Raw genomic sequence first — 54,986 nt, forward strand, 5'->3', positions numbered from 1 at the left:
GCTCAACTCGACCATCTTGATCTCCTGTTCTGGAATTGCGCTTCAACAGCCGCAATCCTTCAAAACAGAAGCATCATCCGCATCCCCGGGCACCAAATGCCGCGTCAGCGGCTTCGTTCAATCCTGCACCAAGGTAAGTGATTTCTAAGTCGCGATGAATCCGGTATTCATTCGCTTCCTGCGCCGTTTGCGAAGTTGCGGTTAATCACGATAGCTCCCATTCAGGTGTCGAAAGGCAACCCCATGAATGTCAACGCAAACCTCATCACTGAGCGGCCGACCTTCGTCACCAATCTCGAGTGTTCCTGGTCCGGGGAGATCTACGAGGCGGACAGACCGCACAATCTCTCCCGTGCCGGCAAGCCACTGTTGGTCCGCTACGATCTTGACGGTGTCCGCGCCGCTCTCAGCAAGGACGAACTGTCCCGGCGTCCGAACGATCTGTGGCGCTGGCGCGAGCTCCTGCCGGTACGCCGGATCGCGGACATCGTGAGTCTGGGAGAAACGGCCACTCCGCTCGTTCCGCTCTCCCAGTCCAAGACCAACGGAGGCGGAGAGATTCTCGTGAAGGACGAGGGCCGCCTTCCCACGGGATCGTTCAAAGCTCGTGGGCTCGTGATGGCCGTGTCCATGGCCAAGGCCTTTGGCATCGGTCACCTGGCGATGCCGAGCAACGGCAATGCCGGGGCGGCGCTCGCGGCCTATGCAAGCCGTGCCGGCATGCGAGCCACCGTCTTCTGTCCGGAGGATACGCCTGAGATTAACCTTTCCGAGATCGCGCTTCAGGGCGCTTCCGTTTATCGCGTCAACGGCCTGATCGACGATTGCGGAAAGCTCGTTGCGCAGGGCCGGGAGGCGACAGGATGGTTCGACGTCTCCACTCTCAAGGAGCCTTATCGGATCGAGGGCAAGAAGACGATGGGATTGGAGCTGGCGGAGCAGCTCGGCTGGGAACTCCCCGATGTTATCTTCTATCCGACGGGTGGCGGCACGGGACTGATCGGCATGTGGAAGGCTTTCACCGAGCTGGAAGCCATCGGCTTCATCGGCAGAAAGCGCCCGCGGATGGTCGCCGTTCAAGCGGAAGGTTGCGCTCCGATGGTACGTGCTTTTGAGGCTGGGGCGGAGACCGCCACGCGCTGGGAGAATGCCCACACACTCGCATGGGGAATTCGCGTGCCTCAGGCTGTGGGCGACTTCCTCATCCTTCGCGCCGTTCGCGAAAGCGGCGGTTTTGCAATGGCAGTCTCGGACAGGGCCATCACGGAAGCAGTCACTTCCGTCGCACATAGCGACGGACTTCTGTTAAGCCCTGAAGGAGGAGCGACAGTAGCTGCCTATCAGCAGGCGCTTGCGGATGGCCGGGTTCGCACGGATGAGCGCGTCGTGCTGTTCAATTGCGCGACCGGTCTGAAATATCCCCTGCCGCCGGTGCACGCGTCACTCGACCGCAACAAGCCGATTGATTTTGCTCAACTCCGTTGAGCGCCGCACCGTCGAGAGACTGCAATGAGGTGATCGGCAAGCGACGTCTTGGTCAAGGCTTATCCATCGAGAATAGGCCTTAGTATTTCATGCTGCTCCGTGAAGCATCCATAGAATGGATGACATCAATGCGTGAAGACGACGAGAAGGTCTTTCTGAATTTCGCTTGTCGCCTCGAAGAGGCTCCGTCGCAAACCGTTCAGTACTCAGCTCTGTCTATCCCTCGGATAAGCTCCGGAGGTTTAGACGTTCAAAGGTCGTCATTTCGATCGTTCAGTGATCCTGCTGTGCGTCCGGTGGTATCTCGCCTACAATCTCAGTCTGCGGAATCTCGAGGGGATGATGGCCGAGCGCGGCATCACTGTCGATCACGCGACCATCCATCGCTGGACTGTGTATTACGCGCCACTACTCCTGGAGCGCTTCAGCCAGCGGAAGAGAGCCGTCATGGGGAGGTGGCACGTCGATGAAACCTATATCAAGGTGCGTGGGCGGTGGATGTACTTGTACCGCGCGATTGGCAGCAACGGCGACACCGTTGAGTTCTGGTTCAGCGAGCGGCGCAATCTGAGTGCTGCCAAGCGGTTTCTGCGCAAGGCTATGAAACGGCATGGCTGCCCCGTAAGGCTCCTGATCGATGGTAGCCAGACCAACAAAGAAGCGATCCTATTGTATGATGTAGAGCACCGCGTGCAGGATCGCTCAAGGCGCCGGGTAGAGCCGATCCGAATCCGGCAGAGCCGCGACTTGAATAACCGGCTTGAGCAGGATCATCGGTCTATCAAGCGAAGGGTACGGCCCATGCTTGGACTCCAGTCTGCAGCCACTGCCCGTGTGATTCTCGGCAGCATCGAGATGGTGCACATGATGGGCAAGTAGCAGGCGAAGTATGCCTTCAATCGGCGCTATCACTCTCGGGGCAGTTTGACATGCTCGCCGCGTGAGCGTGCCATGAAGACCTGCTCCTTTCTCATCCGTGCTCCGGATTTGCGACGGAGCCCTGCTGTGGCCCGCTACTATTTTGATATCTTGGATGGCGCACAGGTCGTACACGACGATGAGGGCGCTGAGTTCGACAGCCTGGACGGTGCCGTGCAAGCGGCAGCTCGCTCAGCGGCTGAGATTGGCCAGGGCCGGCTCGCAAGGGGCGAGACCAGCGATGTCGTCGTCGAGGCGCGGAACGAGTGCAGCCAGCGGGTCTGTACCATCAGAGCCTCGATGGAAATCGAGTGGCACGTCTCACAGTCCCAGGGACCGCATCCCTGGAGCGCCTAGTGGCGCAAGTCAGCCCAAGTCAAAACGAACCCGGCGCAGAGCCGGGTTCATGTCGATGGGACGGTCAGGAGCTTCAAAGGGCTGCTGATAACGCCTGATGCCATGTGCCCGTTCCTGCAGGCTGCCCGGTTACACGCTCCTGCTACACGCTCCTGCGGCTGCGGGAGAAATACCAGATCGCGGCGGCGACAATGATCACCAGCAGGATGATCCACCAGTAGTCTGCGATCCCTCCGCCCGTGGCCGCGGGAGGAGCGCCGGGCGCCGGGGACGGGGCAGGGGTCTGCGCCCAGGCCGACGACACGGCCAGGAAGAGAAAGCCCATCGAGGCTGTGAGTTTGCTCATGAGATGTCTCCGTGTGCGGAGGCCCAGCACAGCGACGCCACCCTCCTGCTAAGCTGGCCTTCTCAGGCAACGCCGTGTGGGACCGCATGTTCCTGGGCAAGCCGATCCGCGGCGCTTAAGCTTTGATCATCATGACGACCGGAGCCGCCGGGATGATGAAGAGGCAGACGCTTGCCATCGCAGATGTCTATGTGCCGGTGCGGCGGCGTCACACGCTTGATCCGCATAAGGTTGCAGCCCTTGCCGAGAGCATCATGGAGAAGGGGCAGCAGGCGCCCATTCTCGTGCGACCGGACGGCAAGCGGTTTGTTCTGGTCGAAGGCTTGCATCGGCTGGAAGCCTGCAAGGCGCTCGGCGAGGCGACGATCCTCGCCTACTTCGTTCAGGCTCGTCAGCATTGATCCTCAGGAGACCGGAAAGGCTCGAGGAATATCCCACCGAGATCGCGGACGCGGCGGCAAATGGCGGATGAGCGGCTGAACGTTACGGTGAACTGGCCTTCGTCCTTAGATCCGGGCCAGCAGTTCCGCTTTCTTGGCGGCGAACTCCTCATCCGTCAGCACACCGTTCTTGTGCAGCTCGGCAAGGCGCTCGAGCGTGGCCAAGATGTCCTCTGAGGAAACGTGGGACGGCTTCGGCGGCGCGGCGCCGGCCGTCATCGAAGCCCCGGGCTCAGGCTCGGGTGCTGACCCGTTCCGGGTTGGGTCAGGGGTGGATGAGCGGCGACCCGCTTCCACCACCGGCAGGTCATGAAGCCGAACGAGACCATACTGGCTCACGAACCTCAGAGATTGGTCCGCCTCCTGTTGCTGGGACACTCCAGAGATCAGGTGATCCCGAGTATCGTAGAGGGTGATCTGCCCGCTCCGCTCGACCGCAAGCCGGCGCGCTGCCGGGAAGATCGCGTAGCGCAGGTTGTCCTGAGATCCGGCGGACGATGGTTGGCCCAGCTCCGGTGGCCACCACATCCCCGACGGGGAGGCTGCTCCTGCCACGAACAGGCTTACACCCGGCGCGCTCGGCTGTGGCTGTGCCTGCGCGCCTGTCGCGGCCAGAATGGATGGCTGCTGGCGCAGGAATGCGGCCAGCTCGGTGCAAAGGGCATCCACGCGGGCCTTCAGGCCATGGTCGAACAGGGTGCCCACCATTGTCATGCCACCCTGCGTCCACTGGCCCATCCCGCCGAGCTCAGGATGGTTGAACTGCGCCATGGTGCCGTGACCCACCACCAGCGCGCGAAGCAAGGTTAGAACAGCATCGGCACTGACCCTATGCCGCTGGGCGGCGTCCGTGACGATCTGCTGACCTTCAGGAGTGAGTTCATGCATCACAGGACTTGCGCGAGGTTGGGTGGCGGCAAAGATGAACAAGCGGCTCGCAGTGAACATACCTGCACTTGAAGGGGCTCACCAGCCTGCTTGGGGGTGGCTTGGGCGTCTTTCGGCGGGCGTGGGATCCTCCTGACCAACGGATCCTGGCAGAGCGCGGGTTGCACTATCCCTGATCTCCCCAGTCCCCGCGAACTCGTGAGTTTCCAAACTCAGCGGTCGGCGCATAAATGAGCTGTTCGATCCGGTCGCGAGGACATGATGCACCTCGGCAAGCGGTTCTGGTCCTTAGCTCTTGCCGGCCTTGCCACCGCCGGTCTGGTCCCATCACCGTGCCTTGGCCAAATCGTCCATGCCACACCCGGAGCCCGCGTTGCGGTGTTCGCCCGGGTGCCGGCTGCCCGCGCCATGGCCGTGTGCGGCGATGCGCTTTATGTCGGCACCAAAGGCAATGCGGTCTATGGCGTCCCTCTCGCAGGTGGGCCTGCCGTGCGGGCCGCGTCCGGGCTCGTCGCCCCCAACGGCGTCACCTGCTTGGGGACAGACTCTACGTTGCATCGCGCGACCGGGTCTCGGCTTTCACGCCCGTGCCTGGCGGCAGACTGGCCAACCGAGCCGATCTGCCGATCAGGCTGCCAAACCAAGCCCACCATGGCCTGCGCTACATGCAAGCCGGACCAGATGGCCGGCTGTACATTTCGATCGGCTCGCCGTGCAACATCTGCCAGCCCGCGGGTTTGCAGGGGACGATCATCAGCCTCAGCCCAAACGGCGGGGACCTCCGGCGCATGGCCTGGGGCATCCGCAACTCGGTCGGCTTCGATTGGAACGGCGGCATCCTGTACTTCACCGACAATGGCGCGGACGGGATGGGCGACAACACACCACCCGACGAGCTCAACGAACTGCAGCCCGGTGCCTTCTATGGCTTTCCGTATTTCGGCGGTCGGGTGCGGTTGCGCGGCTTCGAGGCGGCAGTTCCGCCCGCGCCCCAAACCCCGCCCGCGTACGAGTTCCAGGCCCATGTGGCCACGCTCGGGCTTCACTTCTATCGCGGAGCCATGTTTCCGGAGTTGCAGGGCGAAGCGCTGATTGCCGAACATGGGAGCTGGGATCGCAGCACGCCGGTCGGGTACCAGGTCGTGCGGCTGCGTGTGGGCAGCGGCCGCTCCGGCAACGGGCAGCGCTTTCTGAGCAGGGTTGGACGTCCGGTTGACGTCAAGGAACTGCCGGATGGATCGATTGTCGTCTCTGATGACTCGGGCGGTCGGATCTGGCGCATCAGTCGCTGATCCAGCCGCAAGCACGCGGGATACGGCGGAGGCATCGACAGCGTTTGGAGAGGTCCCCGCAGCCACAGACTTCTTATCAATATGCTTGGTCGGCGCGTGAGTTATCTCGTGTCGATGAATTCTATTCTGAAATGCGAGATCTGTTATGTTGCGAGACTGCTATCGCCTCACGCAACGAAGGAGCAGCGATTTCGCAGCCCTCTTTGCACCTGCTCTAACTCCGCCATTGACGCATTACGCCTGCCGCGCATCTTCTTTCTCGACCACGGAGGCTGCGTATGGGCGCTGATGACGTATCCAAGCAGTTGGTCGCTAGTTTGGGCGACATCCTCGCACTCTCGGACCTCGGAATTTGGGCGGTGGCATCAAGATTCCTTACACTATCGACCCACTTGCCATCCGGCGGAAGATCAGACTCTCGCAGGCAGCTTTTGCGCAACGGATCGGGGTGCCCGTCGGGACGATCAGAAACTGGGAGTAAGGCCGACGGGCCCCGCAAGGGCCTGCGTGGGTCCTGCTTGCGCTGCTGGTCGAAATCCGCGGATTCTCGAAGAGACCCTGGGCTAAGCGTGAGGACGTGGTGGACGCAAAGGACTTAAAAGGTCCTGCGTGACCATCCCTCTGCGACAACTTTCCCTCAAACCCTTGCTACATAACGGCTTGTGGCAAGGGTTTTTCTTTTCTATAGATAGTTCCCATAACGCAACAGTTCCTGTGACGAACAGGCGTGTGACGCGAACTAGCCCGATCCTGTGACGGATTAACCCCCACTCTTAGTGCCGCCGCCACCGTCCCGGTCACCGAAGACCGAGGCTGTGACGGGGGGACTGGGAATTATCCCCCACTATTAGCCCTACCCTGAAGGAGACCATCATGGTTGAACTCGATACTTCTTCCTCTCATCCCCTCTATGAGAAGCAGATTGAGTTGGAAGAGAAGATGCTCGTCGTAGGACGTGACAACTTCTGGAAACAGATTGAGGACGCTAAGAAGAGGCAGGAAGAGGCCGGGACCACCTACGGCATGAAGCTCCTTCGTCGGCTGGTTCTCCCGGTCGCCAAGTCCATCGAGGACTTCATCGAGAAAGCCTCTCAGGGAGGCGCAGGGCGGCGTCATACGGCCCTCCGGTATGTCACCCTCCTCGACCCTGAAGTAACCGCCTACCTGACCCTTAAAACGATCCTCGACAGCATCACGCGGAGGGAGACCCTTCAGAACGCGGCGATCCGTGTTGCTCAGGCGGTGCAGGATGAGGTCCGTCTCATCAAGTTCAAGGAGACCAACCCCGAGAAGTTCAAGATCACCATGAAGCGGGTCGATGAAGCGACCACCCGTCGCCACAAGCAGCGGGTCGCTACCATCATGGCGAACCGTGCAGGCGTGAACCTCGATTGGCCGAAGGTCGATAAGATCCACTTCGGGCACAAGCTCATCGAGCTTCTGAGGGACGCGACCGGTCTCGTTGACATCGTCCTCGACACCATCGGCGCGAAGGACACTCAGTATTTCGTCGTCGCCACCGAGGACACCCTCAAGTGGATCGACAACGCGAACGAGAGCATGGAGTTTTTGCAGCCCGCCTATTACCCAACGATCATCCCGCCGAAGCCTTGGACCACGCCCTTCGATGGCGGCTATTGGTCGGGCCTTGAGCGGTCCCCTTGCATCGTCAAGGTGAAGAACCGGAACTTCCTTGAGGAACTCGCCAACCGGGACCTGTCTCAGGTTTACGCGGCGGTGAACGCCATGCAGGACACCCCTTGGCGCGTGAACACCCGCGTCCTGTCCGTCCTGAAGGAGGCATGGGAGAGCGGGGCGCGGATCAAGAACCTCCCGAACAAGGAGAACGAACCGCTCCCGGCGAAGGACCCCGTCAAGATGGAGACCGACCCCGACTACAAGAAGGATTGGAAGAAGCGGGCGGCGAAGGTCCACGGTCGCAACGCCAAGCTGAAGTCGAAGCGGCTGCAACTCCGCAAGATCATCCAGCTTGCCGAGCAGTTCAGCGAGTACGAGGAAATCTTCTTCCCGTATCAGCTTGACTTCCGTGGCCGCGTCTATGCCGTCCCCATGTTCCTCAATCCGCAAGGTCCAGACCACGCTAAGGCCCTCCTTACGTTCGCCAACGGCAAGCGCATCGGTGACGGTGTGTCGGCTGGCTGGCTGGCGATCCACGGTGCGAACACCTACGGCTACGATAAGGTCTCCCTTGAGGAGCGCATCGCATGGGTCGAAGAACGGAACGACATCATCGCGTCCGTTGCCGACGATCCGTGGGGCGAAGGCTTTGACCTGTGGTCGAAGGCCGACAAGCCGTGGCAGTTCCTTGCCTTCTGCTACGAGTGGGCCGGGTTCCTGCGGGAAGGGTTCGACTTCGTGTCGTCGCTCCCCATCGCCCTCGACGGTAGCTGCAATGGGTTACAACATTACAGCGCAGCCCTCCGTGATCCGGTCGGCGGTGCTGCGGTGAACCTCCTCCCGGCTGACAAGCCGAACGACATCTACGGTGCAGTCGCAAAGGTTGCATTGGAGATTGTCGAGGCTTTCGCTTGCGCCAATGGTTCCGTATTGGGGACTATTCCTGAGAAGGACCTGAAGGCATGGCGGAAGACGTGGGAGAAGCACGGCCTCGATGAGCGGGCGCTATCGGTGCAGTGGCTGCACTTTGGGATCGACCGCAAGGTCACCAAGCGTTCGGTCATGACGCTCCCCTATGGGTCCACTCAATACTCCTGCCGGGAGTTCCTTGAGGAAGCCGTGAGGGAGAAGCTCGATGAGGGTAAGGCCAACTCGTTCGCCAACGGGGACCACGACGGTATCTTCAAGGCGACCATGTGGTTGCAGCCTATCGTGTGGTACTCCATCGGTCAGGTCGTGAAGGCCGCTCGGGTCGGCATGGATTGGCTGAAGGAGTGCGCGAGGCTGGCCGCTGCGGAAGGCTTGCCGGTGACGTGGGAGACCCCTGATGGGTTCCTCGTCCAGCAGACCTACGTGGACACCAAGCAGCGCCGGATTGACACCCACCTCGACGGGCGGGTCATCAAGCTGGCGATCCGTGAGGACTTGGACAGCATCGACAAGCGCCGTCAGCAGCAGGGCATCGCACCGAATTGGGTTCACTCGATGGACGCGACGGCTATGCGTATGTTCATCAACCTCGCCAACGCCAACGGGATCACGCACTTCGCCTTGATCCATGACAGCTACGGCACGGTTGCGGCTGACGTTGAGATGATGTCGGCCTGCCTGAAGAAGGCGTTCGTCAAGCTCTACACCGAGCGCGACCCGCTGGCCGAGTTCCGTGTGGACATTATGTCCATGCTCTCGGATGAGGCAGAGAAGGAGCTTCCCGAACTGCCAGAGAAAGGCACGTTGGACATTACCCTCGTGGAGCAGTCCGACTTTTTCTTTGCCTAATTAGTTCCTCATCAGGGAATGTTTGCGATAGGGGATCGGTAGCGTCACTGCACCGGTCCCCTTTTCAATTTCCCCCCACTCTTACTGCGAGACGCAGCAACTCAGGAGAACATCAATGCAGGTCCCCTTCATCGTCACTCTTCTCGGTTCCGGTACGACGCACACGGTCGAGGCAGTCACCGACACCTCGGCGGATCGCTTCTACTGGATACGCAACAGCGCAGGCGAACTCACCGCCTATCCGGCATGGGCCTTTGAATAATCCCCCACTCTTACTCAGGAGGTTTTCATGAGAATGACCATTCGTATCGGCGCGGCTTACGACGAGGTCGTCATCGACGGCCACACGTTCGACCGCTCCAAACTCGACAGGCATCAGCGCAACGCAATGTCCTCGCTGATTGTCGAGACCCTCTTCCCGAAGCAGCACAACAACCGCAAGCCACGCAGGAGAAACCGCAATGCGTCGTGATGTCGTTTACGAGCAGCTTATCAACGCCGACCGCACTCAGACGGCACTCGCCACCTTCCACTTGCTGAACACGTTGCAGGACTTCGACCACAACCGGGGTCTTCAGATCAACGCAGCGTTCCTTCTCGCTGTCCTCATGGCCGACCATCTCGGCGTCGATCCGCAGGACGCAATGACCACCGCGAAGAACCTCATGAACACTCATGACGACAAGCTCGCCACCGAGTTTGAGGCAATCCGCTGGTATCTCCGCGAGGAGGTCAAGTGACCACGTCACTCCTCATCATCGTCGCGTTCGTCCTCGGTCAGCCGATCATCACCGCTGACTTCGCGGACAGCGAGACTTGCATGGACCGCGCTCATGCCGTGGTCAGGACCCTCAACACCATCGAAGGCATCACCAATGCAGAAGGAATTTGCATCGCAACTGAACAGCGCAGAGCCTAATCAGGACAACGCTTATCAGTCGCCCCTCGCTACCGCCATCTCCCTTTGGAGAGCCGGTCAGAGGATTGGCCTCGACCTCTTCGTGCAGCTTCAGTCCGAGGGCTATGACGTTCCTCGCTTGGAGCGTTTCTATTCGGCCCAACACTCCCCTTACAGGAACTAATCATGGACCAAATGGCTCTCCCTCAAGAAGTCACTCTCGTCACCGCAGGCCCTGACGGACACATCATCCTCGGCTTGCAGGATCGCACAGGTGACAACGCCGCTGTCGTTCTCAACCGGCAGCAGATCGACGCTCTCATTACGCTGATGAACGACGCCTTCGTTCACTCGCTGATGGGACAGGACTTTCAGAAGGCAATGGTGCGCGTCGTGGCTGAGAAGCCCGAAGGCGTGGCTGTCAACTAACGGTGCAGTCACTGCACTCAACGCTCTCTCATTCAAGGATCACGACAATGCACAACACCGACGACATCCTCACCGACCTCGACATCTTCCTCAATGGTACTCAGGTCGAGAGCCTGAAACAGATCGGACCCGATGAGGCCGGTCCTTACCTTCAGGCGGCGGGCCTCGCTGTCCGCATGGGTCAGGAAGTCGAACTCCGCTTCAGTTCCCCCGAGGTGTACGCGCTGGCGTCTCTCGTCCTCGGCGGCTCCGACCTTCTGACGGTCACCCTGCGGGACGCTTAATCGCGTCCCCACTCTCCCCTATCGCAAACTTTCTCTACACTGGAACAAAGCAATGGCTGATAACAACAAGCGTCCGAAGCTCCCGCAGTTCACCTCCCCGAAGCTGGTCTTCAAGTTCCCGAAGCTGGTCGAACCGGACTTCGGCTCGAATGAATACCCGAAACCGGATGGTGAGTTCTCCACCAAGGGCATCGGCAAGCTGTCCGACCCCGCCGTGCAGGCGTTCATCGAGAAGCTCAAGCCCCTCCATGACGAGGCCGTCGAAAAGGCTCAGGAGGAGTTCAAGAAGCTGAAGGTCGAGACCCGCAAGAAGCTTGGTGAGGTGAAGGTCAACGACCTCTTCACGACCCTGTACGATCAGGAGACCGAAGAGGAGACCGGCGAGGTTGAGTTCAAGTTCGCCATGAAGCACCGCATCGAGATCAAGAAGGGTCCGAACGCGGGCAAGGTCATCATCAAGTACCCGGCTCTCTTCGACGCGAAGGGCAAGCCGATTGTCGTCCGTGACAAGCAGAACAAGACCCTCTCGTCCGCTCCGCAGATTTGGGGCGGCACCATCGGCAAGGTGTCCTTTGAGGCATCCCCGTACTTCATCCCCGGCACAGGCGCTGCGGGCCTGAAGCTCAACCTCCTCGCTGTCCAGATCATCGACCTTGTGTCGGGCGGTCAGCGCAGCGCATCTGGCTACGGCTTCGGTGAGGAGGACGGCTACGAAGCTGGTGACATTGACGAGACCTCGGAGGACACCGAGGCGGAAGGTAATGGCAGCGAAGAAGCCGACGAAGACGACGACTTCTAAGCGCCGGATTTGGCCGGGGCCTAAAGAGGGCACCGATCCCGGCTTAGAGCATGGGTTCCGAAGCGGTCTTGAAGACAAGATCGCTACGGAGCTTGAGGCGAAAGGGGTTCCCGTTCTCTACGAGGACCCCGCCTCCGTCATTCAGTACATCAAGCCTGAACAGAAGTCGAAGTACACTCCCGACTTCGTCCTCCCTAACGGGATCATTGTCGAGACCAAGGGACGGTTCATCACGGCGGATCGTAAGAAGCACCTTCTCATCAAGGCACAGCACCCCGAGAAGGACATTCGGTTCGTCTTCTCCAATTCACGTCAGCGCATCTCGAAGCAGTCGAAGACCACTTACGCCATGTGGTGTGAGAAGTACGGCTTCAAGTTCGCAGACAAGAGCATCCCCGAAGAGTGGCTGAAAGAGCCACGGAAGGGGGCTAAGAAATGAGACGTATCACTCACATTGTCATCCACTGCACGGCCACCCCCGAGGGCCGTGAGGTCAGCGTAAAGGAGATTGATCGCTGGCACCGCGCTCGGGGCTTCGCAAAGATCGGATACCACTATGTCATCCACCTCGACGGATCAGTCTCAAGAGGACGGCCCGAAAGTGAGGCTGGCGCTCACGTATCGGGTCACAACGCTACGACCATCGGTATTAGTTACGTTGGCGGGGTCGATGCAGACAACGTCAACCTTGCTGAAGATACCCGCACTCCCGCTCAGAAGGAGGCGATGGCGAAACTTGTGGCGGAACTTCTTGGACGCTATCCCGGCGCTGAAGTTCTAGGCCACCGCGACTTCCCCGGCGTGGCGAAAGCCTGCCCCTGCTTCGATGCTCGCAAGTGGTGGAAGGAAGTCAGCAAGAACGCTCCCGCTCCGGTCATCGAACGGGAGACCTACACGGTGCAGGCAGGGGATACCCTGTACTCCATCGCAAGGGACAACGGACTGTCGCTCGGGAAACTCGTTGAGTTCAATCCCGGCGTTGATCCGAAGAAGCTTCAGGTCGGTCAGAAACTGAACCTGAACTAAGTGCAGTCACTGCACCAATAACCCCCACTCTTACTCAGGACCCTCGGGCTTCGGCTCGGGGGTCTTCGTGTTTTCCAGCTTCTAAGCATCCAACATACGGAAAGGAAAGACGATGAACGGTCTAACGACTGCAATCAACCTGTCGCCGCTGGCTCGGACCATCTTCGCTCATATCGAGCGGGCCGGTTCCATCTCGGCGCGTGAAGCAATGGCCGATTACGGCATCACCTCCGCGACCCTCGCTCGCCGCATCTGCGACATCGAGCAGGCCGGTATCAAGATCGAGCGGGAGCGCAAGAAGCACCCGATCACGAACCGCCTCTACACCCGCTACTCGTTCGCTCAGAAGGAAGCCGCGTAATGCTGTCCCCTCTCACTCAACACTTCATCGACCTCCGCACGTTCCGCTGGAACACCCTCGTCGGGAAGATGCAGTTCGTCCGCGAGGAGGAGAACCACATGGTCTTCCTGCACCCGACGAAGGGCTACCGGAAGATCGCCAAGAAGAGGCTCGGCATCGCATGAGCAGCGCCCTCAAGAGGCTGTGGGTCAAGACGACCGCAGCCACCATCGGGTTCATCCTGTTCGCAGGCATGTTCCCGAAGCTCACCGTCCTCCTGATGGCTCTTGGCGTGTTCGCCGCAGTGACCTTCGGGATCGCGCTCATCATCGCTGAATGGAACGATTGGAACATCTGATGCTGTCCTCCCGCGAATACTACCCCGAGTACACCATCGTCCCGGCGTTCGCCGCCTTCGGCCTCATCCTCGCAATCATCATCGGAGTTTTCTAATGGCCGCTCTCGTTGTTGCCATCATCTACCTCATCGCGTTCGCAATCGAAGTCGGCGTTGCCGCAGCCATCATCGGCGGTATCGCGTGGCTCATTGGTGCCACCCTGTCGGTGAGCGCAGCCATCGGCTTCGGCCTTGCTGTCGTCATCGGGCGTAACCTTCTGGCTTCCGCCGTCCGTCGATGAACGAAGACAGCGAGTTCCTTGAACACATACCGTGTGAGAACTGCGGTTCTTCCGACGCGAACTCGCTGTACTCAGACGGTCATCAATACTGCTTCTCTTGCGGGACGTTTGTTCCCGCAGGAGACGAAGCCCCAACCAACAGGAGAACGAAACGCATGGCTGACTTCGTGTCAGGTGCAGTGACTGCACTTGGCAAACGGAAGATCACCGAGGAGACCTGTCGCAAGTGGGGATACAAGGTCGGTGAGTTCAACGGACAGACCGTCCAGATTGCCGACTACTGGAACCCCGAGGGCACCGAGATTGTCGCTCAGAAGGTCCGGTTCCCGAACAAGGACTTCACCATCACCGGCAAGATGAAACAGGCTGGCCTCTATGGTCAGCACTTGTGGCGTGACAAGGGCCGGATGATCGTGATTACCGAGGGCGAGATTGACGCCCTCACCGTGTCGCAGCTTCAGGACAACAAGTGGCCTGTGGTCTCGATCCCGAACGGGGCGCAAGGGGCGAAGAAGTCCCTTCAGAAACACCTTGAGTGGCTCCTCGGGTTCGATGACATCATCCTCTTCTTCGACAATGACGAGGAAGGCCGTAAGGCTGTCGAGGAGTGCGCGGCCCTGTTCCCACCGGGACGGTGCAAGATCGCCCGCATGGCTGAGTTCAAGGATGCTTCCGAGGCTCACATGGCGGGACAGCCGAAGCTTGTCATCGACGCGATTTGGGGTGCCAAGGTCTATCGACCGGACGGCGTCATCAATGGTTCCGAGATGTGGGAAGCCCTCACAACGGATGACGAAGTCCTCGATACGGCTGAGTACCCTTGGGATGGACTGAATAAGCTGACCCACGGCTTGCGCTGCGGGGAGCTTGTCACGATCACGGCAGGCTCTGGTGTCGGTAAGTCCGCAGTCGTCCGCGAGACGGCTCACTTCCTGCTTCAGAACGGTGAGACAGTCGGGATGCTGATGCTTGAGGAAAGCACCAAGCGCACCGCTAAGGGCCTCATGGGTATCGCCATGAACAAGCCCATCCACCTCGACCTGACCCCTTGGAACGATCTTCCCGAGGAGGAACGGCAGGCCCGCAAGCTGGCATACGAGGCGACCGTAGGTTCCGGCAGGCTCTACCTCTACGACCACTTCGGTTCAACCGAGGTGGAGAACTTGCTCAATCGCGTCCGCTACCTCGCCAAAGGTTGCGGCTGCAAATACATCATCCTCGACCACCTCTCGATTGTGGTCTCGGGCTTGGACGACGGCGACGAACGTAAAGCAATCGACGTTGCCATGACCAAGCTCCGCACCTTGGTTCAAGAGACCGGCATCTGCCTCATCATGGTTTCCCACCTCAAGCGCCCGAGTGGCGACCGGGGCCATGAGCAGGGAGCCGAGACCTCCCTCTCTCAACTGCGTGGTTCGCACTCCATCGCCCAACTGTCCGACATGGTCTTGGGTCTTGAGCGCAATCAGCAGGACGAGAAGACCAAGAACATCACGACCGTCCGCGTCCTGAAGAACCGGTTCTCCGGTGAGACAGGCATCGCCACGCATCTCCTCTACGACAAGGACACAGGCCGCATCAGTGAGTGCCGACCTGAGTTCGCAATGGGCAACGATGACGAGGACGATGAGGACAACCCCTTTTGACCTAATGGTTCCGTAGGAGGGACTGATTATGGACCGTGCAGACTTTGAAAGGATCGTATCGGCAATCACCTATAAGCCGGGATGGTCTTTCCTCATCGGACAGGATGGGGACCGCTGTTATGTGCAAGCTTCGGTCAGCACAGAGAGCGACCTGACAATGGACCCCACACGCCGCACGACGGAACGTACAGCGTGGAAGTCCGGTAAGCGTTACCTCTCCCCATTCATGTGTAGGCAGGAAGTTGTCGGCACGGTCTTCGGTCTTATCAAGGACGCCGAGATGCACGAAGTTCATGAGTGGTTCCGCTACCGGAACGCCTCGATCTACAACCCTCATCTTGATCCCGATGTTCTCGTTGAGGTTGCCCGTAAGAAGTCATCCTTCAACTGCCGCACCAACGCGATGAGCATGGAGGAAAACGCATGAAGTACACCGCGATCATCGAGGCCCTTCAGGCTGCGGGCGAAGTGTCCGCAATCGAGGTCATCAAACAACTCCGCAAAGACCTGAAGCGCAAGGCTGGCGAACGCCGCAAGAACACCTCACGCAAGATGAGCGCCAAGCTCAAGGATGAGATTTGGGAACTCCATACGACAACCGAGATGACGAACAGTCAGATCGCCGCTGTCCTCGGGGTCAACCAAGGTCGCATCAGCGAGGTCGTTCAAGAGCGCCGTCGAGACCCGCGCTTCTTCGACTGAACGGTTCCGCTACAGGAACCATCACGCTTTCTAAGGGAGAGCAATGCGTCTCGTATTTGACATCGAAACTGACGGACTGTTGGACGAGCTAACCCTCGTCCACTGTCTGTGCATCAAGGACGTTGACACCGGTAAGGTGTGGTCCTGTGCAGACCATGATGGGTATGTGCCCGTCGAGGAGGGGCTTCGGCTCCTCATGAACGCTGACCTTATCATCGGTCACAACGTCATCAAGTTCGACCTTCCGGCCATCCAGAAGGTCTATCCGTGGTTCGCTTACGACCGGCTCAAGGTCTTCGATACCATCACCATCTCCCGCCTTGTGTGGCCGAAGGACGATCTTCGGGAGCGCGACTTCAAGCTTCAGAAGAAGGGCCAACTCCCCGGCAAGCTCATCGGACGCTACTCGCTTGAGGCTTGGGGTTACCGCTTCGGGAACTACAAGGGTGACTTCAAGGGTCCGTGGCACACATGGACCAAGGAGATGCAGGACTACTGCGAGCAGGACATCGAGGTCACTCATACCCTGTTCAGCAAGATCGAGGCGAAGGAGTGGGCCGAGCGGTCCCTCTGGCTTGAGCATCAGGTGCAGTTCATCATCGCCCGTCAGGAACGCTACGGCTTCCTCTTCGACAGGGCTGGTGCGGCTTCCCTGTATGCCACCCTCGTTCAACGCAAGACCGAGCTACTGGCCGAACTTCAGGACGCCTTCCCTCCGTGGACCGTCGAGACGCTGTTCATCCCGAAGGTCAACAACAAGACCCGAGGCTATGTGAAGGGTGTTCCCTTCATCAAGAAGAAGACGATCCACTTCAACCCCGCCTCCCGTCAGCATATCTCGGGACGGCTGAAGGAGAAGTACGGATGGGAGCCTACCGAGTTCACCGATAACGGTGAGCCGAAGGTGGACGAAGAGGTTCTCAAGCAGCTTCCTTATCCCGAGGCTCAGGTTCTGTCCGAGTACCTCATGGTCGAGAAGCGCCTCGGCCAACTCGCCACCGGCAAGGAGGCATGGCTCAAGCACGTCAAGGCCGATGGACGCATCCACGGCGAGGTGACCACCAACGGTGCAGTCACTGGACGTATGACCCATTCCAAGCCGAACATCGCACAGGTGCCAGGTCTTACTGATAAGAAGACCGGCAAGCCCATGCCTTACGGCAAGGAGTGCCGATCCCTCTTCATCGTCGCCAAGGGCAAGAAGCTGGTCGGCTGCGATGCTGACGCCTTGGAGCTTCGCTGCCTCGCCGGATACATGGCGAAGTATGATGGTGGCGCGTACATCAAGACCGTCCTTGAGGGAAAGAAAGAACTCGGGACGGATATGCACACCGTCAACGCCAAGGCCCTCGGGACAACCCGAGACATCGCTAAGGTGTGGTTCTATGCGTTCATCTACGGTGCCGGTGACTTCAAGCTCGGCACGATCCTCAATGCCCCGAAGGGCAAAGAGATGGAGTGGGGCAAGCGTTCACGCGCCCGCTTCCTGAAGAACCTTCCGGCGCTCAAGACCATCATCGAGAAGGTACAGAAGGCCGTCGCCAAGAAGGGTTTCCTGAAGGGCCTCGACGGTCGCCAACTCCGTGTGCGTTCGTCGCACTCGGCTTTCAACACCCTGCTTCAATCTGCCGGTGCCATCCTCATGAAGGCCGCTCTCGTCATCCTAGACGAGGACCTTCAACAGGCGGGTTATGTCCCCGGTCGGCACTACGAGTTCGTCGCCAACGTGCATGACGAGTTCCAGATCGAAGCCGACGAGGAGATAGCTGACGATGTCGGCAAACGTGCAGTCACTGCAATTATCAAAGCAGGCGAGTTCTTCAACTTCGGTTGCCCGCTCAATGGCAACGCAGACGTTGGGACATCTTGGGCCTCAACTCACTAAGGTCGTCAAGGAGGCGTGGCTTCGCCCCTACTCGACCAAGTCAAACTTCGCCAAGGCCGAAGCGGATTGGATTGCTGCCGCCGCTTCCCTTGGCCTTCTCACCACGAAACTCAGCGAGTTCAGGGTGGGGCGCGTGTGGCGCGTCACTCCTAAAGGCTTGCGCCTACTGTTCCCCGAGGAAAACTAATGATCCGTGCAGAATACATTGACCACATGGGGGATGACCTCGGCATCGTGAATGACGCTCGGGTCTCCTTCGGTAAGCAGAGCGAGTACGAGTACGACCGCATCAACGACACTTGGTATCTGAAGGACGCCGACAAGCGCCTCATCCAGTTCCTCGCCCGAGGTTGCGAGAAGAAGGATTGGGATGCTCAGGTGCAGTGGCTCTACAACGGCAACCTCCCCGAGGGGGACTTGGACGTTGAGGCTGTCCTGAAGTGGGCCAAGCGTCTCCCTGAACACTGGACCCCGTTCGCTCAGACCGCAATCAAGCTGCGGGAGTTCATGCCGATCCCAATTGCCCGCCAACGGTTCAAGCACAAGATCGGAATGGTCGAGAACGAAATCAGTCGCCGCTATGTGGACGACGGGATCGAGTTCTATGAACCAAAGTGGCGCAAGCGGGCCGAGAACAAGAAGCAGGGTTCCGGCGAGGAGTTCGACGCTGCCGGTCAGGCGATGCTCGATGACGAGTATTACTGGCTGATGCAGCAGGCCGAGGCCATGTACGACCGCTTCATCAACATGGGTGTGTGTCCCGAGCAGGCGCGGTTCCTTCTACCTCAGTCGATGATGACGCAGTTCGTCGTCACCGGGAACCTCTACTCGTTCGCGCAGGCGTACATCAAACGCCGCGACAATCACGCTCAGAAAGAAATCCAACTTCTCGCTGCCGAGTGGGACCGGATCATCCGGCCTCTGTTCCCGGTCGCGTGGTCAGCATTGGTGGACTGATATGGAAGAAGATGATTTTGACGATGTTTGGCGTCCTGACGTTCTCTGTCAGCGTACTGACGCCCTCCGCGATCTTGCTGCACAGGTGGACGCGACGAAGGACAAGAAGGCCCGTGAGCTTTTGATCCGCGCAATGGAGCGCGTGGTCGAGCGCCTCACCGATCCCCGAGACAACGTGGCGGAGATTAGCCGTGAAGGATAAGTGGGTCATCATCACGCAACCCAACTGCAAACCCTGCCGCGAGGCGAAGGAGATGCTGTGGGACCGGGACATTCCGTATGCCGAGTTCGACATCACGAAGTCCCCTGACATCAAGTCCTTCATGGTGCAGTCACTGCACAATCCCACGACCCCGCAAGTGTTCCTCAACGGCTACCGTATCGGTGGCCGTGACGAGCTTCGGGAATACTTCCGCAACTTGGAGAACACCGACTGATGGGTAAGCCCACCAAGAAGTCGGAGCCACCGCGCTGTATGTGCGGCAAGCTCCTCATCGAAAGTGATCCCTGCCCCCTCCCGGTCGGCAAGGCTTGCGAGAAACTCCGTAAATGAGAACAGCACTAATCGACGCCGACGTGGTTGCGTACAACGCAGCCTTTGCATGTGAGACGGCGCTTGAGCTTGAGCCGGGATACTGGACGTGGTTCGTCAACGAGGATGAGGTCCGCGCTGCCTTCGATGGTGAGGTGGACCGCATCGTCTCCACGCTCAACTGTGACGACTTCAAGCTCTGCCTCACGGACAGTGAAGGCAACTTTCGGCTCGGCATCCACCGGGACTACAAGGGTGGCCGCAAGTCGATCCGTAAGCCGATCATCCTCAAGCACTTCAAGCAGTGGCTGATTGACGAGCGCGGTGCCCTGTGGCGTCCGACCCTTGAGGGTGACGATGTCATGGGTATCCTTGCCACGCACCCGAAGCTGGTCCCCGGCGAGAAGGTCATCGTGTCCATCGACAAGGATATGAAGACGATCCCCGGTAACGTCATCCGATGGGGAACCGAGGGTGCCGAGGAAGAGTACATCAGCGAGACCTTCGCGGACTACTGGCACCTCTATCAGACCCTCACAGGGGACGTTACGGACGGCTACAAAGGCTGTCCCGGTGTCGGCCCGAAGAACGCCGAGAAGATACTCGCAGAGGCTACCCGAGCGGCTCCTGACGGTGAGCCGATCCTGCCGTACCTGTGGGAAGCGGTTGTCAAGGCTTACGAGAGCAAGGGCCTCAACGAGGATGACGCGATCATCCAAGCCCGTATGGCCCGCATCCTGAGAGCATCGGATTACGACTTCAAGAACAAGCGTCCGATCCTCTGGAACCCGCCTTCCTAATATCCCCCACTCTTACCCTGAAAGAACCTGAAAGGAGAAGTGCAGTGACTGCACCGACCCCTGCCGCTTACCCTGACGACAACCCGAAGTCCGTCTTCGGTCTCGCCAAACCGGGCATCCGGTTCATCCCGCCTTCCGCCTTGATCTTCCTCGGTCAGGCGATGGCGGACGGTGGCCGCAAGTATGGCCTCATGAACTGGCGCGAGAAGCGTGTCTCCACGTCGGTCTATTACGACGCTGGTATGAGGCACCGTATGCGCTTTTGGGATGGCGAGAACGTCGATCCCGATAGCGGCATCCATCACCTCGCTCACTCGATGGCGTGTGACGCAATCGTCCTCGACGCTATGGTTACGGGCAATCTGAACGACGACCGGCCCTTCCCCGGCTCGGTGTCTGAACTCATCCAACAACTGACAAAGATGGAGTAACCCATGCCGGGAATTTCTGAACTCGCTCGCATCGAGGAAGAAGAGGGTCAGCTTCAGCTTGACCTCAACGACAACCCCTTGACCGCTGCGGTGCGTGAGTTCCGCGAGACGTTCGACGCCTCACAGGACCCCGCTCTGTGGGCGACCCTCATCCGTGAGGAAGAGAACGAGGTGGCCGAGGCGTTCGCCAATCTCCTGAAGGAAGTGGCCGACCTCGACTATGTCATGGAGGGTTACGTCCAAGTGGGCGGCAACCTCGATGACCTCGGCACCATGCGGCTCACTCCGCTGGTCCTGTCGTTCGTCTCGCTCCTGCCCCCGCCGATCCGCCTTGAGGCGCTCAATCGTGTCCACACGTCCAACATGAGCAAGCTCGGGGAGGACGGTAAGCCTCTCCGTCGTGAGGACGGAAAGGTTCTGAAGGGTCCGAACTACAAACCCGCCGATCTTTCTGACCTAACGATCATCAAGGACTAATGAGAACACCATCCACTCGGGCCGAGGTAATCGCCCGTCGCACCTACAACAGACCGCTCGATGAGGGCGGTCTTCTTTTTGAGACGTGGGACGACACCATCGCCCGCGTCATCGGTCACCAACGGTGGCTTTGGGAACGCGCTAAGGGCGCACCCTTGGACAAGTATGAAGTTGACGAACTCATTGAGCTTCAGGAACTCATGCTCGCCCGTAAGGCTCTCCCCTCGGGCCGTACCCTCTGGCTCGGTGGAACGGACATCGCCAAGACCCGAGAGGCTTCTCAGTTCAACTGTAGCTTCTCCCGCATCGAGACCGTGCATGACGTGGTCGATGCTATGTGGCTCCTGCTTCAGGGCTGCGGCGTCGGCTTTGAGCCGGTCGTCGGCACCCTCAACGGCTTCTCTAAGCCTGTCCGTATCGAGACCATCAGGTCCGAGAACAGGACCACGAAGGGTGTCGAGCATAACGTCGAGACCTTCACTGTCGAGAACGGTGAGCGTGTGTGGACCATCCGGCTCGGTGATAGTGCCGAGGCGTGGGCCAAGGCTGGCGGGAAGCTTCTCGCCAACAAGCGCCCCGTCGATGTCCTCCGTCTCGACTACCGGGAAATCCGTGCCCCCGGCATCCGGCTCAAAGGCTATGGCTGGATCAGCTCCGGTGACACGACCATCTCGGAAGCTTTCGAGGCTATCGCCACGATCCTGAACCGGAAGGCCGGTCAGCTTCTCACCCGCATCGACATTCTCGACATCGTCAACTGGCTCGGTACGACCCTCTCGTCCCGGCGCTCGGCTGAGATTGCCGTGGTCCCTTACGACGATGCTGAGTGGGAAGAGTTCGCCACCGCGAAGAAGGATCACTGGATCGACAACAAGCAGCGGGCGCAGTCCAACAACTCGCTCCTGTTCTACCGCAAGCCAACCCGCGAGGAACTGAAGGGTATCTTCGACCTCATGCAGGATGCAGGCGGTTCGGAACCCGGCTTCATAAATGCAGTCACTGCACTTAAGCGAGCGCCGTGGTTCAAGGGTGTCAATCCGTGCGCCGAAATCCTTCTCGGTAACAAGTCATTCTGTAACCTAGTCGAGGTCAACCTTGGTGCGTTTAATGGTGATTGGGCTGGTCTCAATCGTGCTGTTTATCTCGTCGCCCGCGCGAACTATCGCCAGACGTGTGTATCCTTCCTCGACGGTGTCCTTCAACGTTCTTGGCACGAACTCAATGAGTTTCTACGTCTCTGCGGCGTGGGCCTCACTGGCATCGTCGCGTGGGAGTTTTGCGATAGTGCAACCCACTTCCGCTCCCTCCGCGTATGGGCGAGGGACGGAGCCTTCAGCATGGCCGATGAACTCGGCCTCCCGCGTCCGAAAGCGGTCACCACGGTCAAACCTTCCGGCACCCTTAGCAAGGTGATGGATACGACCGAGGGTGTCCATAAGCCGCTCGGACGGTTCATCTTCAACAACGTGAGGTTCTCTGAACATGACCCGCTTGTTCCACTTCTTCGGGAAGCTGGTTATCGGACTTTCCGAGACCCTTATGCTTCTGACGCTGTACTGGTTACCTTCCCCGTTGAATACTCAGATGTTGAGTTTGACGAGGTATTGGTTCCTCGGGATGGTTCGGTCGTTAAGGTCGAGGTCAACACTGAGAGTGCCGTCTCGCAGCTAGAGCGTTACAAGCTCCTGATGGAGAACTACGTCGATCATAATTGCTCGATCACGGTGTCCTATTCGCCCGATGAGGTGGACGACATCATCGACTGGATCGACGCGAATTGGGACACCTACGTCGGCGTGAGCTTCATCTATCGGAACGACCCGACGAAGACCGCAGCCGACCTCGGCTATCCCTATCTCCCGCAGGAGGTGGTGACCGAGGAAGTCTTCCGCGAGTACACCGCTGGCCTCAAGCCGGTGGACATCAACGCTGGCAACAGCTTCGATGAACTGTCGGAAGATGGGTGCGCCACCGGAGCTTGCCCGATCCGATAAGTGCAGTCGCTGCACCGGTCGGAATTATCCCCCACTCTTAGCCAAATAGGGAACCCCTCGGTTAAACACTGAGGGGTTTATTACTTCATGGCTCTACCTCCAATTCCTCCGCTGTCCCCTGAGTTGGTGGACGCCCTCGACAAGCGGTTCCCCGAACGCTGCCCCGAAGTCACATGGACCGACCGTGAAGTGTGGCGAAGGGTGGGTCAGCGCGAGGTCGTCCGGCTCCTGATTGAGGAGCTTCGTCGTCAACAAGACAACATTCTAAGGGACAACCGCATTGTGCAAAAGTAGCAACCGCGCCCTCCGTATGCAGATCGCGGAGCAGCAGCGTCAGGCTGAACTCGCCCGTCAGGAAGCCGAGAAGGCACGTAAGGCGCAAGAGAAAATCCAGAAGGAAGCCCTGAACCTTCAGAAGAAGCAGATGGCTTTCCAGAAGCAGCAGGCCGCTTACGTCAAGGAAACCGACGCTAAGATGGCAGAGCTTGCCTCTCGACCCGCTCCCCCGCCCCCGCCTCCCGCCGCTGTCGTTGTGACCGGTGGTTCGGCTGGTATGGCGTCCGCAGAGGACAATTCGCAGGCGGCAGTGGATAGCCGCAAGCGTGGTCGCGCTGCCCTTCGTATCGACCTGAACGCTCCGCAGACGGCGGGCGGAACCGGCCTGAACGTTCCGCGAGGCTAAGTTGGCAAAGCCTGCCTCTACTGCGGCGGGTCGCTATACGCAGCTTCAATCTCTCCGCAGTCCCTACCTTGAACGGGCTAGGGACTGTGCAGAGTTGACCATTCCGTCCCTCATGCCGAGGGCCGGTCACGGAGCAGCGAACGACCTCCCAACCCCGTTTCAGGGCATGGGAGCTAGAGGCGTCAATAACCTAGCCTCCAAGCTTCTCCTCGCCCTTATGCCCCCGAACCAAGCCTTCTTCCGGCTCATGCTGGACGACTTCGCTATCCAACAGCTAACCGGTCAAGACGGTAAGCGAACGGAAGTCGAGAAGGGCCTTGGTCAGATCGAGCGGGCAGTTCAAACCGAAATAGAGACGACCGCAGTTCGTGTGTCGGCTTTCGAGGCGTTCAAGCAACTCCTCGTCGCCGGTAACGTGTGCGTCTATGTGCAGCCCGAAGGTGGACTGAAGGTCTATCGCCTCGACCGTTACGGTGTGAAGCGAGACCCGATGGGTAACGTGCTTGAAGCCATTATCCATGAGAAGGTGTCCCCGCTCGCACTCCCTGAAGAGACCCAACAGAAACTCAAGGAAACCCCGAGGGGTCTTCAGGACAGCGTTGATCTTTACACTTGGATCAAACGCAAAGGCTCACACTTTGAAGTGCATCAGGAAGTCAAAGGCAACATCATCCCCGGCTCTAAGGGGAAGTGGCCTATCGACAAGTCCCCCTTCATCTTCCTCCGTTGGGCGAAGATTGATGGGGAGGATTACGGACGTGGACACGTCGAGGAGTACATCGGTGACCTCCGGTCGCTTGAGGGTCTCCAACGTGCCATCGTTGAGGGAACCGCAGCCTCCGCTAAAATCCTCTTCCTTGTGAACCCGAACGGGGTCACGCAGGAAAGGACCATCAGCGAGGCCCCTAACTGTGCCGTGAGAACGGGCAGTAAGGAGGACGTGGGTGTCCTTCAGGTCGAGAAGTACAACGACTTCCGTGTCGCTCTTGATACCATCAACCGCATCGAGCAACGCCTTGCTCAAGCCTTCCTCCTGACCTCTGCCATTCAGCGTGACGCCGAGCGCGTGACGGCTGAAGAAATCAGGGTCATGGCGAATGAGCTTGAGGACGCCTTGGGTGGCGTCTATTCGATCCTCGCTCAGGAGTTCCAACTCCCCCTCGTCCGTCGCCTCATGCACCAACTGACTGAGGCCGGTCGTCTTCCTCCGCTGCCGCAGGACGTGGTTCGTCCTTCGATCATCACCGGTATGGAAGCCCTCGGACGTGGTCACGATCTTCAGCGCCTCCTCATGTTCGGGGACGTGCTGGACAAGCTCCTCGGTCCCGGCGCTATGGCGAACTACGGCAAGCCCACGAAGGTCATTGCCAAGGCCGCTACGGCTCTGTCCATCGACGCTGGTGACTTCACGAAGACCGAGGACGAACTCGCTGCCGAGGCCAAGCAGGCGCAGCAGCAGGCGATGATTGAGAAGCTCGGCCCCGAGGCAATGCGTCAGGGGCTTCAACAGGAGAAACCCGGTGCCGCGTAAGCCCACCGTAAAAGACCCTAGAGAGACCCCGCAGGCCAAAGTCGAGGAAGCGAAGAGTGCAGTCACTGCACCGGAGCCGACCCCGCCTGCGACCCCTTCACCGCCCGAGAAGAAGGACGAGAGCATCGTCCAGCTTTGGGGCTTCACTCGTATTGACCGATAAGGTTCATGACAGTCACCGTCCAAATGCCCGCAGAGGTAGCTGGACCGAACGCACCGGAGCCGGGGAACAACACCCCGGCTTCTTCGCAACCGGCTCCCTCTAACAACGAACGTCCCTCTTGGCTTCCCGAGAAGTTCAACTCTCCCGAGGACTTCGCCAAGTCTTATGCCGAGCTTGAGAGCAAGCTTGGTTCTCAGTCACAACAGCAACCCGCAGCCCCGGTCAGCGAGGAGCAGGCTACTCAGCAGCTTCAGTCGGCGGGTCTCGATATGGGCGAGTTCCAGAAGGAATACGCTCAAAACGGTTCGCTGTCCGAGGCAAGCTACGCCAAGCTTCAGCAGGCGGGCTTCTCGAAAGACTTCGTCACCGACTTCATCCGTGGACAGGAGGCCCTTGCAGCGCAGGAGGCCGAGGCTGTCTTCAAGGAAGTTGGCGGTGAGCAGGAGTTCCAGAAGGTCGCCGCTTGGGCGCGAGCTAATCTGCCCGCTTCCGAGGTGGAGAGCTTCAACAAGATCGTTGAGACCGCTCCCGTCGATGTCCTCCGGTATGCCGTCCTCGGCCTTCACTCCAAGTACGTGAACGCCAACGGTCAGGAACCGCGCCTTGTGAACGGTCAGCCGGGAACAGGCGTGGAAGGCTTCGCCTCTCGCTACGAGATGGTCGAGGCCATGCGTGACCCTCGCTACAAGAAGGACGAGGCGTACCGCGAAACGGTGACGCGCCGACTGGCCGCGTCCAACTTCTTCTAATCGAAAGGAAACCAATGGAGCTAGTGGACCTCCTCGTCTCAGTATCGTCCCTCTTGCCCGCCTTCGTGGTGGATAATTGGGAGGCTATCGGCGTCATCCTTGTGGCGCTGACTGTGATCGCGGGAGCCGTTGCTCGAATGACCAAGACGGAGACTGACGACAAGGTCGTTGGTGTCGTGTCTCGGGTCATCTCGTTTGTGACGAGGCTCCCTCTCGGTCGCAAGAAGGTTTAAGTATTCGGGAGGGGCTACGGCCCCTTCCTTCCTGTGTGGATGCAATAGCGCCGCCTCTTCTTAGAGGGGCACTTCAGGTGTCACCACGAACAAACACTCGCAACACTTGGCCCTCTGCGGAGGACAACCTTGCGGTCAGCGGTGAGCAGTTCGCGGAAAGCCTAACCAACTTTCTCCACAACTCCTCACAGGAAAATTGAATGTCTGATATTTCTCCGTCCCGCCTTGGTATGATTAACGGAACCGGCGCGGACGACGCTCTGTTTCTGAAGCAGTTCTCGGGCGAGGTTCTCACCTCCTTCACCGAGACGAACGTGATGATGGAGCGCCATTACGTGCGGACCATCACCTCCGGTAAGTCCGCTCAGTTCCCGGCAACGTGGAAGGTCGATAGCTACTACCACACTCCCGGTCAGGAGCTTCAGGGCCAGACCATCAAGCACGGCGAGCGCGTCATCACCATTGACGACCTCCTCGTGTCGCCGGTCTTCATCGCTCAGATTGACGAGGCGAAGAACCACTACGACGTGCGTTCGATCTACACCTCCGAGTGTGGCGCTTCGCTGGCGAACACCGCCGACAAGAACATCCTTCAGATGGCTGTCCTCTCGGCCCGCGCAGAGGCGACCGTCGAGGGCGCTCCCGGTGGCTCCACGATCAACGGTGGTCCTGACCTTGTCACGAACGCCAACGGCGCTCTCCTGAACGCCTTCTTCGCTGCGGCTCAGACGCTGGACGAGAAGGACGTGACCGAGGCTGGCCGCTTCGCTGTCCTGAAGCCCGCTCAGTATTACAAGCTGGTGCTGGACGACAAGGCGATCAACCGCGACTTCACGGCTGGTAACGGTGACGTTCGTTCCGGTAAGGTCTTCGACATCGCCGGTATCGAAATCGTCAAGTCGAACCACGTCCCGACGACCAACATCGTCGCTCCGGTCGGTCAGGTCGGCCCGCGTCCTCTCGGCAAGTATGCTGGCGACTTCACGAACACCCTCGGTGTGGTGATGACGCCTGCCGCTGTCGGTACTGTGAAGTTGCTCGACCTCCAGACGGAGGGTGAGTACCAGATCAGCCGTCAGGGCACCCTCATCGTGGCGAAGTACGCGATGGGTCACGGCATCCTCCGTCCCGAGTGCGCGGTGGAACTGTCCAAGGCTGCGGCCTAATCCACTCTTCTCAAGGGGAGGCTCCTAACGGGGTCTCCCCTTTTTTTCATTCGTGCAGTCACTGCACCTTAGAAGGAGAACAATGAGCTTACTTCTCACGACCGAGCTTGACGCCATCAACACGATGCTCTCGATCATTGGTGAGGCCCCGGTCAACACCATCGAGGACAACGGTGTGGTCGATGCAGTGATGGCGCGTCAGGTTCTGAACGAAACCATGCGCGAGGTCCAAGCCCGAGGGTGGCATTGGAACACCGATAAGGGTGTGGTCCTCAAGCCTACGTTCCCCGCTCCCGGCTTCATTTACGTCCCCGCTAACACCCTCATTCTGGACGCCGTAGGGGACCGCCCCGACGTGGTCGTCCGAGGGGACAAGCTATGGGACCGCAGGGAGAACACCTTCAAGTTCCATGAGGACGTGAAGGCTGACATCACCCGCCTCCTTCCCTTCACTGACATTCCCCAATTCGCCCGCCACTACATCACCGTCCGTGCAGGCCGCATCTTCCAAGATCGTGTCGTCGGATCGCAGACGCTGTCGGGCTTCAGCAAGGAAGATGAAATCCGCGCTCTTGTGGCGCTTCGCAATGCCGAGGCCGAGAACGCCGATTACAATGTGCTGAACGATAGCTGGTCGGTGGGTCGGGTCCTGAACAGGCGCATCTAATGTCTGTCATTTCCGGCTCCATCCCGAACCTGATTAACGGGGTGAGCCAACAGCCTTATGTGCTGCGGCTTGCCTCTCAGGCGACGGAACAGATCAATGGCTTCTCGTCCATCGTTGAGGGTCTCGTTAAGCGGCCCCCGACGAAGCACGTAGCGAAACTCCTAGCGTCCCTTCCGGCTGACGCCTATGTCCATATCATCAACCGTGACGTGACCGAGAGGTACGTTGTTGTTGCCCTGAACGGGGACCTGAAGGTCTTCGACTTCAACGGTAACGAGAAGGTCGTCCACTTCCCCCACGGTAAGGGATACCTGGCTTCGGCCAAGGCGAACTTCGGTGCAGTCACTGTCGCTGACTACACGTTCTTCCTGAACAAGGACGTGGTCACGGCGATGAGCGGTGAGGTGAAACCGGCCCGAGGTAATGAGGCCCTCGTCTATGTCCGTCAGGGGAACTACTCGACGGACTATCAGGTCATCGTGGATGGCGGTGCGGTCGCAACGAAAACAACCTCTCAGACCGACCCGAACGACATCAAGACGAGCAACATCGCAATCGGCCTTGCGAACGTCATCAACTCTTGGGGGTCGATGAGCGCATGGGTCATCGGCTCGACCATCCATATCAGCCGTAAGGACGGAGGCCCCTTCTCGATCCGCACTCAGGACAGCCTCGGTGAGACGGCTATGGTGTGTATCACGAAGAAAACTCAGGTCTTCACCAACCTCCCGGCTAAGGCCGTCGAGGGCTATCAGGTGGAGATTGAGGGCGCTCCCGGCTCGGCCTATGACAACTACTATGTCCAGTACACCGAAGTCGGCTCTGGCGGTAATACCGGTGTGTGGCAGGAGATTGCCCGACCGGGACGGCAGATCGCCTTCAACCCCGGCACGTTGCCCCATACGTTGATCCGTAACGCGGACGGTACGTTCACCTTCGCTCAAGCAACGTGGGACAAGTGCGAGGCCGGGAGTGAGACGGTGCAGCCGGTCCCCTCCTTCATCGGGAAGCGTATCGCTGACATCTTCTTCTACCGGAACCGGCTCGGCTTCATCGCTGACGAGAGCGTGTGCTTCTCCCGGTCCAGCAAGTTCTTCAACTTCTGGCGTGAGACGGCAACCGACATTCTCGATACGGACCCCATCGACATCACGACTTCGCACGTCAAGGTGTCGATCCTTCGCCACGCGATCCCGTTCAACGAGAGCTTACTCCTGTTCTCCGATCAGACGCAGTTCATGTTGGGCGCTGGCGAGGTGCTGACGCCTTCCGGTGTGTCGCTCGACCAAGTCACCGAGTTCGAGACCTCGGACAAGGTGAAGCCGGTGGGTGCGGGTCAGTACGTGTACTTCTGCACGAACAAGGGTGTGCATACCGGTGTCCGTGAATACTACCTCGATGGGTCCTCTAAGACCAACAACGCGAACGACGTGACGAACCACGTCCCGCGCTACATCGAGGGGTCGGTGTTCAAGATGACGGCGTCCACGAACGAGGACATTCTCGTCGCGCTGTCGGACAAGGACCGGCGTGTCGCCTACGTGTATAAGTATTACCACTCCGGTCAGGAGAAGGTTCAGTCGTCGTGGTCGAAGTGGGTCTTCTCGGAAGGCACCACGATCCTCAATGCGGAGTTCATCGAGAGTACCCTCTGGCTTGTTATGAAGCGGGCCGATGGGGTTTACCTTGAGCGCATCGACATTGAGGCTGGTGTGTCCGATCCCGGTCTCGACTTCATCGTCCACCTTGATCGACGGCTCACGCAGGCTCAGGTGCAGTCACTACACTTCGATGGGGCCTATACGACCTTCTCGCTTCCCTACGTCCTAAACGACCCGACGAAGCTGGTCATCGTGGCCGGTGAAGGGGACGCGACGTTCAAGCCGGGACAGGTGGCTCCGTACACCTACGAGGCCGGTGTGTTCCGCGTTAAGGGCAACCTCACGTCCTTCTATGCGGGCATCAACTACGAGCTTCGGTACACCTTCTCGCCCTTCTTGATCCGCGAGGATGCACCGGGAGGTGGACGTGTGGCGAACACCGAGGGCCGTATTCAGGTCCGTCGCGCCATCATCAACTACGCCGATACGGGTTACTTCAGGATCGAGGTGACGCCCGAGCGGAGGCAAACGTACTCGTATGTCTTCACCGGTCGCATCGTCGGCTCCGGTCGCAACACGGTCGGTAAGTCCTCGGTCGAAACGGGATCGTTCCGGTTCCCCATCATGGCGAACAACATGAACGTCAAGATCGAGTTGGTGAACGACACTCACCTTCCTTCCCGCCACCTCAACTTGGATTGGGAAGCGAACTACACAGTCAGAACGCAAAGGATGCAGTAATGCCCTCTGTCCGTCCCGCGACGATGGAGGACTTGGAGTACATGGCTCCACGCCTCCGCGAGGCGGACGTGCGTGAAATGAAGGCTCTCGACGGGAGTGAACCCTATCCCGCTCTTGTCGAGAGCTTCACCTCCTCCGTCTTCGCAAACGTCATGGTCGATGACGAGGGGAAGCCTTTCTGTATTTACGGATTGGCTCCCCATCCCGAGTGCAGTGACTGCACCGTTGGTGTCTCATGGATGCTCGGGACCGACGACCTCGCCAAGCACTCAAGGTGGTTCCTGAAGAACTCCCGGCGCTTGATCGAGGAAGCACACGAATACTTCCCCACCTTTGGCAACTTCGCTGACGTGCGGAACACGGTTCACATCAAATGGCTGAAGTGGGCCGGGTTTCAGTTCGGGCAGAAGTACCCGCACGGTGGGACCTTCTTTTGGGAACATTGGAGAACTAAGGAATGTGCGTAACAGCAGCGGCGGCTGTCATCTCCGCTGGCACCTCCATTGCTGGCTCCATCATGGGTCACAACGCCGCTAAGAAACAGGCGTATCAGCAGATGCTGTATAACGCTCAAGTCGAGGCGAAGCAGGAAGCCTATCGCGCTGAAGTCATCAAGTGGCAGAACGTCAACTACAAGCAGGAAGTCCAGTACGGCGGCGATGTCCTGAAGTGGCAGAAGAGTGAGTTCAAGCGGCAAGAGGATATGATCGAGAAGGCCACCGGCCAGATCGAGACGAACCGCTTCAATCAATATGCCACCATGCTTCAGCGTATGGTCGAAGAGAGCATGGCCTCGGCCTTCGACGTGCAGGACATCGAGCGTCAGGAGCGCAAGTTCCGCGCCTCGGGTCAAGCCGCAGCGGACGCTAAGGGAACTTCCGGCACCACTATCGAGCAGCTTATCGGTGACGTATCGAAGCAGGCCGGTGAGGCTTGGTCGGTCGTGGAGTTGAACCGCAGCGCCACGCAGCGTCAGCTTACGCTTGAGATGCAGGGTCTCAAAGCTCAGGCCGATAGTGCCCTCTACAACCTCCCGATTGCCACCTATCAGCCCTCGGCTCCGGTTCAACCTCCGCAGCCTGTCTCGCCTGTCCAGCCCGCCGCTCCGGTCTCTATGCCGAGCCGTGGCGCTCTGGCGGTGAACGTCGTGGGCGGTGTCCTTCAGGGGATGCAGAACTATGCGTCGTGGTCGGGTCAGACCATGCGTCAAGCTTTCAAACTCTAAGGGAAACTTATGGCCCAACTCGACAGCCTCTTGAAGGCGCTCGGGGGGAAGTCCGGTATCGACCGGCCTTCCTTCCGCCCTACCGCTAGTCCGGTCAACACGGTCGCGGTAGATACGAAATTCACCTCGCTTCCGTCGCCGGTCAAAATGCCCGACGCTCAAGCGCCGATGGCTCCGGTCATGCCTGCGGCCCCGGCGAAGTCGAACGTCGATCAGCTTGTGCAGGCCCTGTCGTCCCTCAACCCGACCCTTAACCGGTTCATGGGGACGTACTTTGAGGAGCAGAACAAGCAGGACCGTCTCGACGCGGAGATGAAGTATCTTCAGGACAACTCGCCCGCATCGTGGGCCGAGGCGACCCGAAGAGACCCCACGCTTCTCGACCGCTCCCCGGTCTTCCGCATGGTGTACGAGAGCCGTGCCGCGAGGACTGCCGTGCAGCAGCGGGCGGCGAAGCTCATCGCTGAATATCACACCTCCGACATCGCATCGAGCGAGGACCCCACGGCCATCCAAGGGTGGCTTCAGGAGCGCATGAAAGACCTCCTTGACGTGGACGCCTCGCCCGCCGCGAAGGAAGCCCTTGTCGAGGAGCTTCAGACGGTGGCTCACCGGTTCATGCAGGCGCACACTGAGGTTGCCCGTAAGAACCTGTGGGACAAGAACCTTCAGTCCCTCGACACCCGTACTCAGACCATCTTCGACCGTCACGCCGCAAACCCTGCGGTTCCCTATCAGACGGACGATCCGGTCATTGCCGCCTCTATCTCCACCTCGGGCGACCCTCGGGGAGCGATGAAGGCCGCGTTCCTCAACGCCATCGCGGGCGGTGAGAGCGCAGGCAAGTACAACATCAGGTATGACGGAGGAGCTGGTTCTCTCTTCGATCACAACGGGCTGCACCCGCGTATCTTCGTCCCGACCAAGAGCGGCGAGAAGTCGTCCGCAGCCGGTCGCTACCAATTCGTTTGGACGACGTGGAACGAACTCGGGTTCGGTGACAAGCCGATGACCCCCGAGAACCAAGATAAGGCCGCGCTCATGCTGGCCGAGCGGGACTACAAGGCCCGTACCGGTCGCAACCTGTGGGACGATATGGAGAAGGAGGGCTTCAGCCCCCGTATTCAGTCCGTCCTCGCTCCGACGTGGCAGGCGCTTAACGGCAACCGAGGCCGACACCTCGCCACCTATAACGCCTCCCTCAAGAAGTACGGATCGGAACCCACCGGTCCCGGCGCGAAGAACCCGAACCTCCCCGAGATGGTCGAGGAGATTAAGGAGATGGAGCATGAGGCTTACGCGCAGGGCCTGACGTTCGCTCAGGTCAACGAGCGGACCCTTCAGAACGTGACCACGAACGCGATCCTTCAGCGCGACGAGAGTATCCTTGAGGTGGCCTCTTTGGTCCGTCCTCATGGCCTGTCGGCAAGCGAGAAGCTTCAGATCGAGCAGGCCCGCCAACGTATCCGCAACCTCAAGATGGAGGACGCGAACACGCAGGCGAAGCTTGAGAAGGCCGAGAAGGACGCCCGCAAGGCTCACGTCACTCAGACCGTGGCCGGTGCCCTCCTGTCGCAGATGAAGCCGGGACCGAACGGGGAACCCCCGAAGGCCCCTGTCATCCCGATTGAAATTCTCGAAGCGGCCAACAAGGAAGACCCCGAACTCTTCAAGGACTTGACCGATCTTCAGAAGCGTCTTGACGACGTGAGCGGGATCGAGGACCGCACGGCTGTCGCTGTCCTACAGTCGGACGTGTACGCCGGTCGCGCCGGTCAGGCTGAAATTCTCGATGCTGTCCGTCAAGGCATCATCAAGAACCATATCACCATCGGTCAGCTTCTTGAGACCGCAGGCCGCAAGGCCACTGACAACGTCCTCAACGATCCCGGTGTGGGTGCCTTCATCGGCTCCATCGAGAACATCGTGGGTGGCAAGCAGGGCATCTCGGGTGTCTTCAAGGACCCCGTCAAGAGTGCCGAGGCTGTCTCGATGTTCCACGGCGCAATGATGGGATGGAAGCAGGCCAACCCGACCGCAGACCCTGTCACCACGTTCCAGAAGGCGAAGGAGTTCCATGACCAAGTCATGCAGCTTTACGCCCCGAAGGAGTTTGAGAGGATGCAGAACATGCGGAAGACGGCGGAAGCCGGTCAACCGGTGGGTAACGGGAAAGGTGCAGCGACTGCACCGACCGAGCAGAAGTCCCCACCGATTGAACCACGCAAGGTCGAGTGGTCCAAGGTCCCCGTTTACAACGACGCAGGCTCCCTCCTGAAGGAGTGGCAGGCGTTCCGTGGCGGTGACTTCAACAACAACTTCACCCGCTGGATGAAGGCGAACGGCCTCATCGGCAATGAGAAGGCAATCCTTGAGTTCGTTGAAGCTCAGAAGAGGATGCTGGAACAGAAAACCAAAGGCTAATAGATGGAACCCGTAGAACTAACACCCGAGGACTTGGAGGCCCTTGAAGCGACCCGTCAGAAGCTTCTTACGGCTGAACAGGATGACCCCTCGTTTGGTGAACGTCTTGCGGCCATCGGAAAGGACGTGGGGGGCGGTCTCGTTGAGGCCGTCCCTCAAGCCATCCGAGGCGCACAGGAGGCGGTCAATGAGACCTCTGACACGACCTTCTCCGTCGCCAAGTGGCTGAACGACAACATCATAGACCTCGGGCATCTTCGCTTCGGTGAGGACGCCAAGGGAGGCTCAGGCCCTGAAGGGTGGGTGCAGTGGCACCCCGGTATGCCCGAACAGAACTCGATGAAGTTCGGTGACGGCACCATGCCATCGGCTCCGCAGACGGTGACCGGGAACCTCGTCAACGACGTGTCTCAGTTCCTCACCGGCTTCTGGATGGCCGGCAAATACCTCAAAGCTGCCGGTGTCCCCGCTGCCACGACCGTTGCAGGCGGTGTGGTGCAGGGCATGGCGAAGGGCGCGATCACGGACGCCACCGCGTTCGATCCGCATGACGAGCGCCTGTCGAACCTCATTCAGTCGAACGAGCATCTTCAGAACGGCCTCACCGAATGGCTGGCTGCGGACCCGAATGACGGGGAAGCAGAGGGACGCTTCAAGGCGGCTCTTGAGGGTCTCGCTCTCGGTGCCCTGACGGACAGCTTCTTCCACGCTATGCGGGCCGTTCGGTTCCGCAAGATGGGGATGCAGAAGGAGGCCGATGAGGCTCTCGCTCAGTCCGAGGCGGCGAAGGCGCAGGCCGAGGCTTCTCCCGAAAGTGCAGCCACTGCACCGAAAGAGGAGGCCCCGAAGGCTGAAGGGAAGGAAGCCGAGCAACTCAACCTCGACCTCGGGGACGAGTTTCAGGACACCTTCACCGGACAGCGCGGGGAGAATGGCAACCTGTCGCCCGACGATATGGCGGCTGACATCCCCGGCAAGAAGGCCGGTCAGAAGCTCGGGGACACCGAACCGTTCGTGAAGCTGATCGAGGAAGACCTCGTCTCTCTCGACAACATGCGGACGGCTGAACTCGGCTTCGGTCAGGGCCGGAACCTCTCGGGGATCGACGTGAACCGGATCGAGGACGACGGCACCCTTGCGGCGACCGTGTCGTCCGTGGCCCGTCAGTACGCCTCCCGTATGCGTCAGGCTGTCGGCGGCAACGCTGATGGTGTGCGGACGTGGGACCGCGTGAAGGTCAATGCGGACAAGTTCGCAGACCTCATCGGGGAAGACCCGCGTATCCTCTTCCAGCGCATGAGGGCGCTCCATAAGGAAACCTTCATGGCCGACGCAGAGCTTCTCGCTTACCGGGACGTTCTCTCGACCGTGAACCATCACCTTGAGGAGGCCGCAGAGGCTGTCGCTAACCCGCGCTATGACTTCTCTAAGGGCAAGTTCAAGAGCGTCGAGGAAGCCCGCACGGCTTACGCGAGGAACTACGAAATCCTCGCCAACGCGCAGCTTATGTATAAGGGCATCCAGACCAACCTTGCCCGCGCCATGAACTCGATGAAGCAAGTGGCGAAGACGAGGGAAGGTCTCCTTCAGGACGTGGACGTTCAGTCCATGTGGAAGGGTGGACCGGAAGCTATCGAGAAGATGGCCCGCCGCACCCGCGCCAACAAGGGGAACCTCAAGGCGCAGCTTCGGGACACCCGAGGTGGCTTCGCTCAGAAGGCCCTCGACGTGGTCTCGGAAGTCCACATCAACGCGCTCCTGTCAGGCGTCAAGACCCACGTTATCAACACGCTCTCGGGTCTCGCCAACACGGCCTATCTGCCCGCCGAGAAGATGTACTACGGCGCGTGGAGCTTCAATCCCGACCTCGTCAAGGAGGGCGCAAGGGAGTACATGGGCCTCGTCATGAGTGCCCGAGAGGCCGCTCAGTTGGCCTATAAGGCGTTCAGGGCTGGCGATCCGGTCCTCGATCCGACCCACGGCGGTACGGAGTACAGGGCGGCGATCAGCGCCGAGAACTTCAACATCAGCGACCCGAACGTGGCGATGGTGGTGAACGGTCTCGGGAACGTCGTGCGTATGCCGTCGCGGTTCCTCGCTGCGGAAGATGAGTTCCTGAAGCAGTTGAACTACCGGGCTTCGCTCCGCGCTCAGGCGTGGAAGGAGGCCGAGGAGTTGGGACTGACGAAGAACTCCGCAGAGTGGGCGGCTCACGTCGCAAAGCGCCTCGATGAGGCCACCAATGCGGACGGCTCGGCCTTCGTTCATACCGGCAACGAGATGAACAAGAGGGCGCTTGACCGTGCCCGCGAGGCGACGTGGACGCAGGACTTGGGTGGTCAGAAGACGTGGTGGAGGAATGACCGGACTTGGGGTCAAGACCTTCAAGCCATGACGGCGAACCATCCCTACGCCCGCGTTGTGGTCCCCTTCATCCGTACCCCGACGAACCTCCTTCGCTTCGTCCATCGCCGCACTCCCGTTCTGAACCTCTTCCGCAAACAGTACGCGGACGACTTCTTCGGGAAGAACGGTGAGGAAGCAGCGCGGAAGGCGCGGGCCGAGATGATGGCAGGCGGAACCCTCTGGCTGGCCGCGTCGAGCTATGTCTATAGCGGTGACGTGACCGGTGGTGGTCCCTCCGATCCCGACATCAAGAAGGCCCTCATGGAAACCGGATGGCGTCCGTACTCCATCAAGGTCACCAAGGACGACGGGACGACCATGTACGTCCAGTACAACCGGTTCGACCCGTTCGGCATGTTCCTCGGTCTCGCTGCGGACTTCGCAGAGGTGGCCGGTGTTGCCGATCAGCGTGAGCTTGAAGAGACGGCGCTTGCGATGACCACGGCTCTCGTCAAGAACCTCAACAGCAAGTCTTACCTTCAGGGCATCGTCAACGGCCTCGGTGCGTTGGCGGAACCGGAGCGCAGGCTGTCCTACTTCGCGCAGAACACGGCTGCGGGCTTCGTGCCGAACCTCCTTGGTCAGGCGAACCCCGATCCGGTCATGCGCGAGGCTCACTCGATTGTTGAGGCCATGCGGCGTAAAATGCCGGGGTTCTCTCCCGACCTCGATCCACGGCGCAACATCTTCGGTGAGAAGCAATACTTCCCGCCCGCGCTTGGTCCCGATTGGCTCTCGCCGGTCGTGACGGGCTACCGGAAGGGTGAGCAGGACCCGATCACCGAGGAGTGGAAGACGACTGTTCAGGATGACGTGTACGACGAGCTTGCTCGCCAGATGGTCATTCATGACAGCCCGCTTCGCACCCCGCCGACGAAGTACGAGGGCATCGACCTCACTCAGTACCGCAGTCCCGATACCGGCTTCACCGCTTGGGATCGCCTTCAGGAACTGACGGGAACCATTGAGGGACCTGACGGTCGCAACCTCAAGCAGGCTCTGTCCGACCTCATCAAGTCCGATGAGTACCGGAACGTGCTGGCTGACGGTGACCTGAAGGATGACGGCGCTCGCATCACGGCTATCCGTAGCGTGGTGCAGGCGTACCGTGACGCTGCCCTTGAGAAGCTCGGTGAGGAAATCCCGCAGCTTGCCTTCGACATCATGGAGACCAAGCGTCAATCGGCGCTGAAGAAGCTCCAACCCGAGTATCAACCCGACTTCTAATCAACGGTGCAGTCACTGCACTAACGAGGCCCTCGGCTAACAACCGGGGGCCTTTCTCTTTTTGAGGAGATAATGGCTCTTTCCTACGTTCAGTACGAAGGCGACGGCTCGACCGAAACCTTCGCTATCCCCTTCCCGTACCTCGAAAAGTCCCATGTTGAGGTTCGCGTAGCTCTCGACGTTCATCCGTACACTTGGGACGATCCACAGACGATCCGCATTTCCCCGGCTCCCGCTCCCGGCGCTGTCGTTGAGGCCCGCCGCATTACCCCGCGAGAGACCCGTATGGTGGACTTCGTGGACGGCTCGGTCCTCACTGAAGGCGACCTTGACCTCGCCACGATCCAGACCTTCTACATCGTGCAGGAAGCTATCGACATTGCAGGCGGTACGCTGGAACTCCTACCTGACGGTTCCTACGGTGCCGGTGGTCGGCGCATCAAGGAGGTGGGTTCGCCCATTGAGGCCCGCGATGCTGTCACCAAGGAATACCACGACGGCACCTTCCTCCCGCAAATGAACACCCTGCTTCAGCAGGCCACGTCGCAGAAGGATCAGTCGGTCACTGCACGTCAGGCTGCGGAAGCTGCGAGGGACCTTGCGGCTCAGTACCGGGACACCGCTCTGGCCCACCGGAACGCCGCTGCGGTCTCCGAGGGTAACGCTGCGGGTTCGGCTTCGGCCTCCGCTTCGTCCGCGTCCTCGTCCGCTGCAAGCGCCTCTCTGGCGCAGAAGTGGGCCGAGCATCCGAACAACACCGATGTCAGCGGTACGGGCACCCGCTCGGCCAAACATCACGCCACTCAGGCGTCCACCTCGGCAAGCAATGCGGCCTCCTCCGCGTCCATTGCTGAGACCCACAAGAACACCGCCTCGGGTCACGCCACGACGGCCACCAACAAGGCCGCAGAGGCGACCACTCAGGCGACCCTTGCGAAGGATTGGGCGACCAAGACGGACGGTGAGGTTGTCGCCGGTCAGGGCTACTCCGCGAAGAAGTATGCGCTCGATGCTGCGGCTTCTGCGGCTGCGGCTCAGACCTTCGATCCGGCCATGTACTATCAGAAGTCTCAGATCGACGGCTTCCTGAACGGTAAGGCGAACCTCTCCGGTGCAGCCTTCTCGGGCGAGGTGACTGCCCCTCATCTCAACGCCACCGGTCGCGTGAGGGTCGGTCAGGGGAATAACGATAGCTGGATCGAGATGCACGACAGCGATCACGGTGTCCGCTACGTCCACAACAACGGGGGCACGGTTGGCTTCGTGGGGAACCACGGAGGGTGGCTGTTCCAAGTGGACGATAACGGCACCATCACCCGTCGCGGCGGTTCGGTCCTCTACAACGACGGTAACATCTATCTGCCGTGGTGCGGACAGAACCTCTCGGATCGCATCAACGGTCGCCACGACACGACGCATAACGCCTACCGCTACAACGTCTATGAGGTCGTTTATATGGCGCATACCGGCGCTCACATGGGGCAGGATGGTAACATCTATGCAACGTGGGCCGGTAACTGGTACTCCAACGTCTTCGCCCGTAAGGACACCACTTCGGTCTTCGCGGGGAACGTCTATGTGGACGGGGTGACCTACGCTCGCGGCTCCTACAGTGACACCACCGGTAACGCTGCGAACTGCTACCTCGGTGGCTCCGGTCGCATCTACCGCTCGACTTCGTCCATCCGGTACAAGAAGGACATCGAGGACTTGGACACCGAGGTTGCCGATAAGGTTCTCGATGGTCTCCGTCCTGTGTGGTATCGCCCGAACGAACTCTCCTCGGACCCGAAGGAATACTCCTACTACGGTCTTATCGCGGAAGAGGTCGCAGAGGTTGAGCCGCGTCTCGTCCACTGGAACCGTCGCGTCAAGTACGACGAGAACGGTAACCCCATCAGGAAGCCGCGACCGGAACTCCTGAAGGACGAGGATGGTGTCCCGCTGCCGGATCAGCCGGTGGACGATGAGGACCCGTTTGAGTTGGAAGACGAAGCGGCCCCTGACGGCGTCCAGTACGAGCGCCTTGGTGTCTTCGCCATTCACCACCTCAAGAAGCAGAAGGCCCGCATCGTGGAACTTGAGGGGACCGTTGCGTCCCTTGAGGCCCGCCTTGCTGCCCTTGAGGCTCGCCTCGGCTAAGTGCAGTCACTGCACCGATGGACGACAACAACCTCTACCTGATGCTCGGAAGGATCGAGGGAAAGCTCGATAACACCTTGCAACGACAGGACAAGCACGACGAACAGATGGAGGCCCTCAACAAGAGGGTCTCTATCCTTGAGCAGAGCCGAGCGTGGGTCATAGGTGCAGCCGCTGCACTTTCCACGCTGATTGGCTACGGCTTCCCATTCTTGAAGGATTGGATACTGAAATGAAGGCAAGCGAGGAGTTTCTCGCAAAGCTCCACAACGCTCTCGCTGAAGAGTTGCTTCGGCGTATTCAGGACGGCACGGCCACCGCTGCGGACCTTTCCGCCGCCCGTCAGTTCCTGAAGGACAACAACATCGACATCGGCGCTCCCAAGGAAGGGACGCCTATGAACAACCTCATGAAGGACCTCCCGTTCGCGGACGAGGACCGGACCTTCAACTAATCGCATAGGAAGGCCGTACAGCGGCTTTCTAGGGCCTCGGCTAGGGTAACACCTACCGGGGCCTTTTTTCGTCTCCTACCCCTGTTTCTGATGAAAGAAGAACTACTCTCATCGACCCATCTGTCCTCCGAGAAGGACCCGATCAGAGGCGACTTCCGTAATTTCCTTTACCTCGTTTGGAAGCACCTCAATCTCCCCGATCCCACCCCCATTCAGTATGACATCGCGCACTTCCTACAGTACGGCCCGAAGCGTTCCATCATCGAGGCGTTCCGAGGCATCGGTAAGTCGTGGGTGACTTCGGCCTATGTCATCTGGCTCTTGCTCCGCGATCCCGACCATAAGGTCTTGGTCGTCTCCGCATCGAAGATCAGAGCGGACGACTTCACGACCTTCACGCTGCGGCTCATCAACGAAATGCCGATCCTTCAGCATCTCAAGCCGAAGGCCGATCAGCGTAACTCCAAGGTGTCCTTCGACGTTGGACCCGCCAAGGCTTCGCACTCTCCTTCGGTGAAGTCCGTGGGTATCACCGGTCAGCTTGCCGGTTCCCGCGCAGACACCATCGTCGCGGACGACATCGAGGTCCCGAACAACTCCGCTACGCAGGCCATGCGTGACAAGCTGTCCGAGCTTGTGAAGGAGTTCGACGCTATCCTGAAGCCAGGTGGTCGCATCGTTTACCTCGGCACCCCTCAGACCGAGCAGTCGCTTTACAACGAGCTTCCCGGTCGTGGTTATCAGGTCCGCATCTGGCCCGCCCGTATCCCCGACGAGAAGCAGAGGATTGTCTATGGCGAGCGCCTCGCTCCCTACATTGACGACCTCATCGAGAAGGGATGGAAGGCCGGTCAGTCCACCGATCCGAAACGCTTCAACGACGACGACCTATTCGAGCGTGAGGCGTCCTACGGTCGCGCAGGCTTCGCCCTTCAGTTCATGCTCGATACTCGCCTGTCCGACGCCGAGAGGTATCCCCTCAAGGTGTCCGACTTGATCGTCATGAACGTCAACCCCGAGATGGCCCCCTTGAAGGTCGTATGGGCGGCAAGCCCCGAGCTTGTCCTCAACGAGCTACCGAACGTGGCCTTCGCTGGTGACCGCTACCACCGGCCTATGTGGGTCGATAAGGATTGGGCCGAGTTCACCGGAACGGTCATGGCTATCGACCCCTCCGGTCGTGGCGGTGACGAGACCGGCTATGCCATCGTCAAGTTCCTCCACGGTTACCTCTACGTGGTCGCTGCGGGTGGCTTGGTGGGTGGCTACGACGACGAGACGCTCCTCAAGCTGGCGAAGCTGGCGGAACAGTACAAGGTCAATCACGTCATCGTTGAGGCCAACTTCGGTGACGGTATGTGGACCAAGCTGTTCACCCCTGTCCTGAACAGGACGCACCCCTGCAAGATCGAGGAGGTGAAGCACTCCACGCAGAAGGAGAAGCGCATCATCGACACCCTTGAGCCTGTCATGATGAGGCACAAGCTGGTCATCGACCAAAAGGTGATCGAGCAGGATTACAAGACCGTGTCTCAGTACCCGCCCGAGAAGCAGCAGCACTACATGCTGATGCACCAACTCACGCGGATCACGAAGGACCGGGGATCGCTGGTCAAGGACGACCGGCTCGACGCTCTCGCTATCGCTGTCGCCTACTGGACGGAACAGATGGCGAGGGACGAAGACAAGGCGGCTGCGGCTCTCAAGGAGAAGCGGCTGCAAGAAGAACTCGACAAGTTCCTGAATGGCTTCGGCAAGAAGGGACCGGCGAGGAACCTATGGGTGCGGGTCTAATCCCGCGCCTTCTTTTTTTTTCTAAAGTGGAGTGACTGCACTTTACTACAGGTGCAGTCTCACTCTACTTATAAAAGTGCAGTGGTACTGCACCATAATTATCCCCCACTCTTAGGGGAGGATGGAAGGAAGATACATATATAATATAACTAATAGTATAGACTATAGGTTACTTATTGTTATATGGGTGTCTCGGGGGTCCTCCTGCGGAGGCCCTCCCTTCGACACCCATCCACTAGGTTAGACCATGAAGAAGACCTCCTTCCTCTTCACCGGCTCCGTGGGAGCCTTCCTCCTTCCCCTCCTGACCTCTCCTGCCCTTGCTTCCTGCCCCTCATGGGACACCTCCTGCATCAACCGGGAGAACTCCTATAGGTACTCTCAGCAGGCCCAACAGTGGCAACAGGGGGTCCAGCAGCAGATGCAGTGGCAGTCTCAGCAGTCGAGGGACTGGTATCGTGATGTCCAGCAACAGGCTGTCCCCTCTTACGGACCCGCTCAGGGAGCCGTGCGGGGAAGCCCGTACAGGCCCTTCTAGGGGTCCTTGGCTACTACCCTAGCTGCCGGGGTCTCAATGGCCCTGTATGGCCTCCGTAGGGGAACCTTCGGGGGTCTTTTAGTGGGACCTTCGGGATATTTAGGTGGAAAAATCTGAGGCCCCTCCTCACGCTACGACGAAGCCGTGGTCCCCCCATACCCCTCTCGATGGCCGATAGGCCACCCTTCCGTTGACCTTCGGTCACCATTCCGGTCACAGCCTCCGGCTAAGTCATTGAAATCATTGACATTGCAACGCATATCATATCCCTTCCTGCATCGTAACGGGCACATTGAGGGGACATTGAGGGGCTAGGTGCAGTCACTGCAATGTTTGACCGTGCTTGCATCTTATCTATTGTTTTCGAGGTAATCAAAACCATTACCTCATCAGGACCACGCTAGGACCACGCTAGGTCCACCATCGGTCAACGGTGCAGCGACTGCACTAAAGGGACACGCTAGGACCGATCTAGGCCACCTCATCCCATCTATTTTTTTTTCCGTGATAGGGCACTAATCCGGCCCATTAGGTGACCGTGACCGGCCCTAACTAATTGAAAAACATGGACAATCAAGAAAATCAAAAAAAGATGAAATTAGTTGTTGACTAGGGACAATCCCTGTTCTAAAACTATCTCCATCGGCGGACGGAAACGGCCACCGAGGACTGAAGCGAAGACAGACTGGACACCGCATAAGGCGCTAGGGCGCACAAGGTTAGGTCTCGATCCTTCTACCGCTCTTTGACAACTGAATAGCTCCCTTCCTGCACCGTGAGGAACGGCAGGGGACCGAAGCCAAGGCAATAGTGCAGCGACTGCACAAGACGCGGCGAAACCGGAGGCAAGTGAAGCAAGCCGATGGACGGTAAACCTGACAGGGGAGGGCCTTAGCGTAGGTCGGGCAATAGCCTGACCGTCCATCCCTGAAGCCGGGATGCTGAAGAGGCCACGGCAGGCCGAAACACTCTCAACGCTAAGGAGAAGCACAATGTTCGACAACGTCAACGAAGCCGAGACCTTCACCACGAACGACAACGGCGCTCATGACCCGAACCACAACTTTCTGGCCGATTGCGCGGCAACGATCCTTGAGCGTTACAACCGCGCCAAGGCCGCCACCCGCACAAGCTTGGAAGACCTGTGCATCGTCGGTCAACGCCTCAACGACGCCAAGGAAACCCTAGCGGGCAAGAAAGGCGCGTTCGGTGAGTGGTGCGAAGCTCAAGGCTTTCCCTTCGATAAGACTTGGCGGGCACGTCTCATGAAGCTTGCGGCGAATTGGGATGCCATCATGGAAGCCGTTGAGGCTTTGCCCGAGGACAAGCGCAAGTGGTCGGTCGATGGCGTCCTTGCTATCTGGCAAGCCGCTGAAAAGGCCAAGGCGCAACCCGAAGGGGACACCGAAGGCGACACCGAAGGCGATGCTAACGGTGAGCCGAAGGAGAAGAAGAAGAAAGAGACCGAAGCCGAGCGGCTCCGTCGTGAACTGGCTGAAGCACTCGAATTGATCGAGAAGCTGAAGGCTGAAAACGCGAAGCTGAAGGGCGAGAAGACGAAGGCCAAGGCAAAGCCGCAAGGCGAAACCAAGGCTGAAGCTGGATCGGTCGATGCAGCCACGAAGAAGCGGGCCGGTAAGGTATGGGGTCTCTATACCCGAGGCGCGACCGATGGCGAGAAGGATGCAGCCAAGGCACGGCTTGATGAGATGGCCACGAAGTTCGGTATGGACTTCGACGCCTTCGTCAAGGCTTGCGGGCTGGCTTAATTTTGCCCTGACAGTTCCCTTCGGGGGACTGTCTCGGTCTAGGGATGATGCCTCCCTACTGATGAGCCGATGGCACGGCGAAACCGAAACTCAAGTGCAGTCACTGCACCGCTAAGGAGAAGACACATGCGCGAAGCTCGGATCATCCTTCCCCTCGCTGACAACGAAGGGAACACGGTCGAGACCGCTCACGACTACCTCAAGGGTCGCCTCTGCCGTCTCTTTGGCGGCTTCACTGCGAACCCTGTCATGGGCGGCTGGATGGACGATAGCGGGAAGCTCTATGAGGACCGCTCAATCGCCTATGACGTGGCGATGGAGGACACCTACGAGAACGCCCGCAAGGTCGCCTCAATCGCTGAAATCGCGGGCCAGATGGCAAAGCAACTTGCCATGTATGTCCGCCTCCCGAACGGCAACGTTCAAATCCTCACCATCGAAGCCGCAGACGCCAAAGCGGCATAGCTTTGCCCGAACGGTCCCCTAATCGGGACTGTTCCGGTCTCGGGATGATGCCTCCCGACTGATGAGGCCACGGCAGGCCGAAACCGGATTTTCAACCTACAGGGGGACCTATCCATGCAACTCGTTTCTGACGCTAAGGCGGTCGAGCAGATCACCAAGGACGACTTCGGCGGCTACTTCAGAGAGTACGCCTCGGCAGAGTGTTTCGAGTATTGCAAGGGTCTCGTCGCTGACGGATGGCAGAAGATCGGTCAAAGCTCATGCTATGGCGTGGTCTTCCAGCATCCCGAGGAACCGGACCACGTCCACAAGGTCGCCTTCCGTCCGACTGAAGACGGATGGGTCGCCTTCGTGAAGTACGCCCTGACGAACCCGAACCCCCACTTCCCGAGTGTGCGCGGCGTCAAGGACTACGGGACCTTCTTCGTGGCCGATGTCGAGACCCTGAAGGAAGTCCGGTATTGGGGCGAGCAGTACGACCTCGGACACCGGGTCTCCCGCGCCACCTCGGCGGCTTCCGATGGGGACAACATGACCTTCGCCCGTATCCTCGGGGAACTCGATGTTCCCTTAGCGCGGGCTGTCGTCGCCCTGAAGGAACAGTTCATGAAGGAATGGAAGGTGGACCTCCACCCCGGCAACTTCATGGTCCGTGGTGACACCCTCATCCTCAACGATCCGCTCTCATGGCGCGTAGGTCGCTGACGATGGACCGCCTCTTCGACGCCCTCTTGATAGCCTCTGCCGGGATCACTGGCGGGGGCCTCCTCTTCTCCCTCTACAAGCTATGGGAATTGAGTTGAAGTGCAGTCACTGCACCTGTCCCTCGCGGGGAACCAACTCGCGGGGGATGATTTACCCACCTGATGAGGCCATGAGGCCGAAACCTAGCGTCGTCACGCGATGGTCGTGGGTTTTGCACATTGTTGCCCCATTGCAACACGTTCACGTTTGGTTGCGAAATAAGCATCCATTCCTGAATTTGACCCATTTCTGACTTGAACCCGCCATTGGGTTCAATTAAGTAGGATCGCGTCGGGGGCTACAACAATGAAGACCTTCAGGAAGCTTTGGCATCTAGGTGTCGAGTGTAGGCACCTGTCCACCAAGTTTGACGTGAACGCTTGGTTAGTATTGCTTTACGTCGCAACCCATGAAGGAGCGTGTTCAGCCGATATTCAGGCCGATACAGGCATACCCCAAAGTACAGTGTCGAGGACCATTGCTTTCCTGTCAGGAATAGGGACAGGAACGCGGGAGGCCCTTAACTTGATAGCGTTGGAGCAGAACCCCGACGATAGACGACAACAGAAAATTGTTCTTACGCCGGAAGGTACTGCCTTCTTGAAGACGCTACGGGCAATCGTCGAAGCCTAACCATCGACAACTATGTGTGTGTGGAAGGCATTGGTGCAGTCACTGCACTAATGATGCGGGCGCGTGTCCCTAAAAAGGAGCGCGAAGCTTGCGGAGCCTATTCAGGGACCGCCTAGAATTACCACCTTTGGGCCAAACAAGGGGATCAACCCATCATGAACCTACGGTTCACGAAATACGTTACTTTCTTCTCGCGTTACGAACTGTTCCTTGAGTGGAACAGTGACAAGTCGTCTCCGATGCTCTACAGCCTCGAAGATGGAGTGGTCGAGTTCCAGTGGGGACCACTCTACGGGAGTGCTAACGTCATCAAACCACTGTCGCAGAGGACTACCTATGGCAATGAACCCCCTTTCTCGGGCGATCTTGTTCACCGAAGAGTTTCGGAAAGTGGACCCGGAACTCCCGATGCACACGGCCCTCATCCTGCTTCTGATAGCTCGGAAGCCGGGGATCAACCTCAAGGAACTCGTACAGGCGACGGGCCTCGGCAAGTCGGCTGTCTCGCGTAACGTCGCAACCCTCTCAAAGGAGTATGGCAAGGGCTTAATCACGTACACCGAGGACCCGCTCGACCGCAGAAACAAGGTCATCAAGTTGACCCCTAGTGGCGAGCGGGTCGTCAACTCTCTTCTCCATCACATAGAACCGGAGGCCGCTTAATGGCAGTAAGACCCCGAGGCAAAGGCTTTCAAGCCGACATCACCGTCAAAGGTCAGCGACACCGCGAAACCTTTGACACCATCGAGGCCGCTAAGGCGTGGGAACTAGAGGCCAAGGCCGCAGTCCTACGCGGCGACCCTATTCCACGTCCTAATGGTTCCGGTGCAGCGACTGCACCTAAAGGGGCACAGTACGCGGGAGAAAACAGTCTCTCGACTGTCCTCGATAAGACCTTCCAACGGTTCTGGAAGGGAGGCCCTAGCGAGGCCAAGATGCTCGTCAACATCAAGCAAGTGGAGGCTTACTTCGGGACGACGACCCCGATCACGGCGATTGATATGGACGCAATCGAGGGCTTCGTGGATCACTGCGTAGCCAAGAACAACTCGAATGGGACCATCAATCGGAAGCTTGCGGTCCTGTCCAAGGCGCTCCGCTATGCTCGGGATAAGGGGATCATCACGGCCCTCCCGAAGATCGAGCGCAAGAAGGACGGCGTCGGTCGTATCCGCTGGCTCACCGTGGATGAGGAAACCGCCCTCCTCAATCTCCTTCGGGGATGGGAGAAGACGGACCACGCGGAAGTCGTGGAAGTCCTCATCGACACCGGTTTCCGCCCCTCAGAGGTCTATTCGCTGACCCCTCGGGACGTGGACCTGAAGGCCGGTAGCCTGACCGTTTGGAAGACGAAAACGGACCACCCACGGACCATCTACATGACCCGTCGAGTGGCCGAGATTGTCGCCCGAAGGGTCCGTGCAGTCACTGCACCGAACGACCGGCTGTTCCCCTACGATAACTTCTGGATGAGGTACGTATGGGATCGAGCGAGGGTTCAGCTAGGCTTCGCCAACGATGAACACTTCGTCCCGTATATCTGCCGCCATACGTGTGCGTCACGGCTGGTGCAGCGCGGGGTTCCGATCAACGTGGTCAAGGAGTGGATGGGTCACAAGTCCATTCAGATGACCATGAGGTACGCCCACCTCGCACCGCAGAACCTGAAGGCGGCGGCTGGCGTGTTGGAGGCGGCTGAGTAATGGTTGACATCACTCGGATCGAGAACTCAGAGACCTCGTATGGACTGGACTTCGCCCCTTGCGAAATCATCCAAAGGTTCCAAGAGGCTGGCGACCCTACGAGCTACGCGGAAGTGGCCGCGTGGGCTAGTGCCTCCATCTGGCAGGACCCTGACGATGAGCCGGGGGACCTGACACGATGGGTCACCGTTGGGCTTCACAACTATAGCGACGGCGTAGCCCATGAGATAGCCGGAACTCCCGGCGACCTCATCGCCCTCGGTCGTTACCTCGTAGCCGTTGGTGAGAGGTACGCGAAGAGAAAGCGTGGTGACAAATACTGGCTTGACCGTGTAAAGGCATGGGAGGCTCAGGATCGTGCAGTCACTGCACCTACAAGTACACTTTAGAAACTTGTAGTGTACCATTTGTGACTTGTGACGGGTCACGTCACGGATCGGTGACGGACCCCACATTCTGTGACGCGGGCGTGGTGAAATCGGTAAACACAGCGGACTTAAAATTCGCCGCCTTTTCAATGGCTTAGGGGTTCAAGTCCCCTCGCCCGCACCATTCAAGACCGGTTGTGCAGTACCCTTAAAATCCCTCGGGCTGGTCCATACGGGCTCAATTCCTGTCGTCCGCACCAGTCCAAATTGACCGCACCTCGTCGCGTATCCCAGCTCCGATCGTTTCCTTTTACCTGTCAGGCCGGTCGATGGCTGGACTGGCACGGGATCGCTTGAGGTCGCCGGCGCGGAACGGAGAACCTGGTCTCTCCCCACCTCTGACCCCTGCGCAGAATTGGGTCCTTCCGCCAATGCATCATCTGGTGAACCACAGAGAAAGCATCTGGCGGTCTCAACTATGAGGTCGCGGCCCGATAGCCCTTCGGGGTAATATGCTTTGCAGCTTCAGGCCGTTAGACAGCTCAGCATATGATGGCGGATTGAGGCAGGGACGATGGATGCTGAGGTTGATTACCAAGGGTATCGCTTGAAGGTGGTTCACGCCGATCCCGGATGGACTGTTTTCATCTGTGCGCCGGAAAGCCGCTTCAGATTCGATGCCATGCAGACGTCACGGGGCAGGAACGATCGTGATTGGGTGGTCGCCGAAGCAAAAGCATTGGTCGATACTCATATGCGTAAGGCCGAAACGACCAGATGCTCGCACCCAGCAAACTGAACACCCGATGCGTCAACATCCCGTTCACGCACTGTGGAACTCAGAACCGAAACCCAGCGCCTGCACCGCGCCCTGTCAGAAGTGGCTGAATCATCGGCTCAGTGGCAGGGCGCTCCTCCGGATTGAGCGCGGCTGGCGCCTGAGCGCTCGATGATTCGGGCCGAGCCGCCACCGACTGGGATGTATCTTGCGAGGTGCCAGCCATCGATGGCGGTGGCGGGACGGCCGTGCGCGGGAGAACGCCCGGGCTCCCGCCGATCCGACACCCCGTGAGAGTGGTGCACACTATGAGAAGCACGCATGACATCGCAATGGCTCGCACGCTTTGTCTCCAACTGTAGCACTGGCCATGAAAAGTACCTCGGCTGAGACGCTGTCTGAAGCCTCAACCAGGGCGCCGGTGTGCCAAGGGAATGATGCACAGCCTGGAAGTAGGCTGCTCGGACCGATTGACACTGGCAGCGCTTGCAGCGGACTTTCCGCGTCCTGGCCAGATAGCAGCAGAACCGGAGGTCCGCTACTTAGGTTCAGGAGAGATGCTGAGCGAAATGCTTGTTCATCTCGAACATGCTCACCTTGTCTTTGCCGCCGAACACGGCCTGGAGCTTTGCGTCGGCCAAGATCTCGCGTTTGTTCTCAGGATTTTGCAGATTGTTGGACTTGATGTAGTCCCACACCCTGCTCACAACTTCCGTGCGGGGCAGGGGAGCAGATCCCACAACAGCCGCCAGTTCAGTCGAAGGCTGCAGTGGCTTCATCAACGCAGGGTTCGGCTTCTTGGCTGCTTTGGTTTCTGACATTGTGATACTCCGTTCTAACGCTGGTCTGCCATCTGCATCGGCAAGGTGGCGGGACCATGACGATCAAAGATCTAACAGTCTCTTAATCTCGATCTGCCGCTGATCTGCCAAAATCGAGCCCCATCGGGTAGTGTCAGGTGGTGTCAGATGGTCAGCGGCCGCGTCGTTTGCCTTGCGGCTTCGCCATCATCTGCCGCATCGCTTCCTCTGCCCGAGCCCTGGCTTCATCATCATGACTGAGGTTGCGGACCTCGGACGGTTCCTCTTGCTGATGCAGGCCGTTCTTGCGCGCCCGCCACTGCTTGGCCTGCGCGGCAGTGGCCGCCGCGTTAGCTAGCTTCTCAAGCCGATCGAGATGCGGCGTACTGGCCGCCCCCTTGGTGTCAGGGTGTTCATCCTCTTGCTCCGGGCGCTTAGCCATATGCTCGCTTCCTCACAATGAAAGTCATCAACTGCGCCAGAATGTTACATGCTTCCATTTCAGGGTGCATCGGTTAACTTCGCCTTAACCATAAAGGTCCGAGGTAGGTCGATGCGAAAGATCCATCATGGCTTCATAGCGATCGCCATCCTCGGAGGTCCAGCCTCTCCCATCCTTGCGCACCAAAAACTCACGGAGACATTGCCGCAGGAGGGATCAGTTCCTGCCGACATCACGGCAATTGTGCAACAGGCTTATTCCAGATGTTCGGAAGCCCCGCGGCCTGCCAGCCCCTTACAATGCGATGACTACATCCGGTCATTCGACGAATGCGCAGCCCGCAAGAACGAATGTGACCCGCATTCCGTTTACGAGGTCTTGCTCGAGTTGAGTTTCACACCTTCAGATCGCGGTCATAAAACTTCGCCAAAGCCACTCTGAGAACCAATCGGCACTGCGACCTGGCGCATGCTCGGCGCTCTCGTCGCACGCTTCGAATGAAGCGCATTAACCAGACGTTCACCATGGTCTCCCAATCATTCCCTCGGTCTGACGAAGCCGCGATGAGCGCGGAACCATGCGTCCTCCAATCCATTGATGTCCGCCAGTTGAATTGACCCTCATCGCCGGACGCTCACGCGTCGATGTGATGCTTCTGGTCGCAACTGAGCAGACCGCTTCATCATACTGTCATCACTTTCTGGGAGAGCCAGGGGGCTAACCCAAATCGTCCAATCAAAAGTCAGGCGCTCGCGCCCGATGCTTGCTTTTGTTCAGCCACTGCCGGGCCACATTACTCGGCTCAAGTCAGATAAGACACAACGTTGGGAGGCTCAGATTCACTATGTTCGCATGTCGCTCTGACGTCACCGTCCTCACTCACCCGGAACCCTCATCGATTCACAGTTCTAGGAGGAACTTTCCAGCCAATCCCGCAGATGACCGTTGGCGAGACATGTTCACGATCAACGACACCACGACCGCAGCGATCAACATCCTTGGGGCAATCGATGCGCTTGAGTCTGCCCTGAATCGTCGGAATCTCGATGCCGATGTTGTCATGACAACAGACCAGGAGCGGGAACTGCTGACACTTGGGATCAGAGATGCGTTGTTCATTCTTGGGATGCACCGCAAGCCACTGCCGAAAGTCCTGTCGTTGCTCTCGCTACGGATGGCAAACTCCCTCGGGATCTCTGGCACGAAGGCGAGCGCGGCCTTGCGTGATTTTCGCCTGGTGGAGGAATTGGCCGAAGAATCGGCTGCGCCGGCCGCGCGTGCCGCCTAAGAAACCCATCACGGAACTGGTCCGGCGCAAGCACATGCCAGGCTGCCGTGAGGACCATCCCTCATGGAGGTCCTGGCGCGTACTGTTCCTCCCCACCCAAGCACTCGTTCAGGAGTTATCGAGATGGCCAGAGGCAATAAATGAATTGACGGGGCTGGTCTCGGTAGCAAAATTCTGGTATTGAAGCTGCCCCGCGGATTGTCCGCCCGTTTCACAGCCACAGCCAGAGGAGGCGTTTCATGTCTATGCGACTTTGCACGTACCAACGTGCCGCTCTCCTCGTCACAACTTTAGCTGCTGCTGGCTCTCATGAAACCGACCGTATTCCCGCTGCTCTTTGTAGGGTTTGCCTTCCGCTTTGAGTTCATTCGTGTTCGGCGCAAGCCGGCGAATGACCATAAGCGGCCCGTCTTGACGTTTGAGTTTATCGAGGCTCTGCGACGGGAGGCGAGCCCTCACATCCTGCGCGACATTGGCATCGACCGCAGCCGGACCGACTAACGTTCCGGCTGCAAGGCGGTCGCAACGTTGCGATCGGGACAGACGGTGTGCGTCACCGCACAGCGGCATGTCGTGCGCGCATCTACATGGACTGTGCGATGCCGGAACACATCGCGCGCGTCCTGGTGGAAGGTCTGGTGCTCAGCCTCTCGCCGGGACGCTTCATGCTTGTTCACAGCGTTCGGTTGCACTTTCAGCGTTCATGGCGCATTGTGGTGGCGTGGTGTTGCAACCGGCATCACAAAAGCGCCCTGACAGTGAGCTCCGCACGGCTAACTCTGTCAGGGCGTTGTCATTTGTAGATGCCTTGCTGTCATCGGCGGGAAGCCTATCTTTATCGTTTGGTTTTTCTCCCTTGGACCACCAACGCCTTGGCCGAGATTTCAAGACAACGTCTCTGCCAAGGCGTCTTTGCATCTTCCGCTCGGGCTATGGTAGGTCGACCATATCTCACTCCGTGGTCAACCGTTGAATGTGGAGCTCGGCGAGCTTGCGCTGGTCGACAGTTTCTCTGAAATCGAGATTACCTGATCTCAACCGCAGTTCATCGAGAACTGGAGGGCTCGGGCTCAAGGCTGGTGGCTGAGCGGAAACCATAGTGCGGGGTTCAGGGTTGCCTCGCTCTTCCTCAGCCATATACGAATAAAAGGCTTCTCGATCCCTTACACTCCTTGGGTTTCATGACTGCTCACCGCCGCTTTCTCCTCGCCCCGTCCTTCGCTCGTCTGATCCGACGTGAGAGGGGCGGGCTGCGCCACGTCGAAGGCTTCTTTCCCGAACAGCGGGATCGCTCCTCCTGGGTGCGCCTCGAAGAGGGGAGGGGCCTGCTGATCCTCAAGACGGTCGGCTCTGACGGTGCGACCGAGGACCAGACCGACATCCCGGTGGGCCATGCCCAGGCGCTGCTTGACGTCTGCGCCGGCGAGGTCGACTACACCCGCACAGCCCTGCCGATCGGCAGGGATCAAGCCCTGGTCGACGAGATCATCCGGCCCCGTGTCCTGCACTTCATCACCGTGGAGTTTGACACCAGGGATGAGGCTGGGGGCTTTCATCCCCCCGAGTGGTTCGGGCCTGAGGTGACGGAGGATCCCCGCTACACCAATCAATCCATCGCCCTGAGAGGGCTCGACGAGAGTCCGGAGATCCCGCTGTCCGATGCGGCGCTCAACAGCCTAATCGATATGCTGGAAGGCCACTTCCCCGCCCAAGCGCAGATGGCCATCGGCCAGCCGAAGGCCAAGAAGGTCCCGGTGACGCGGGCCAAGGCACAGGCCAGCGGCAATACCGTCAAGGTCAACCTCGACGAGATCGAGGAGGCCATGAGGCGCGAGATGGAGAAGACGCTCCAGAAGGGCAATCCCACGTAAGAGCGCCCCCAGGATGCCTGACGCCCGCTCGCCCATACGGCATCATCTGGTGCTCTATCGGCGCAACCCGGAACAGGGCAGGGCGCGCTTCTTCAGCCTGATGATCGAGCGTGATCTGTTCGGCACGATCCGGCTGGTGCGCAATTGGGGCTTCGTTGGCGCCAAGGGCCGGGAGAGGGTCGAGATCTTTCCTGATGAGGCCCAGGCCGCGGTCGCGCTGCAAACTTGGGCGGATGCCCAGCGCCGCAAGGGCTATGCAGACCTCTGACTCATCGGGGAAGGCTCGCTGCGCTGTTCAAGGCAGCGTGTCAGCTCCTGGAGCCCGAGACCTCCATTGTGCCTCATCAAAGTGGTCTGGATGCCCCGTTTAAGCTCTTCCTAATCGGAATCGAGGGATAGTGCCCAGTGCAACTCGCCCTTGGTCAATTACCTTGGGCCTGATGGTTGTATCCCTTCGGGTGTCACGTTGGGTACGTCCAATGAGCAAAGAACATCCTGCCGCCTATGCAATGGAGCTGAAACGGTCCTGGCGCGTGGTTGTCCCTGTCCGGGGAAACTGACGCCCAGGATCTGTCGGGAGAAATTCACCTGCCGCGCCGACGCTCTCACCTGGATGAACACGGCTGAAGGTCACCGAGCCATCGCATCCGCTCGAGGGGATGACGCTTCACAAGCATAGAGGCTGATCGGCCGCCAAGTTGTCACTTGTCTTGCCGATACCCAGTGAATGCCGCTGCAAGCCGTGCTCAATATCAACCCAGCACAAGATCTTTGCCCGCCATGTATCGGGTTCTATCGCCTGGCCAATTAAGGATGTTTGCAGAATCCCATACCATTCCATCGCAGGTACTGCCTACACTCGCCCGAACCTTTCAGAGGGTTTGAGGCATGAAGCGGTTGGTCACGGTCACCGGTCCTATCACAGCCGCCCAGCTGGATGGGTACCTCATCGAGGAAAGGCTGCTGGATCAGATTATGATCCAGGTCAGCGACAGGGACGACGGCAACTTGGAGGTCGCCTTTCAGGAGCGGGATCAGCGCTACCTGTCGCAGTTCTCTGCCGCACAACAAGCCGAATGGCTGCACGAAGCAATGATTCATATTGAAGCTGGGTGCTCACTGGAGACGCTTGATGGGAAGTCTGCCTGGATCACTGACGAAGTGCCAGCTAAACCAAAATCCTCCATCAAAGCGATGAGGCCAGCGCGACAGGAACACGACCTGCCACCAGGTTTGGAGTTCTTGAGGCGAAGCTAGCTCTTGTTCTCGGACAGACCGAGCTTCAGAAACAGATGGGCTGCCAGCAGCGCATCGTTCAAGGCGTCGTGCTCGGCACGCAGGTGAGTAATGCTGATGCCGGCCTGCGAGCAAGCCTGACGGAGCTTGCCGGGAAGTCCGGAT

At 59.1% G+C, this 54,986-nt stretch carries 62 protein-coding genes, 1 tRNA gene and 1 pseudogene (1 of these 64 running past the window's edge); 59 read left to right on the forward strand and 5 right to left on the reverse strand.

Annotated elements, in window-relative coordinates; all coding sequences use genetic code 11:
* The first annotated feature begins 243 nt into the window (after positions 1-243).
* The 3 genes and pseudogenes from ACS5Q1_RS19615 to ACS5Q1_RS19625 all read left to right on the forward strand — a co-directional run bounded on the left by ACS5Q1_RS19615 (position 244) and on the right by ACS5Q1_RS19625 (position 2,760).
* Positions 244-1,485 carry a threonine synthase gene (locus ACS5Q1_RS19615; RefSeq protein ID WP_473099753.1) on the forward strand — a complete coding sequence of 414 codons (1,242 nt, stop codon included), beginning with the start codon at positions 244-246 and terminating at the stop codon, positions 1,483-1,485.
* A 276-nt stretch (positions 1,486-1,761) separates the two neighbouring features.
* A pseudogene (locus tag ACS5Q1_RS19620) lies at positions 1,762-2,429 on the forward strand (IS6 family transposase).
* A gap of 61 nt (positions 2,430-2,490) precedes the next feature.
* A complete protein-coding gene (locus ACS5Q1_RS19625) occupies positions 2,491-2,760 on the forward strand; it encodes a DUF6894 family protein (protein WP_473099754.1) in 270 nt (89 codons plus the stop codon).
* Between the two features lie 142 nt (positions 2,761-2,902).
* On the opposite strand, the gene ACS5Q1_RS19630 is transcribed toward ACS5Q1_RS19625, so the two are convergent.
* Positions 2,903-3,106: a hypothetical protein gene (locus ACS5Q1_RS19630; RefSeq protein WP_473099755.1), complete on the reverse strand. Its 204-nt coding sequence runs from the start codon at positions 3,104-3,106 to the stop codon at positions 2,903-2,905.
* Positions 3,107-3,258: 152 nt separating this feature from the next.
* Here ACS5Q1_RS19630 and ACS5Q1_RS19635 point away from each other — a divergent pair, with 152 nt between their 5' ends.
* Entirely contained in the window at positions 3,259-3,507 is a 249-nt protein-coding gene (locus tag ACS5Q1_RS19635) for a ParB N-terminal domain-containing protein (RefSeq protein ID WP_473099756.1), read from the forward strand.
* 105 nt (positions 3,508-3,612) lie between these two features.
* On the opposite strand, the gene ACS5Q1_RS19640 is transcribed toward ACS5Q1_RS19635, so the two are convergent.
* Complete coding sequence (locus ACS5Q1_RS19640; RefSeq protein ID WP_473099757.1) at positions 3,613-4,434, reverse strand: SHOCT domain-containing protein; 822 nt, start codon at positions 4,432-4,434, stop codon at positions 3,613-3,615.
* A 665-nt stretch (positions 4,435-5,099) separates the two neighbouring features.
* On the opposite strand from ACS5Q1_RS19640, the gene ACS5Q1_RS19645 reads away from it, so the two are divergent.
* From ACS5Q1_RS19645 to ACS5Q1_RS19890, 50 genes are all read left to right on the forward strand, one after another.
* Entirely contained in the window at positions 5,100-5,726 is a 627-nt protein-coding gene (locus tag ACS5Q1_RS19645) for a PQQ-dependent sugar dehydrogenase (RefSeq protein ID WP_473099821.1), read from the forward strand.
* A gap of 873 nt (positions 5,727-6,599) precedes the next feature.
* Positions 6,600-9,143 carry a DNA-directed RNA polymerase gene (locus tag ACS5Q1_RS19650; protein WP_473099758.1) on the forward strand — a complete coding sequence of 848 codons (2,544 nt, stop codon included), beginning with the start codon at positions 6,600-6,602 and terminating at the stop codon, positions 9,141-9,143.
* A gap of 115 nt (positions 9,144-9,258) precedes the next feature.
* Positions 9,259-9,405: a hypothetical protein gene (locus ACS5Q1_RS19655; protein WP_473099759.1), complete on the forward strand. Its 147-nt coding sequence runs from the start codon at positions 9,259-9,261 to the stop codon at positions 9,403-9,405.
* A 27-nt stretch (positions 9,406-9,432) separates the two neighbouring features.
* Positions 9,433-9,615 carry a hypothetical protein gene (locus ACS5Q1_RS19660; RefSeq protein ID WP_473099760.1) on the forward strand — a complete coding sequence of 61 codons (183 nt, stop codon included), beginning with the start codon at positions 9,433-9,435 and terminating at the stop codon, positions 9,613-9,615.
* Complete coding sequence (locus ACS5Q1_RS19665) at positions 9,605-9,883, forward strand: hypothetical protein (RefSeq protein WP_473099761.1); 279 nt, start codon at positions 9,605-9,607, stop codon at positions 9,881-9,883. Before ACS5Q1_RS19660 ends, ACS5Q1_RS19665 begins: the two co-directional genes overlap by 11 nt.
* A complete protein-coding gene (locus ACS5Q1_RS19670; RefSeq protein WP_473099762.1) occupies positions 9,880-10,062 on the forward strand; it encodes a hypothetical protein in 183 nt (60 codons plus the stop codon). The genes ACS5Q1_RS19665 and ACS5Q1_RS19670 overlap by 4 nt, the downstream gene beginning before the upstream one ends.
* Before the next feature lie 165 nt (positions 10,063-10,227).
* Positions 10,228-10,470: a hypothetical protein gene (locus tag ACS5Q1_RS19675; protein WP_473099763.1), complete on the forward strand. Its 243-nt coding sequence runs from the start codon at positions 10,228-10,230 to the stop codon at positions 10,468-10,470.
* A 47-nt stretch (positions 10,471-10,517) separates the two neighbouring features.
* Positions 10,518-10,754, forward strand: a complete 237-nt coding sequence (locus tag ACS5Q1_RS19680; RefSeq protein WP_473099764.1) for a hypothetical protein — start codon at positions 10,518-10,520, stop codon at positions 10,752-10,754.
* A gap of 52 nt (positions 10,755-10,806) precedes the next feature.
* A complete protein-coding gene (locus ACS5Q1_RS19685) occupies positions 10,807-11,553 on the forward strand; it encodes a hypothetical protein (protein ID WP_473099765.1) in 747 nt (248 codons plus the stop codon).
* Entirely contained in the window at positions 11,516-11,992 is a 477-nt protein-coding gene (locus ACS5Q1_RS19690; protein ID WP_473099766.1) for a hypothetical protein, read from the forward strand. The genes ACS5Q1_RS19685 and ACS5Q1_RS19690 overlap by 38 nt, the downstream gene beginning before the upstream one ends.
* Positions 11,989-12,579: an N-acetylmuramoyl-L-alanine amidase gene (locus ACS5Q1_RS19695; RefSeq protein WP_473099767.1), complete on the forward strand. Its 591-nt coding sequence runs from the start codon at positions 11,989-11,991 to the stop codon at positions 12,577-12,579. Before ACS5Q1_RS19690 ends, ACS5Q1_RS19695 begins: the two co-directional genes overlap by 4 nt.
* A 112-nt stretch (positions 12,580-12,691) precedes the next feature.
* Positions 12,692-12,940, forward strand: a complete 249-nt coding sequence (locus tag ACS5Q1_RS19700; protein ID WP_473099768.1) for a helix-turn-helix domain-containing protein — start codon at positions 12,692-12,694, stop codon at positions 12,938-12,940.
* Complete coding sequence (locus tag ACS5Q1_RS19705; RefSeq protein WP_473099769.1) at positions 12,940-13,104, forward strand: hypothetical protein; 165 nt, start codon at positions 12,940-12,942, stop codon at positions 13,102-13,104. The genes ACS5Q1_RS19700 and ACS5Q1_RS19705 overlap by 1 nt, the downstream gene beginning before the upstream one ends.
* On the forward strand, positions 13,101-13,277 hold the full coding sequence (locus tag ACS5Q1_RS19710) for a hypothetical protein (RefSeq protein ID WP_473099770.1): 177 nt from the start codon (positions 13,101-13,103) through the stop codon (positions 13,275-13,277). The genes ACS5Q1_RS19705 and ACS5Q1_RS19710 overlap by 4 nt, the downstream gene beginning before the upstream one ends.
* 94 nt (positions 13,278-13,371) lie before the next feature.
* Positions 13,372-13,557, forward strand: a complete 186-nt coding sequence (locus ACS5Q1_RS19715) for a hypothetical protein (RefSeq protein WP_473099771.1) — start codon at positions 13,372-13,374, stop codon at positions 13,555-13,557.
* Positions 13,554-15,203, forward strand: a complete 1,650-nt coding sequence (locus tag ACS5Q1_RS19720; protein ID WP_473099772.1) for a DnaB-like helicase C-terminal domain-containing protein — start codon at positions 13,554-13,556, stop codon at positions 15,201-15,203. Before ACS5Q1_RS19715 ends, ACS5Q1_RS19720 begins: the two co-directional genes overlap by 4 nt.
* A gap of 28 nt (positions 15,204-15,231) precedes the next feature.
* Positions 15,232-15,630, forward strand: a complete 399-nt coding sequence (locus tag ACS5Q1_RS19725; protein WP_473099773.1) for a hypothetical protein — start codon at positions 15,232-15,234, stop codon at positions 15,628-15,630.
* Positions 15,627-15,905, forward strand: a complete 279-nt coding sequence (locus tag ACS5Q1_RS19730; protein ID WP_473099774.1) for a hypothetical protein — start codon at positions 15,627-15,629, stop codon at positions 15,903-15,905. The genes ACS5Q1_RS19725 and ACS5Q1_RS19730 overlap by 4 nt, the downstream gene beginning before the upstream one ends.
* A 196-nt stretch (positions 15,906-16,101) precedes the next feature.
* Complete coding sequence (locus tag ACS5Q1_RS19735) at positions 16,102-17,790, forward strand: DNA polymerase (RefSeq protein WP_473099775.1); 1,689 nt, start codon at positions 16,102-16,104, stop codon at positions 17,788-17,790.
* A 186-nt stretch (positions 17,791-17,976) separates the two neighbouring features.
* Positions 17,977-18,747: an FAD-dependent thymidylate synthase gene (locus ACS5Q1_RS19740; RefSeq protein WP_473099776.1), complete on the forward strand. Its 771-nt coding sequence runs from the start codon at positions 17,977-17,979 to the stop codon at positions 18,745-18,747.
* 1 nt (position 18,748) lies between these two features.
* The gene (locus ACS5Q1_RS19745; RefSeq protein WP_473099777.1) at positions 18,749-18,949 is read left to right on the forward strand and encodes a hypothetical protein; all 201 of its coding nucleotides are present in this window, start codon (positions 18,749-18,751) and stop codon (positions 18,947-18,949) included.
* Positions 18,939-19,184: a glutaredoxin gene (locus ACS5Q1_RS19750; protein ID WP_473099778.1), complete on the forward strand. Its 246-nt coding sequence runs from the start codon at positions 18,939-18,941 to the stop codon at positions 19,182-19,184. Before ACS5Q1_RS19745 ends, ACS5Q1_RS19750 begins: the two co-directional genes overlap by 11 nt.
* Positions 19,185-19,296: 112 nt before the next feature.
* A complete protein-coding gene (locus tag ACS5Q1_RS19755) occupies positions 19,297-20,079 on the forward strand; it encodes a hypothetical protein (protein WP_473099779.1) in 783 nt (260 codons plus the stop codon).
* 44 nt (positions 20,080-20,123) lie between these two features.
* On the forward strand, positions 20,124-20,510 hold the full coding sequence (locus ACS5Q1_RS19760) for a dATP/dGTP diphosphohydrolase domain-containing protein (RefSeq protein ID WP_473099780.1): 387 nt from the start codon (positions 20,124-20,126) through the stop codon (positions 20,508-20,510).
* Positions 20,511-20,513: 3 nt separating this feature from the next.
* Complete coding sequence (locus ACS5Q1_RS19765) at positions 20,514-20,987, forward strand: hypothetical protein (RefSeq protein ID WP_473099781.1); 474 nt, start codon at positions 20,514-20,516, stop codon at positions 20,985-20,987.
* Positions 20,987-22,981: a ribonucleoside-triphosphate reductase, adenosylcobalamin-dependent gene (gene nrdJ / locus ACS5Q1_RS19770; protein WP_473099782.1), complete on the forward strand. Its 1,995-nt coding sequence runs from the start codon at positions 20,987-20,989 to the stop codon at positions 22,979-22,981. Before ACS5Q1_RS19765 ends, nrdJ begins: the two co-directional genes overlap by 1 nt.
* A gap of 280 nt (positions 22,982-23,261) precedes the next feature.
* Positions 23,262-23,663: a hypothetical protein gene (locus tag ACS5Q1_RS19775; protein WP_473099783.1), complete on the forward strand. Its 402-nt coding sequence runs from the start codon at positions 23,262-23,264 to the stop codon at positions 23,661-23,663.
* 1 nt (position 23,664) lies between these two features.
* The gene (locus ACS5Q1_RS19780) at positions 23,665-25,194 is read left to right on the forward strand and encodes a portal protein (protein WP_473099784.1); all 1,530 of its coding nucleotides are present in this window, start codon (positions 23,665-23,667) and stop codon (positions 25,192-25,194) included.
* Entirely contained in the window at positions 25,184-25,357 is a 174-nt protein-coding gene (locus ACS5Q1_RS19785; protein ID WP_473099785.1) for a hypothetical protein, read from the forward strand. Before ACS5Q1_RS19780 ends, ACS5Q1_RS19785 begins: the two co-directional genes overlap by 11 nt.
* Before the next feature lie 5 nt (positions 25,358-25,362).
* Positions 25,363-26,106 carry a capsid assembly protein gene (locus tag ACS5Q1_RS19790; RefSeq protein WP_473099786.1) on the forward strand — a complete coding sequence of 248 codons (744 nt, stop codon included), beginning with the start codon at positions 25,363-25,365 and terminating at the stop codon, positions 26,104-26,106.
* A 14-nt stretch (positions 26,107-26,120) separates the two neighbouring features.
* The gene (locus ACS5Q1_RS19795) at positions 26,121-26,339 is read left to right on the forward strand and encodes a hypothetical protein (protein WP_473099787.1); all 219 of its coding nucleotides are present in this window, start codon (positions 26,121-26,123) and stop codon (positions 26,337-26,339) included.
* Between the two features lie 200 nt (positions 26,340-26,539).
* Positions 26,540-27,505, forward strand: coding sequence for a major capsid protein (locus ACS5Q1_RS19800; RefSeq protein ID WP_473099788.1), 966 nt, complete (start codon positions 26,540-26,542; stop codon positions 27,503-27,505).
* An 82-nt stretch (positions 27,506-27,587) separates the two neighbouring features.
* A complete protein-coding gene (locus ACS5Q1_RS19805) occupies positions 27,588-28,172 on the forward strand; it encodes a hypothetical protein (protein WP_473099789.1) in 585 nt (194 codons plus the stop codon).
* Positions 28,172-30,514: a phage nozzle protein gene (locus tag ACS5Q1_RS19810; RefSeq protein ID WP_473099790.1), complete on the forward strand. Its 2,343-nt coding sequence runs from the start codon at positions 28,172-28,174 to the stop codon at positions 30,512-30,514. The genes ACS5Q1_RS19805 and ACS5Q1_RS19810 overlap by 1 nt, the downstream gene beginning before the upstream one ends.
* Positions 30,514-30,981, forward strand: a complete 468-nt coding sequence (locus tag ACS5Q1_RS19815) for a hypothetical protein (RefSeq protein WP_473099791.1) — start codon at positions 30,514-30,516, stop codon at positions 30,979-30,981. Before ACS5Q1_RS19810 ends, ACS5Q1_RS19815 begins: the two co-directional genes overlap by 1 nt.
* Positions 30,972-31,739, forward strand: a complete 768-nt coding sequence (locus ACS5Q1_RS19820) for a virion core protein, T7 gp14 family (RefSeq protein WP_473099792.1) — start codon at positions 30,972-30,974, stop codon at positions 31,737-31,739. Before ACS5Q1_RS19815 ends, ACS5Q1_RS19820 begins: the two co-directional genes overlap by 10 nt.
* Positions 31,740-31,748: 9 nt before the next feature.
* On the forward strand, positions 31,749-34,163 hold the full coding sequence (locus ACS5Q1_RS19825) for a lysozyme family protein (RefSeq protein WP_473099793.1): 2,415 nt from the start codon (positions 31,749-31,751) through the stop codon (positions 34,161-34,163).
* Between the two features lie 3 nt (positions 34,164-34,166).
* The gene (locus tag ACS5Q1_RS19830) at positions 34,167-37,796 is read left to right on the forward strand and encodes a hypothetical protein (protein ID WP_473099794.1); all 3,630 of its coding nucleotides are present in this window, start codon (positions 34,167-34,169) and stop codon (positions 37,794-37,796) included.
* Between the two features lie 72 nt (positions 37,797-37,868).
* Positions 37,869-39,938, forward strand: a complete 2,070-nt coding sequence (locus ACS5Q1_RS19835; RefSeq protein ID WP_473099795.1) for a phage tail fiber domain-containing protein — start codon at positions 37,869-37,871, stop codon at positions 39,936-39,938.
* A 17-nt stretch (positions 39,939-39,955) separates the two neighbouring features.
* On the forward strand, positions 39,956-40,174 hold the full coding sequence (locus ACS5Q1_RS19840; RefSeq protein WP_473099796.1) for a hypothetical protein: 219 nt from the start codon (positions 39,956-39,958) through the stop codon (positions 40,172-40,174).
* Complete coding sequence (locus ACS5Q1_RS19845) at positions 40,171-40,392, forward strand: hypothetical protein (protein ID WP_473099797.1); 222 nt, start codon at positions 40,171-40,173, stop codon at positions 40,390-40,392. The genes ACS5Q1_RS19840 and ACS5Q1_RS19845 overlap by 4 nt, the downstream gene beginning before the upstream one ends.
* 90 nt (positions 40,393-40,482) lie before the next feature.
* Positions 40,483-42,186: a phage terminase large subunit gene (gene terL / locus ACS5Q1_RS19850; protein WP_473099798.1), complete on the forward strand. Its 1,704-nt coding sequence runs from the start codon at positions 40,483-40,485 to the stop codon at positions 42,184-42,186.
* A 1,530-nt stretch (positions 42,187-43,716) separates the two neighbouring features.
* Entirely contained in the window at positions 43,717-44,493 is a 777-nt protein-coding gene (locus ACS5Q1_RS19855; protein ID WP_473099799.1) for a hypothetical protein, read from the forward strand.
* 126 nt (positions 44,494-44,619) lie between these two features.
* The gene (locus tag ACS5Q1_RS19860) at positions 44,620-44,958 is read left to right on the forward strand and encodes a hypothetical protein (protein WP_473099800.1); all 339 of its coding nucleotides are present in this window, start codon (positions 44,620-44,622) and stop codon (positions 44,956-44,958) included.
* Between the two features lie 114 nt (positions 44,959-45,072).
* The gene (locus tag ACS5Q1_RS19865) at positions 45,073-45,663 is read left to right on the forward strand and encodes a hypothetical protein (protein ID WP_473099801.1); all 591 of its coding nucleotides are present in this window, start codon (positions 45,073-45,075) and stop codon (positions 45,661-45,663) included.
* 1,008 nt (positions 45,664-46,671) lie between these two features.
* Entirely contained in the window at positions 46,672-46,998 is a 327-nt protein-coding gene (locus ACS5Q1_RS19870; protein WP_473099802.1) for a MarR family winged helix-turn-helix transcriptional regulator, read from the forward strand.
* Positions 46,999-47,270: 272 nt separating this feature from the next.
* Positions 47,271-48,038: a tyrosine-type recombinase/integrase gene (locus tag ACS5Q1_RS19875; protein ID WP_473099803.1), complete on the forward strand. Its 768-nt coding sequence runs from the start codon at positions 47,271-47,273 to the stop codon at positions 48,036-48,038.
* Complete coding sequence (locus tag ACS5Q1_RS19880) at positions 48,038-48,427, forward strand: hypothetical protein (protein ID WP_473099804.1); 390 nt, start codon at positions 48,038-48,040, stop codon at positions 48,425-48,427. Before ACS5Q1_RS19875 ends, ACS5Q1_RS19880 begins: the two co-directional genes overlap by 1 nt.
* A gap of 74 nt (positions 48,428-48,501) precedes the next feature.
* Positions 48,502-48,590: transfer RNA gene (locus ACS5Q1_RS19885), tRNA-Leu, on the forward strand.
* Between the two features lie 390 nt (positions 48,591-48,980).
* Entirely contained in the window at positions 48,981-49,205 is a 225-nt protein-coding gene (locus ACS5Q1_RS19890) for a hypothetical protein (protein WP_473099805.1), read from the forward strand.
* A 527-nt stretch (positions 49,206-49,732) separates the two neighbouring features.
* On the opposite strand, the gene ACS5Q1_RS19895 is transcribed toward ACS5Q1_RS19890, so the two are convergent.
* Positions 49,733-50,005, reverse strand: a complete 273-nt coding sequence (locus ACS5Q1_RS19895) for an SWIB/MDM2 domain-containing protein (protein ID WP_473099806.1) — start codon at positions 50,003-50,005, stop codon at positions 49,733-49,735.
* A gap of 151 nt (positions 50,006-50,156) precedes the next feature.
* On the reverse strand, positions 50,157-50,426 hold the full coding sequence (locus tag ACS5Q1_RS19900) for a hypothetical protein (RefSeq protein ID WP_473099807.1): 270 nt from the start codon (positions 50,424-50,426) through the stop codon (positions 50,157-50,159).
* Between the two features lie 955 nt (positions 50,427-51,381).
* On the opposite strand from ACS5Q1_RS19900, the gene ACS5Q1_RS19905 reads away from it, so the two are divergent.
* The 5 genes from ACS5Q1_RS19905 (at position 51,382) to ACS5Q1_RS19925 (ending at position 54,842) form a co-directional block, all read left to right on the forward strand.
* Positions 51,382-51,714 carry a hypothetical protein gene (locus ACS5Q1_RS19905; protein ID WP_473099808.1) on the forward strand — a complete coding sequence of 111 codons (333 nt, stop codon included), beginning with the start codon at positions 51,382-51,384 and terminating at the stop codon, positions 51,712-51,714.
* Positions 51,715-52,023: 309 nt separating this feature from the next.
* Positions 52,024-52,215: a hypothetical protein gene (locus tag ACS5Q1_RS19910; protein ID WP_473099809.1), complete on the forward strand. Its 192-nt coding sequence runs from the start codon at positions 52,024-52,026 to the stop codon at positions 52,213-52,215.
* A 680-nt stretch (positions 52,216-52,895) separates the two neighbouring features.
* Positions 52,896-53,585: a hypothetical protein gene (locus tag ACS5Q1_RS19915; protein ID WP_473099810.1), complete on the forward strand. Its 690-nt coding sequence runs from the start codon at positions 52,896-52,898 to the stop codon at positions 53,583-53,585.
* A gap of 13 nt (positions 53,586-53,598) precedes the next feature.
* Positions 53,599-53,853 (forward strand): WGR domain-containing protein, encoded by a 255-nt coding sequence (locus tag ACS5Q1_RS19920; protein WP_473099811.1) that lies wholly within the window; start codon positions 53,599-53,601, stop codon positions 53,851-53,853.
* A 620-nt stretch (positions 53,854-54,473) separates the two neighbouring features.
* Positions 54,474-54,842 carry a hypothetical protein gene (locus ACS5Q1_RS19925; protein ID WP_473099812.1) on the forward strand — a complete coding sequence of 123 codons (369 nt, stop codon included), beginning with the start codon at positions 54,474-54,476 and terminating at the stop codon, positions 54,840-54,842.
* On the opposite strand, the gene ACS5Q1_RS19930 is transcribed toward ACS5Q1_RS19925, so the two are convergent.
* Positions 54,839-54,986 carry the 3' portion of a 3'-5' exonuclease gene (locus ACS5Q1_RS19930; protein ID WP_473099813.1) on the reverse strand. Its footprint extends 335 nt past the window's final position, so 148 of the gene's 483 nt are visible here — the last part of the coding sequence; the start codon falls outside the window, past its right edge; the stop codon is at positions 54,839-54,841. The two genes, ACS5Q1_RS19925 and ACS5Q1_RS19930, sit on opposite strands and share 4 nt — an antisense overlap.

This window comes from Microvirga sp. GN3 (assembly GCF_055792825.1).

What these genes read in the sequence shown, in the direction of transcription:
- ACS5Q1_RS19630 (WP_473099755.1), bottom strand. Translation starts at nt 3,106, where the DNA reads ATGAGCAAACTCACAGCCTCGATGGGCTTTCTCTTCCTGGCCGTGTCG.
- ACS5Q1_RS19905 (WP_473099808.1), top strand. Translation starts at nt 51,382, where the DNA reads ATGTTCACGATCAACGACACCACGACCGCAGCGATCAACATCCTTGGG.
- ACS5Q1_RS19715 (WP_473099771.1), top strand. Translation starts at nt 13,372, where the DNA reads ATGGCCGCTCTCGTTGTTGCCATCATCTACCTCATCGCGTTCGCAATC.
- ACS5Q1_RS19710 (WP_473099770.1), top strand. Translation starts at nt 13,101, where the DNA reads ATGAGCAGCGCCCTCAAGAGGCTGTGGGTCAAGACGACCGCAGCCACC.
- ACS5Q1_RS19920 (WP_473099811.1), top strand. Translation starts at nt 53,599, where the DNA reads ATGCCTGACGCCCGCTCGCCCATACGGCATCATCTGGTGCTCTATCGG.
- ACS5Q1_RS19875 (WP_473099803.1), top strand. Translation starts at nt 47,271, where the DNA reads ATGCTCGTCAACATCAAGCAAGTGGAGGCTTACTTCGGGACGACGACC.
- ACS5Q1_RS19740 (WP_473099776.1), top strand. Translation starts at nt 17,977, where the DNA reads ATGATCCGTGCAGAATACATTGACCACATGGGGGATGACCTCGGCATC.
- ACS5Q1_RS19685 (WP_473099765.1), top strand. Translation starts at nt 10,807, where the DNA reads ATGGCTGATAACAACAAGCGTCCGAAGCTCCCGCAGTTCACCTCCCCG.
- ACS5Q1_RS19690 (WP_473099766.1), top strand. Translation starts at nt 11,516, where the DNA reads ATGGCAGCGAAGAAGCCGACGAAGACGACGACTTCTAAGCGCCGGATT.
- ACS5Q1_RS19640 (WP_473099757.1), bottom strand. Translation starts at nt 4,434, where the DNA reads ATGCATGAACTCACTCCTGAAGGTCAGCAGATCGTCACGGACGCCGCC.
- ACS5Q1_RS19720 (WP_473099772.1), top strand. Translation starts at nt 13,554, where the DNA reads ATGAACGAAGACAGCGAGTTCCTTGAACACATACCGTGTGAGAACTGC.
- ACS5Q1_RS19855 (WP_473099799.1), top strand. Translation starts at nt 43,717, where the DNA reads ATGTTCGACAACGTCAACGAAGCCGAGACCTTCACCACGAACGACAAC.
- ACS5Q1_RS19790 (WP_473099786.1), top strand. Translation starts at nt 25,363, where the DNA reads ATGACAGTCACCGTCCAAATGCCCGCAGAGGTAGCTGGACCGAACGCA.
- ACS5Q1_RS19695 (WP_473099767.1), top strand. Translation starts at nt 11,989, where the DNA reads ATGAGACGTATCACTCACATTGTCATCCACTGCACGGCCACCCCCGAG.
- ACS5Q1_RS19645 (WP_473099821.1), top strand. Translation starts at nt 5,100, where the DNA reads ATGCAAGCCGGACCAGATGGCCGGCTGTACATTTCGATCGGCTCGCCG.
- terL (WP_473099798.1), top strand. Translation starts at nt 40,483, where the DNA reads ATGAAAGAAGAACTACTCTCATCGACCCATCTGTCCTCCGAGAAGGAC.
- ACS5Q1_RS19660 (WP_473099760.1), top strand. Translation starts at nt 9,433, where the DNA reads ATGAGAATGACCATTCGTATCGGCGCGGCTTACGACGAGGTCGTCATC.
- ACS5Q1_RS19910 (WP_473099809.1), top strand. Translation starts at nt 52,024, where the DNA reads ATGAAACCGACCGTATTCCCGCTGCTCTTTGTAGGGTTTGCCTTCCGC.
- ACS5Q1_RS19925 (WP_473099812.1), top strand. Translation starts at nt 54,474, where the DNA reads ATGAAGCGGTTGGTCACGGTCACCGGTCCTATCACAGCCGCCCAGCTG.
- ACS5Q1_RS19865 (WP_473099801.1), top strand. Translation starts at nt 45,073, where the DNA reads ATGCAACTCGTTTCTGACGCTAAGGCGGTCGAGCAGATCACCAAGGAC.
- ACS5Q1_RS19830 (WP_473099794.1), top strand. Translation starts at nt 34,167, where the DNA reads ATGGAACCCGTAGAACTAACACCCGAGGACTTGGAGGCCCTTGAAGCG.
- nrdJ (WP_473099782.1), top strand. Translation starts at nt 20,987, where the DNA reads ATGAGAACACCATCCACTCGGGCCGAGGTAATCGCCCGTCGCACCTAC.
- ACS5Q1_RS19650 (WP_473099758.1), top strand. Translation starts at nt 6,600, where the DNA reads ATGGTTGAACTCGATACTTCTTCCTCTCATCCCCTCTATGAGAAGCAG.
- ACS5Q1_RS19890 (WP_473099805.1), top strand. Translation starts at nt 48,981, where the DNA reads ATGGATGCTGAGGTTGATTACCAAGGGTATCGCTTGAAGGTGGTTCAC.
- ACS5Q1_RS19755 (WP_473099779.1), top strand. Translation starts at nt 19,297, where the DNA reads ATGAGAACAGCACTAATCGACGCCGACGTGGTTGCGTACAACGCAGCC.
- ACS5Q1_RS19895 (WP_473099806.1), bottom strand. Translation starts at nt 50,005, where the DNA reads ATGTCAGAAACCAAAGCAGCCAAGAAGCCGAACCCTGCGTTGATGAAG.
- ACS5Q1_RS19815 (WP_473099791.1), top strand. Translation starts at nt 30,514, where the DNA reads ATGCCCTCTGTCCGTCCCGCGACGATGGAGGACTTGGAGTACATGGCT.
- ACS5Q1_RS19705 (WP_473099769.1), top strand. Translation starts at nt 12,940, where the DNA reads ATGCTGTCCCCTCTCACTCAACACTTCATCGACCTCCGCACGTTCCGC.
- ACS5Q1_RS19870 (WP_473099802.1), top strand. Translation starts at nt 46,672, where the DNA reads ATGGCAATGAACCCCCTTTCTCGGGCGATCTTGTTCACCGAAGAGTTT.
- ACS5Q1_RS19900 (WP_473099807.1), bottom strand. Translation starts at nt 50,426, where the DNA reads ATGGCTAAGCGCCCGGAGCAAGAGGATGAACACCCTGACACCAAGGGG.
- ACS5Q1_RS19800 (WP_473099788.1), top strand. Translation starts at nt 26,540, where the DNA reads ATGTCTGATATTTCTCCGTCCCGCCTTGGTATGATTAACGGAACCGGC.
- ACS5Q1_RS19805 (WP_473099789.1), top strand. Translation starts at nt 27,588, where the DNA reads ATGAGCTTACTTCTCACGACCGAGCTTGACGCCATCAACACGATGCTC.
- ACS5Q1_RS19700 (WP_473099768.1), top strand. Translation starts at nt 12,692, where the DNA reads ATGAACGGTCTAACGACTGCAATCAACCTGTCGCCGCTGGCTCGGACC.
- ACS5Q1_RS19795 (WP_473099787.1), top strand. Translation starts at nt 26,121, where the DNA reads ATGGAGCTAGTGGACCTCCTCGTCTCAGTATCGTCCCTCTTGCCCGCC.
- ACS5Q1_RS19880 (WP_473099804.1), top strand. Translation starts at nt 48,038, where the DNA reads ATGGTTGACATCACTCGGATCGAGAACTCAGAGACCTCGTATGGACTG.
- ACS5Q1_RS19635 (WP_473099756.1), top strand. Translation starts at nt 3,259, where the DNA reads ATGATGAAGAGGCAGACGCTTGCCATCGCAGATGTCTATGTGCCGGTG.
- ACS5Q1_RS19765 (WP_473099781.1), top strand. Translation starts at nt 20,514, where the DNA reads ATGCCGGGAATTTCTGAACTCGCTCGCATCGAGGAAGAAGAGGGTCAG.
- ACS5Q1_RS19725 (WP_473099773.1), top strand. Translation starts at nt 15,232, where the DNA reads ATGGACCGTGCAGACTTTGAAAGGATCGTATCGGCAATCACCTATAAG.
- ACS5Q1_RS19675 (WP_473099763.1), top strand. Translation starts at nt 10,228, where the DNA reads ATGGACCAAATGGCTCTCCCTCAAGAAGTCACTCTCGTCACCGCAGGC.
- ACS5Q1_RS19810 (WP_473099790.1), top strand. Translation starts at nt 28,172, where the DNA reads ATGTCTGTCATTTCCGGCTCCATCCCGAACCTGATTAACGGGGTGAGC.
- ACS5Q1_RS19820 (WP_473099792.1), top strand. Translation starts at nt 30,972, where the DNA reads ATGTGCGTAACAGCAGCGGCGGCTGTCATCTCCGCTGGCACCTCCATT.
- ACS5Q1_RS19860 (WP_473099800.1), top strand. Translation starts at nt 44,620, where the DNA reads ATGCGCGAAGCTCGGATCATCCTTCCCCTCGCTGACAACGAAGGGAAC.
- ACS5Q1_RS19915 (WP_473099810.1), top strand. Translation starts at nt 52,896, where the DNA reads ATGACTGCTCACCGCCGCTTTCTCCTCGCCCCGTCCTTCGCTCGTCTG.
- ACS5Q1_RS19845 (WP_473099797.1), top strand. Translation starts at nt 40,171, where the DNA reads ATGAAGGCAAGCGAGGAGTTTCTCGCAAAGCTCCACAACGCTCTCGCT.
- ACS5Q1_RS19745 (WP_473099777.1), top strand. Translation starts at nt 18,749, where the DNA reads ATGGAAGAAGATGATTTTGACGATGTTTGGCGTCCTGACGTTCTCTGT.
- ACS5Q1_RS19735 (WP_473099775.1), top strand. Translation starts at nt 16,102, where the DNA reads ATGAACGCTGACCTTATCATCGGTCACAACGTCATCAAGTTCGACCTT.
- ACS5Q1_RS19680 (WP_473099764.1), top strand. Translation starts at nt 10,518, where the DNA reads ATGCACAACACCGACGACATCCTCACCGACCTCGACATCTTCCTCAAT.
- ACS5Q1_RS19840 (WP_473099796.1), top strand. Translation starts at nt 39,956, where the DNA reads ATGGACGACAACAACCTCTACCTGATGCTCGGAAGGATCGAGGGAAAG.
- ACS5Q1_RS19665 (WP_473099761.1), top strand. Translation starts at nt 9,605, where the DNA reads ATGCGTCGTGATGTCGTTTACGAGCAGCTTATCAACGCCGACCGCACT.
- ACS5Q1_RS19825 (WP_473099793.1), top strand. Translation starts at nt 31,749, where the DNA reads ATGGCCCAACTCGACAGCCTCTTGAAGGCGCTCGGGGGGAAGTCCGGT.
- ACS5Q1_RS19730 (WP_473099774.1), top strand. Translation starts at nt 15,627, where the DNA reads ATGAAGTACACCGCGATCATCGAGGCCCTTCAGGCTGCGGGCGAAGTG.
- ACS5Q1_RS19655 (WP_473099759.1), top strand. Translation starts at nt 9,259, where the DNA reads ATGCAGGTCCCCTTCATCGTCACTCTTCTCGGTTCCGGTACGACGCAC.
- ACS5Q1_RS19835 (WP_473099795.1), top strand. Translation starts at nt 37,869, where the DNA reads ATGGCTCTTTCCTACGTTCAGTACGAAGGCGACGGCTCGACCGAAACC.
- ACS5Q1_RS19615 (WP_473099753.1), top strand. Translation starts at nt 244, where the DNA reads ATGAATGTCAACGCAAACCTCATCACTGAGCGGCCGACCTTCGTCACC.